The sequence below is a fragment of the Mitsuokella sp. UBA4253 genome (assembly GCF_002395285.1).
In the GTDB taxonomy this organism is placed as follows: Bacteria; Bacillota; Negativicutes; order Selenomonadales; family Selenomonadaceae; genus Mitsuokella; species Mitsuokella jalaludinii.
The window spans coordinates 1-46,099 of record NZ_DGWR01000002.1 but is presented as its reverse complement, the minus strand read 5'-3'; the positions used below and the strand labels follow the sequence as shown (position 1 = coordinate 46,099).

Here is a 46,099-nt window from a genome sequence, read left to right as displayed (position 1 = left end):
TGCAGGCCTTTTCATGTATGTATGGGGGTGCTATATTCTCATTGATGCTTCTTGGCGGGCAGCAGGAAGGTGGCTGCGGCGCAGATGGCGGCAATTAGGACGAGCAGGGCCATGACGGCGGCGATGCCGTAGGTGTCGGCGTAGTGGCCGAGGGCGGGGGCGATGATGCCGCCGATGCTCATCGAGATGCCGAGCGTGACGCCGGAGGCGAAGCCGATGTTCTTGGCGAGGTACTCCTGGCCGATGACGACGAAGGAGGAGTACGGCGCGAGCATGGCAAAGCTCATCGGCAGCAGCATGGCGTAGACGGCGTAGATGCTGTGGGAGAAGACGGCGATGGCGAGGAACGGTACGAGCAGGACACTGCCGAGGCGCAGCGTCTTGCGGTAGCCGTGGCGGTCGGCGAACCAGCCGCCGAAGAGCGTGGCGGCGACGCCGGCGATGCTGATGATGGAGAGCGTCATCGAGCCGATGGCCTCGCTCGTGCCGAGCGCCTGGATGCAGAAGAGCGGCAGGAAGCTCGAGAGGCCCGTGAAGACGGTCGAGCGGAAGAGAATGACGAGGAAGAGGCGGCCGAAGGCGTGCCAGTCGTTCGTGGCAGCAGGGCGGTCGTCACTCTGCCCCGCGCCGGTCTTAACAGCCGTCTCTTTCTTGTTGCGCTCAATGGCGCGGCGCAGGTGCGGGGCCGCGATGAGCAGCAGGACGCTCATGCAGATGGCCGTGATGCCGTAGAAAGCGAGGCCGTGCATGCCGAAGGTCGTGACGAGGAAGACGGCGAGGAGTGGCCCGAAGCCGAAGCCACCGTTGCCGCCGACGCTGAAGATGCTCATGCCCTTGCCGCGCGCGCCCTGCGAGACGCCGTTGACGCAGCGGGCGGCCTCCGGATGGAAGATGGACGTCGCGATGCCCATGATCGTGACGGCAGCGAAGATCAGCCAGTAGTCGGAGACGAAGCCCGTCAGAGCCAACGAGGTGCCGGCAAAGAAGACGCCGACGGCCATGAACCACTGGCGCGAGCCCTTGTCGGCCAGATAGCCGAACAAGGGCTGGATGATGGAGCTCAGAAACGAGGAGGCGAACATCAGGCCCGCGATGGCCGTGTAGTCCATGCCGTAGAAGCTGACGAAGAACGGCAGCAGGGCGGGCAGCGAACCCGTGTTGATGTCATTGCTCAGATGCGCCGCAGCGAGCAGATAGAGGTATTTCTTGTTCAGAGAATCAAGTCCTTTCATGAGAGTATTTTTTTATTATACCACACATCATGCCAGATGTTGGCGAGTCACTCCTGCTTGACTGAAAGGTACATTTCAGGTGGCGTTGAAAAGTGCGTTTTAGGTACAACGTGCGGTTCCTTCTGACTCTTCTCTATGATACAATAGAAGAAATACGATGGAATGGGAGGGAGTGCGATGATTGACATCCTGCTCGTGGACGACCAGAGGATCTTGCTGGAGGGGCTCAAGAAGGTCTTTGAGCCGGTGCCGGACATTGCCGTCTGCGCGACGTGCGCGCTGGCCGAGCTGGCGGAGGAGGCATGCCTGCGCTATCGGCCGGACCTGGTGCTCATGGATATCTGCATGGAGAGTCGCACGAGCGGCATCCGGATCTGCCGCAGGCTCAAAGAGCGCTTCCCAAAGATCCGCGTCGTCATGATGACGGGCATGTCGGAGCTGGCCTTCGTCGGCTGGGCGAGGGATGCTGGTGCAGACAGCTTCATCTATAAGGAAGCCGCGGGGGAGGCGTTCATCGACTGCATCCGGCGGACGATGGCGGGGGAGCACGTCTTCCCGGTCATCCGCGGCCGGGATACGTTCGGCGCGGCGGAGGCCAACCTGACGGAGCGCGAGCTCGAGATCCTGCAGCTCATCTGCCGCAGCAAGTCGCGCGAGGAGATTGCCGAGCTGCTCGGCATCTCGAAGCGGACGGTCGGCTTCCACATCACCAATATGCTCGAAAAGACCGGCCACAAGAGCGTGGTCGGCCTTGCCGTAGAAGCGGCCGAGAAGGGGCTGACGAGCGCAGAGACGCAGAATGAATGCGAGCGCGATGATACGGTATTCTCCTGATTGTACCTGAAATTGTACCTAAAACGCACGTTTGCGCGAGGTCAGAAGTAGGCTGTGACGCTCGTGCCGAGGATGTACTCGTGCATCGCGCGAAGCTGGGCTCCCTCGCTGCGGTTCTCAAGGCGGAATCCCTCGACGGCGCAGGCAAGGCCCGGCGCGATGACGTAGTCGGTGCGCACGCCCCAGCCGCGGAAGCCCTGGCGCCGGAAGAAGGTGCTGTCAGCATCCATCGTCGGGTAGAGGACGGACGACGATGGTTGGTCGTAATAGCGGAGCCAGGTCGAGAAGCTGCCGGCGCGCGCTTCATCGAGCACCCCATACTGTACGAGTGCGACGAAGCCGCGCTCTGATTCGCGGTAATCGTCGGCGTTGTGGCGGCCGTCTGAATGCAGGACCTCGAGCCCGAGCTCCCATTTTTCGGTGGGATGGTAGTGGGCGGCGAGCGAGGCGATGTGCTGGCGGTCGAAGCCATCGCCATCGCGGCCTGCCTTTATCCCAGACTTATGGAGTTTTGGCAGGCTGGCCGGCAGGTCCTCGCGCTGGCGGAAATCGAGATAGGCGGCACTGGCGTCCATCTTGCCGAGGCGCTTCTTCCAGAGCAGCGAGACACCGTCTTTCTGTTTGTCCGGCTCATCTGTCGTGCGGCCGACAAAGACGGCCAGGCTGCCCTGCGGCCAGTCGACGTCTCCTGTGCGGAAGCGCAGGCCGTCGATGCGCTTGTCGATGACATTGCCGTCCATGAGGTAGTAGTTGAAGCGGCCTGCTTCGAGCTTCGTGTGGGTGTTCTCATGCTGTACGTAGAGGCGTGAGAGCTTCAGGCGCTGCCGGCGCGATTCGTCCTTGCGGTCGCGCTTGTCCTCAAGCATCGTGCGGATGCTCGTGCTTCCGCTCGTTTCGAGGAACGGGAAGATGCGCAGGCGCTGTTCGGCGCGGAAGTGATCCTGGTCGACGCGTCGGTATGGCCCGCCGAGGTCCTGGGGTACATCTGCGTGGAAGCGTCCCTTGCCGTAGAGGAAGCGGTAGTCGCCGTGCAGCACAAGGCGCGGATAGTTTTTTCCGTCATCCGCACGGGCAGGCTCTCGTTTGTCAAGCGTGCCCTGCTGCTCGAGTTCTTGGAAGCTGGCATCTGCTCCGGCGGCTGTGGAGGAGGCGCTCAACAGCAGGGCGAAGGCGCCGAGGCATTGGCAGAGATTTCGTGTGGTCAGGCGTGCCTTCTGGTGGGTCATCATACGTATCCCCTTTCTTGGTGCGCGAGGGTGGATTCTCGTTCAAATTGGGTTATTCTCATTGTATCATAAGAGATGCAGCGAGGGAATGTTCGAGAGTAGGAATGTGGAATGGAGGTGATGGTATGGATGTCGTCTGGTTGCGCCATCTTGCATATGTGCTCATGCCGGCTCTGACCGTGCTCTGGGGTGAATCGCTCCGGGCGCGCTTCCTCCACCGCGGCGCGCGCCGGGCCATCCGGCTGCTCCTTGCCGCGCTGCTCGCCTGGCAATCCGTGCGCCTCTTGAAGTACATGGCCGAGCCGGCTGTGCTGGATGCGGATGAGACATTGCTGAGGCTGCTCTGGTATCTCTATTACATCTTCCGCGCGGCCCTGCCTGTCGCACTGCTATGGATTGCGCATGTGGCCGACCGTGATGCTGTCGCGCAGAGGCTTCCGGTGCATCTTTTCGCACTGCTCGTCCTGAATCTCGCACTGGCCATCGCCATCCTGACGAATGACTGGCATGAGCAGTTCTTCTCGTTCCCGCAGGAAAGGGAGGGCAGCGACTGGGAAGAGGAGGTTGAATGGGGTGCCTATGCCTACTGGACCCTCTGGTTCCTGGAAGTCTTTACGGCATTGGCAATCCTCTGGATCAAGGCGAAGCTGCAGAAAATCTGGCGCTTCCAGATGGTGCTGCCTGTCGTGTGCTGCATCCTGTTCCTTCTCTATTCTATCTTTTACAATTTTCTGCCTGCCGTGCGCATCGACGTGACGCTCACGACGACGGGCTTCTTTCTGCTGTTGCTCGAACTCTGCCTGCGGACGGGGCTCATGCCGTCGAATCACGATCACGAGGTATTCTTCCGCGAGGCATCGCTTGGTCTCATGCTGTTCGATGCAAGGGGGGCTGTGCGCCTCGTCTCGAAGGCAGCACCGGAGCAGGGGGCACGGCGTGACTGCCGCATCTCCAAGATGGAGGTGCCGGGTGGCGGCACCCTCGTCTGGTATGAGGACATGAGCCTGCTGCATGAACGCCAGCGCAGTCTCGCGCAGGCAAACCGCGCACTAGAGCGCAGGAGCCGCTATCTGCGGCGCACAGTGCATCTCCGCCGCCAGCAGACAGCAGCGGCGATGCACCAGCGCCTGCGCCGGGAGGTCGAGGCACTTCTTGAAGAACTGCGGCCGTACTTCCGGGAGTTCCGCGAGGAGATCCTGCGCACCGAAGGGCAGGAGAGAGAGCATGCGGTCCACAAGCTCAACCTGCTCGCGACATATACGAAGAAGCGCTGTGTGCTCTTCCTGAAGAGCGAGGAGAGCGGGACAATCGCGATCGAAGAGCTCGAGATGGCTGCCTCGGAAATCTGTTCGGCACTGCGCGCCTTCCATGTGCATGCGGCCATCACCTGGAATATGCCGAAGGTACTGCCGGCACAGGGGGCGCTTCTGGCCTTCGATGCACTGGTGACATTCCTCGCCGAGGCGGCGCGCAGCCAGGCCGCCCAGGAAGTGTATGTGACGATGGGAGAGAAGAGCGTGACGTTCCTAGTGGATGGGCACGACGCGTGGATGGATCGATGGCAGTCTCTCTGGCAGGAAAAGCATGAGGCGGCTCTGATCTCGTGCAGGGACCTCGGCTATGCCGTGTCCGTCACATGTGCCATTGCCCGAGGGGAGGCGGCGCCATGAGCGATTACGGTTTTGCCTTTGCCATGCTGCCGCTTGCCTTCCTGGCTGTCATCTGCACCGCATCTGGGCTGCGGGCAGCCTATGTGTGCCGCGTGCCCGGCGATGCCTCGGTCTGGTTTGAGGGAACGGCGGTGCTGCTCGCCTGTGATTTACTGCTCGACTGCCTCGATATGCGCGCCGCTGCGGTCCATATCGCGGTCCGGGGACTCCATCCGCTCTTGCTCATCCCGGCTCTAGGACTCTCTTTCGCAGGCCTCTGGCATCTGTGCAGGCAAGAGATGCGCACGCTCATCAAGGGCCGCTGCATCGCGCAGGCTGCACTGCTCTTTGCAGCAGCTGTGATGGCTCTTGGCGCGCTGTCCAATCATTTCCCGTGGAGCACACCGATGGCGGCGCTGCTGCTCATCGCTCGCTGGCGATTTCTCTGGCGGCGCCCGCGAGCAGAGCGCGAGCGGATACGCGAAGGGCTCGACACGTTGCCGGAGGGCATTCTCTTCGCACACGGCGATGGGCGCATCGTCCTGGCAAATCTCTCGATGCTTGACTTCATGGAAGGGATTGCCGGTGTGCAATTCCGCAATGCCGAGGCCTTCTGGCAGTGCCTCGAGGCCATCGCCGGGAAGCGTGTTTCGGCCAAGGCCTCGGGGACGCTGATCTTTCGCTTCCGTCACAGCGCCTGGCTCCTGCGGCGCAAGGCAATGAAGGGCGGCTGCATCGAGATCACGGCCTCCAATGTGACAGAGCTCGACGCCGTCACGCGCGAGCTCGAAGCGAAGAACGCAGTGCTGGCCGAGCAGGCTGCTGAGACAAAGCGCCTGCTGCAATCGGCTGTCGAGCAGGAGCGCCTCAAGACGCTCGAGAAGGTGCGCGTCCGCGTGCACGACATCATGGGCAGCCGCATCAGCATGCTGCAGAGACTGCTGACCGCGCCGGAGCCCTTGGAGGCGGCCAAGCTTGTGCCCACGGTCGACATGGTGCTCGAAGAGATCTGGTTCGAGGAAGAATCGCCGCAGGAGCTCCTGGAGGATCTCGTTCGGGCCTATGAGGCATTTGGCGTGAAAGTCCAGCTCACGGGACAGCTGCCTGCGCAGCGCACGACGGCGCTCGCCTTCGTGGAGATCCTGCGCGAGGCAGCGACGAATGGTATCTGCCACGGCCATGCGGATACCGTCGAGGTGACGATGAGCGAGACGGGTCTGCGCATCGCCGACAACGGCTGCGGTGCGCCGCCGGACTTCCACCCCGGCAGCGGCCTCTCGGCCATCATCCGGCGTGTCAAGTTGCTGGGCGCACACATGACCATATCGCCGCAGCCTTCATTCACGCTGACAATAGAGGGGGTCTGCCCTGCCCCGAAAGATTGAGGGATCATCATAGTGAGAAGCTGATAGCCCAGCTTCTTTTTTTTTTGCCTACCTGTCATTTATGACAGTACGGTCGCACCTCCCTTGGCAGTATACTGATAACGAAAGGGGATGAGAGCGATGGATAGAAAGAGCTTACTTCAAAGCCGCTCTTATGTGGTTGGCATAATCTTGATGCTGCTCATCGCGCTTGCCGCCGTGGCTGCGGCCGCGCCGGCAGTCCTGCCGAAGCCCGCTCAGATGACGTACGTGGCCGATACGGCTGCGATGATCTCAAATGAGGATGCGGCAAAGATTGCGGAGATGGGCAGGGGGCTTGATGCGGCGACGGGGGCTCAGGTTGTCGTCGTGACCATCTCCTCTCTTGATGGCGCTTCCATTGAGGAATACGCGACAACGCTTTTCCGCAACTGGGGCATCGGCGATGCCGAGAAGAACAACGGCGTGCTGTTGCTCATCGCCAAGGAGGACCGCAAGTTCCGCATTGAGGTCGGCTACGGCCTCGAAGGTGCCATCACCGATGGCTATGCGGGTTCCGTGCTCGATGACATGAAGGCAGACTTCAAGAGTGAGAACTACTCCGAAGCCATTGTCGTGGCCTATGCAAAACTCACGCAGAAGGCGTATGAGGAGTACGGTGCCGAGGTCCCCGAGAATGTCAAAGAAGAGGCGGACGCCTCGTTCTGGAGTATCCTGCTCGGCGCAGCCATCTTCTTCGGCCTCATGGCGCTGCTCGTCTACGCGGTCTGGGACACCCTGAAGGGCATCCTGCATCTCCTGTCGTCTGGCCACCTCTTTTCGGATTCGGTTGGCGGCACGGGAGCGGGGCGGTCGGGCAATGACGGTAGCAAGCGGCACAGCTCCGGTGGCTCGGGCGGGTCCGGCGGCTCCTTTGGCGGGGGCCGCAGTGGCGGCGGCGGTGCTTCGGGGGGATGGTAAAGCATAAGAGTCCGATTAGAATGCAAGATAGCGACAGCAAAGGGAGCGTCCGGATGGGCGTCGGGAAGGAGGATATATATGAAAGGTGGGACAATTCTTATAGGGCTGTTCCTCGTCTTCTGCCTGTTCTTCGGGTACCAGTACAACTCGGTGAAGAGCGCGCGGCTCAATGTCGATGCGGCTTACGGTCAGGTGGAGAACCAGATGCAGCGGCGGGCTGATCTCATCCCGAATCTCGTCAACACGGTCAAGGGCTACATGAAGCATGAAGAAGCCCAGATCAAGGCCGTCACGGATGCGCGTGCAAGGCTCATGAACGCTGGCTCTCCGGAAGAGCTCGGCGCAGCCGATGCGGAGCTTACAGGTGCGCTCGGCAAGCTCATAGCCATCGCAGAGAACTACCCGGACCTCAAGGCGAACACGCAGTTCACAGAGCTCATGCGCGAGATCAGCGGCACGGAGAACCGCATCGCCGTCGCGCGCATGGACTACAATGAGGCCATCCGCTTCTACAACATCAAGATACAGACATTTCCGGGGACGTTCTTCGCCGACATGATGGGCATGCGGCCGCTTCCGCAGTTCCGGGCGGAGGAGAAGGCGAAGGAAGTCCCGCAGGTCGCATTCTGAGCCGTTGTTCTGACTAGTTAGAAAAGGAGGATTATCATGGGTCTCATCAAGGCAGCAATGGGCGCAGCAGACGGCGTCATGGCCGATCAGTGGAAAGAATTCCTCTACTGTGACAGCCTCGACAAGGACACGCTGGCCGCAAAAGGACAGAAGCGCACGAGTTCGCGGGGCAGGAGCTCCAATACCTCGGGCGAGGACAATATCATCACGAAGGGCTCGGTCATCGTCGTCAATGAGGGCCAGTGCATGATGATCGTCGAGCAGGGCAAGGTCGTCGAGATCTGTGCCGAGCCGGGCGAGTACATCTACGACAGCTCGACAGAGCCGACTGTCTTTGGCGGCGACCTGGCGAGTGACCTCAAGGCTGTCTTCCGCAATATGGGCAAGCGCTTCACGTTCGGCGGCGATGCGCCGAAGGATCAGCGCGTCTACTACTTCAACACGAAAGAGATCATGGGCAACAAGTACGGCACGCCACAGTCCATCCAGTTCGAGACGATGATCGGACCGTACATGCTGAACGTCAACATCCGCTGTTTCGGTGAATACAGCTATCGCATCGCGAATCCCATTCTGTTCTACACGAACGTCTGCAGCAACTTCGACACCGTCTACGAGCGCTCGGAGATCGACTCGCAGCTAAAAAGTGAGCTCCTGACGGCCCTGCAGCCGGCCTTCGGGCGCATCGCGGCCAAGGGCATCCGCTACACCCAGCTCATCAACTACACGAAGGATATCCGCAATGAGCTCAGCGAGGAGCTCTCGGAAGACTGGGGCAAGAAGCGCGGCATCGAGATCGTCTCGTTCGGCGTCTCGTCGGTCAAGGCCGAGGAAGAAGATGAGCGCCGCATCAAGGAGATCCAGGACAGCGCCATCATGAGCAATCCTGACATGCGGGCCGGGCGCCTGGCGACGGCGACGGCCGATGCGATGCGCACGGCAGCCGGCAATGAGGCTGGCATGGGCGGTGCCTTCGGCTTCATGGGCATGGGCATGGCCGGGCAGATGGGTGCCGGTGCGATGGGCGCATTCGGCCAGGGGGCGCCCTCTCAGGGCAACCCGCTGACACCGCCCATGCAGCAGGCACCGGCATCGCAGCAGGCAGCGCCGCCGCAGGCACAGGCAGTCTGGACCTGCTCGTGCGGTCATGCGGGCAATGCGGGAAAGTTCTGTGAGGAGTGTGGCAAGCCGCAGCCAAAACCCGCCTCTGATGGCTGGACCTGCAGCTGCGGTACGGTCAACAAGGGCAAGTTCTGCATGGAGTGCGGCGCGAAGAAGCCAGCGGGCGAGCCGCTCTACCGCTGCGACAAGTGCGGCTGGGAACCGAAGGACCCGAAGCACCCGCCGAAGTTCTGCCCGGAGTGCGGCGACCCGTTCGATGAGAGTGACAAGCAGTGATGCATAGCGTCTGCAATGCATCAATAAAGAATCGATAGAAAGAGCAGATGAAGAGAGAAGAAGGTGAGTATCGTGGCCGAATCGTCAGTCAGCTATAAATGCCCGAAGTGCGGTGCGCCGCTTTCCTTCCAGCCGGGACGCGATACGGTCAGCTGCGAGTACTGCGGCACCGAATTTGAGATCGCGGCCATCGAGGCGATGTTCGCCCGGGATCAGGAAGCCGCCAGGCGCGCTGCCGAAACAAAGGAAGCCGAATTTGACACTGCCGCAGCGGGCGGCGAGTGGTCGCCAGAGGAGAGCAGCGCCATGGCCATGCAGACCTGCTCCTCGTGCGGCGCCGAGCTCGTTTCCGATGGCAATACGATGGCGACAGAATGTGCCTACTGCGGCAGCCCCAACATGATGCCGGCAAAATTCGAGGGAATGGTGAAGCCGGACTTCATCCTCCCGTTCAAGAAGACGAAGAAAGAGGCGCAGGAGGCGCTGCAATCCTTCTACAAGGGCAAGTATCTGTTGCCCGACGGCTTTGCCGGGGCCAATCGCACGAAGGACATCCAGGCGATGTACGTGCCATTCTGGCTCTTTGACGCCGATGTCTTTGCCAGGGCCAATTTCCGCGCCGAGAACGATGTGCGCCGCGAGACGGCGGATGAGATCATCACGGAGACGAGCGTCTACCAGTGCGAGCGCGCCGGTTCCATGCACTTCGCGCGCATCCCTGTCGATGGCAGCGAGCGCATGGACGATGCGTACATGGACAGCATCGAGCCGTTCGATTATGCAGAACTCGTACCGTTTTCCTCGGCCTACCTCACAGGCCATCTGGCCGACAAGTACGATGTCGATGCGGAGGCGAGCATCCCGCGCGCCGACGACCGCATGCGCTCGACGGCCATCGACACGCTGCAGAAGACTGTCAAGGGATACGACCGCTGCTCGCTTACAGGCGACCCGTCCTTCTTGCGCGAGAGCGCCGCGATATCCTACGCGATGATGCCGGTCTGGATCTTGACGACGCGCTACGAGGGCAAGCCCTACACCTTCATGATGAATGGACAGACGGGCAAGTTCGTCGGCAGCCTGCCGATCGACAAGCGCAAGTCGTGGCTCTATCCCGCCATTGCGCTCGCTGTATTCTGGCCGGTGCTTTACTTCATCGTGCAGTATTTCATGACGACGTAAGGGGGGCTCTTTATGACTGCAAAGATCCTAGGGATTTCCTTCGTGCTGGCACTCGGCGCCGCTTTCCTCGTGCGCTATATCCTGATTGCCGGCATGAGCAATGTGCACAAGGCCGTCAAGGCTGACTCCTACCTTGAGGAAGAAAGTTTCTCTCTCGTCGACAGCAACGATACCTTCCTTTACACCCAGATCAAGCGCCAGCCGAAGGCAAAGAAAGAATCGTGAGATGTGATGGAAAAGAAGAAAAAGAAGGGGAGGATGACCATGAGGAAGTTGCAACGCGTTGCCGCCCTGATAATCGGACTGCTGATCGCTGTGCTCGTGCTCGGCTGCGACAACTCGAGTACAGACAAGCCGAAGGATCCAGAGCCGCAGAAGCCAAAGATCACCCTGAACTACGAGCCGGTGAAGCTGGAGCAGGGCAAGGAACTCTCGCTGGCTAAGATCAACAACACCGACAAGATCGTCATCACGAAGACGTTCCACCGCACCGGCGCTATGACGAAGATTGGGGATACCATCTACATCCGCAATGCCAACACGGGGACCATCCTCGAGGCGAAGCTCGAGGATGATAACCTCAAGATCACGAATGCGGAATTCGTCAAAGATGTGCCGGAAGAGAGTTTCCTCTCCAATGACGGCAAGGAACTGATCTACACCGATGCCAAGCGCAAGGTCAATGCTGTCGCTTCGGATGGAACCAGCAAGCCGTTCTACGAGAAGAATGTTCGCGGCATGGTTGGCGTACCGGGCAAGGATGAAGCTGTGTCGTTCTACAATGCGCAGGCCATTGTGCGCTATGCCATTGCGGATGGAAAAGTCTCGCAGGAGATTGGCACCGTCATCCCGAAAGAGCGCGATAAACTGCTCACGACGCCGGACGGTCTTGCCTGCGATGGCCAGAATGTCTATCTGTTCGGCAGCACCCTGGACGGCAAGATGAGCGTCGGCGCTGTCGCCGCCTACAGCCTGGACGGCACACAAGCGTATATCCTCGGCCGCAAGAATGACCCTGACCGCAAGCCGGGCTTCCTGGCCAGCGCGTTTGACGTAGCCGTCACGGATGACTACCTCTTCGTATTCGACGGCAACATCCGCAAGATTAATATCTTCAACAAAAAAGACGGTTCCTTTGTCGACAGGATCAGTGCGGACAAGCTGTTTGACGGCCAGAACGACGTCCAGATGATGCCTTATGGAGGGAATCAGGTGTTGGCCATCGTGAAGGAAAGCTCCAGCAAAGCCAAGGAGGCGGGGAGCGGCGACAAGGTGTTCATGCTCAAGCTCTGATTGTCAGGAGAGTGACTATTCCTTCGCAGGCGTGTCAAAGCCTCTTCGCGCATCTGCTGCGGAAGAGGCTTTTTGACTGAGCTACTTGTATTTTGAAGGCCGGACTTGTATACTAGAAGCGTTGGAATACGGGAACCTCCCACAAGAAAGAAGGAACATTCATGAAGATCATGAAGTTGAGCTTTTTGGCGATGCTCGTCGCAGCAGTCGCGGCTGTCTATGTGCCGACGGCCTGCTCGGCGGCCTATGTAACGGCGTATGAGCAGCACGTCGACGAGAAGTACGTCGTCGACACCTCGACGGTATACCGCCCGGACGCAGAGCACATCAATGTCGGCGTCTACTACACGGACAACATCAAGAACAAGACGTATCCGTACGTCTACAAGTTCTGGTACAACACGGGGCGCGGGGCCTGGTACATCCTCGAGCAGAAGAATGCCGCTGAGTCGGGCGACATCTACGAGGATGATACGCACTACTGGTCCATTGTCGAGGAGAAGAGCATCGCACAGGATGTCCTCAAGGTCGTCCTGGCCTACGCGGGCTGAGCCTGACGCCAATCGGATAAGACTGCTGAGTTTGCTGGAAAAGCGCTCAGCAGTTTTTTTATGCCTGTATGACCGATATCGCGGCAATATGCCTGTTGTTTTATTGTGATTTTTAGAAAGATTTTTTTATCGCGCAATAGCTTGCATTTTGTATTCAAGTGATGTACACTAGGGTCCATCAACATTACAGAACGTCGCATCTACTTAAAAGATAATGCATTCATAAAAGACATTTGAATTATGGAGGTGTACAGTAACGATGAGGAATTGGGGAAAGAAAGGAATCATTTGCTTGTTGTCTATTATGGTGGGCTGTTCCCTGCTGCTATCGGGCTGTGGACTCGGCAAGATGGCTCGCGAACATCAGGCCGCGCAGGGTGGACCTGTCGAGCTGAAGCTCGCCTACCACTTGCCACAGGATCATTACCTATCGCAGGGCATGGAGCGCTTTGCACAGCGCGTCAATGAACGTTCGAATGGTAGCATCAAGATCACGACGTACCCGGCCGGTCAGCTCTACACCGACAAGAGCATGAATGATGCCATCATGACGGGCGGCCTCGACATGGGCCTGAATTCCACGGCGATGTGGACGACCGTCGTGCCGGCGCTCAACGTGCTCGATGTGCCGTTTCTCCTGAACAGTTATGAAGCCGTCGGCCGCGCGATGGATGGAAGTCTCGGCCGCACGCTGACGAGCGAGATGGAGCGCAAGGGCGTTCATCCGCTGATCTGGGTGGATTACGGCTACGTGCAGTTCTGCAACAACCAGCGTCCGCTCAAGGAGCCGGAGGATTTCAAGGGACTGCAGCTGCGCGGCTACGGCCAGATCCCGGCTGAGACCATCAAGGCACTCGGCGCTTCGCCTGTCACGATGAGTTCGAGTGAGGTCTACATAGCCATGCAGCGCGGCACGATCGATGGCCAGACTTCCGGAACGACGGCCATGTACCAGAGAAAGATCTACGAAGTCGCCAAGTACCTCACGATGACGAATCATGCGTACTGCGAGTTCGTGCTGGCCGTCAATGGCAGTTCCTGGGACCGCCTGACGGATGAACAGAAGCAGATTGTCGAGGAATGCGCCAAGGAGACGCGCGACGAGCTGCGCGAGCAGACACGCCAGGAAGACCGTTCCTGCATGGAGAAACTCCGCGACGCCGGCATGGAAGTCTACGAGATTCCGCCGGAGGATATCCCGAAGTGGCAGGAAGCGACGATGCCGGTCCGCGAGAACTTCATCCGCAAGATGGGCGACCTTGGCCGCCAGCTCGTCGATCAGTGTCTCGCGGCCGATCAGTGACCCGTGAATTGAGTTTTTTGAGAAAGGAAGCGGACTTTCATGACATTCAAGGATATCGTTCTGCTCTATGACCGCATACTCGGCAAGATTACACGCGCGGCCGCTGTCCTGGCTGGCTGCCTGCTGCTCATTACGGCCTTGATTATCTGTTACGAGATCATTGTGCGCGATTTCTTCCATTCGCCGACCGAGTGGGTGCTCGAGGTTTCGACGTACGCCATCCTCGTTGCCGGATTCCTCGGCCTCGCTGTTGCGTTCCGCGACAATACCCATGTGCGCGTGGATATCTTTGCGGGGCGCCTGGCGCCGGAGACGAAGCGCAAGGTCGACATGATCATCAATGTGATCTCGTTCCTGCTCTTCCTGATCTTCATGACGGAGAGCATGGATCTCGTGACCTCGTCGTATGTCTATCATAAATTGTCACCGTCCATCCTGCGCTTCCCGCTTTTTATCCCGCAGTTTGCGCTCGTCTTCGGTTCATTCCTGCTGCTCGGCGAGATTGCCCGTCGGTTTCTCTTTGAGCTGCTGCGCTTGCCGCTGGATCAGGATCGCAATGAACATCCGGAAGGGAAGGTGCGTTGAATGTCTGCTGTCTATACCATCATCATCTTAGCTTTGTTTGCGCTCGGCATGCCGGTGGCTTTTGTGCTCCTCTTGGGCGGCGTGCTCGGCATGCTCTTTTTCCTCGGTGGCCCTGCTGCATTCACGCAGATCCCGGTCATTGCCTACAAGACGCTCGATGATTTCGTGCTCGTCGCTGTGCCGCTCTACATCCTGATGAGCGAGATCCTGCTCAAGGGAAAAGTAGGCAATGGGCTCTTCGATCTCGGCAGCAAGTGGCTCGGCCATCTGCCGGGCGGCATCGGCGTTGCGACGATCTTCGCCTGTGCGATCTTTGCCGCCATTTCGGGCTCCAGCGTGGCGACAGCTGTGACGATTGGCGCCATGGCAATCCCGGAAATGCTCAAGCGCGGCTATGAGCGCACGACCGTCCTCGGCGCGGTTGCTGCAGGCGGCACACTCGGTATCCTGATCCCGCCGAGCATCCCGATGATCCTCTACGGCTCCATCACGGGCGAGTCGGTCGGCAAGCTCTTTCTTTCCGGCATCGTGCCGGGCGTCCTCATGACAGTGTTCTTCATCTGCTACCTCGTCTTCCGCTGCCGCCATATGGAGCGCCAGGCACCAGCAAGCTGGCAGGAGCGCTGGGCCATCCTCAAGGAGAACATCTGGGGACTCTTCCTGCCAATCCTCGTCGTCGGCGGCATCTACACGGGCCTGTTCACGCCGACTGAGGCTGCAGCCGTCGGCACGTTCTACAGCATCATCATCACATTCTTCGTCTACCACACGGTAAAATTGCGCGATATGAGCGAGATTCTCGCCGATACGGTCAAGACGACTTCGATGATTTTCGCCATCATGATCGGCGCGATGCTCTTCGGCTTCATCCTGACGGCCTTGCAGGCACCGCAGGCGCTCATGGCGCTCGTGACGGATGCACAGGTCAGTCGTTGGCTCATCTTTATCGGCATCAACATCGTCCTCCTGGCACTTGGCTGTGTGCTCGAGACGGTCTCCATCATCCTCATCACGCTGCCGATGCTCTATCCGATCGTCAAGTCGCTCGGCTTCGATCTCATCTGGTTCAATGTCGTCATGCTCATCAACATGGAGCTGGCCCTCATCACGCCGCCAGTCGGCATGAACCTCTTCGTCATCAAGGGCATCAGTCCTGACAGCACGATCGGCCAGATCATCCAGGGCTCCGTGCCGTTCGCCATCATCATGGCACTCGAGATTGTCCTCTTGTGCCTCGCACCAGATCTCGCCACCTGGCTGCCAGCCGTCCTGCAGTGAATGAGATTGCCTTTAGCAATAGAGCCTGTCGCTTTTTGCGGCAGGTTTTTTGTTTGCGCGCATGCGACGATATCGTGTGACGAAGCAGGATTTTGCTCAATGAAAGCGAAATATACAGCAGTAAAGCATCATGAAATGAAAGGAAGTCATGAATATGAGCAAGGAATTTTCGGGGCAGAAGGCATGCATTGCGCCGGAGGGCGTCTTCATCATCGGCACGTACGACGAGAACGGCGTGCCGAATGCCATGAATGCGGCCTGGGGCGCGCAGTCGGATTACGGCGAGATCACGCTCTTCCTCGCACCGCATAAGACAACGGACAATGTCAAGAAGACGAAGGCATTCACCGTGGCGTTTGCGACGAAGGACACCGTCGAGATTGCCGACTACTTCGGTGTCGAGACAGGCCGTAAGGTCAACAAGATCGAGAAGGCTGGCTGCCACACGCACAAGAGCGCGCACGTCAATGCACCAATCATCGAAGAATTCCCCGTGACGCTTGAGTGCGAGATGAAGAGCTACGACGATGAGACGGGCATCCTCATCGGCAAGATCGTCGCCGAGCAGGCCGATGAAGCCGTTCTGACGGATGGCAAAGTCGACTACGACAAACTCCAGCCCATCATCTTCGACATCGCGACCATGACGTACCGCATCGTCGGTCCCGTCGTCGGCAAGGCATTCCACGATGGCCTGAAGCTCAAAGGCTGATACGGTGGAGGGAAACATCGAGATCCGCGTGGCGCGGGCTCAGGATGCGGAGGCTCTGGCACGCATTTACGCTTATTATGTCGAGAAGACGGCCATCACCTTTGAGTACGAGGCGCCGGATGCGGCGGAGATGGAGGCGAGGCGCAAAGAGATACTCGAGCATTACCCATATCTCGTCGCAGAGCAGGCGGGCCATGTGCTCGGCTACGCCTATGCGCATGCGTTTTACGGGCGGGCGGCTTACGCGTGGTCGGTCGAAGTGAGCATCTACGTCGCGAGTGACGCTAGGGGACAGGGGATTGGCCGCAAGCTTTATGCAGCTTTGGAGGACGCGCTGCGCGGGATGGGGGTGCTCAATATCAATGCCTGCATCGCCGTACCGCGCACTGAGAGTGACCCGTATCTGACGAATGGAAGCCTGGCCTTCCACAAGCGCCTCGGCTACAATATGGTCGGCATCTTCCACCAGAGCGGCTGCAAATTCGGCCGCTGGTACGACGTCGTCTGGATGGAGAAGATGCTCGGCGAGCATGAGGAGCCCCCGGCAGTCGTGCAGGATTTCCATGGTATAGATCAATGAATGAAAAAGAAGCGCTATCTCGCATATCGTTTGCGAGACAGCGCTCTTTTTGTGATTCGTTTTTATGATGACTGCATGAAGTTTCAGGATTACCAGAGGCCGATGACTTTCCACCAGGCGGCACCGATGGTCAGGTAGATGACCGTGGTGATGGTCGTCATGACAAAGCCGTTCTTCCACCATTCGCTCTGCGAGACGTAGCCTGCGCCGTAGTAGATCGGGGCGCAGCCGTTGCCGTAGTGCGTCAGGGAAATCGGCACATCGGCGAAGATGCCGAAGATGATGGCCGTCATGAGCGGCGGCGCGCCGACGGCGACGCTGACGGCGATGAAGGCCGCGTAAAGAGCACTGATGCGCGCCGTAACGCTGGCGAAGCAGTAGTGGATGTAGGTGTAGAAGAGCAGGAGGATGAGAGCCGAGGCGACCCAGCCGAGTCCGAGCGAGGAGATGGCGCTGCCGGCGGAGTTTGCCATCCATTTGATGATGCCGGACTTTGCGAGAGCCGAGGCGAGCGTCATCAGGGAGCCCATCCAGAACATGGCATCCCAGGCACCCTTCTCACTCAGGACGTCCTTCCAGTTGATGACGTCGACGATGATCATGACACAGACGGCTGCCATGGCGACTGGCGTCGCGCCGATGTGCGTGAGGCCGGATGTTGCCCAGAAGAAGAGCGAGCCGAGAAAGACGACCGTCAGGTATTTCTCACTGCGCGACATCGGTCCCATGGCGTCGAGCTCTTTCTGTGCGAGGTGCTTGGCATCTGGGATGCTGACGAGCTCCGGTTTCGTCAATTTGAGCATGACGAGCGGCACGAGCAATAGACTCAAGAGGCCCGGCACGATGGCCGCGCTGGCCCAGCCCATCCAAGTGATCTCGACGCCGAGCGTCTTGGCCGCGAGTGCTACGCAGAGCGGGTTGCCTGCCATGGATGTCACGAACATCGTGCAGGTGACGGCGTCGCAGTGATAGCCGACCTGCATGAGATACGTGCCAATCTTCTTAGCCGTTTCGTTCGGTTCAGATCTGAGTGCACCGGCGAGAGAGCGGACAATCGGGTACATGATGCCGCCGCCGCGAGCTGTTGCCGATGGCGTGGCGGGGGAGATGATGAGTTCACTGAAGGCAATTGCGTAGCCGAGGGACAGGGCGCTCTTGCCGATGGCCTTGATGATGCCGAAGGCGATGCGCTTGCCGAGACCGCTCTTGATGAAACCGCGCGAGTAGAGGAAGGCGCAGACAATCAGCCAGATGGTCGAGTTGCCATAGCCGCTCAGTGCATCGCTGACCTTGAGCAGGCCGCTGAGGGTCGAGAAGGTGATGGCGATAAAGGCGACAGCACCGATTGGCAGTGGTTGCAGGATGAAGCCGACAACCGTGGCGATGAAGACCGCCGCCAAGTGCCAGGCCACGACCGTGACGCCTGCGGGGACCGGCATAAACCAGATGATTGCGCCAATCGCGATGGTGATCAGGGCATTGCGTTGCTTCTTATTCATACGAATCACTCCTTTCTCTGCCAGTGTAAACAAAAATGTGAGAAAAGTCAATGGAAATAATGGAAAATTGTAAGTGTTATGTCTTGCTGAAAAATCAGATATCCATTAAGGTGCTGGCGATTTATTGGTGGAAAATCCGGAATGATGGCCGTATAATAAAAAGTAAAGATATTTAAAGGAGTGCCTGGCATGGTGAACCCTTTTTACAAGAATTTGCGATTGCGCACGTTTGCGGCAGTCATGCTGCTCAATTTTTTCGTCATCCTTCTCATCTCGATCTTTTTCCAGCAGCGGTCCCTTTCCTTTTTTGAGCGAGAATTTGCTGATACACTCTACGAACAAGCTAAGGGCAGTGGACAGCGCGTGGACAACGGCTGGCAGTCAATCTACCAGGCTACGGTACATGCTTCGTTTGATGACCGGCTTCAGGCGATGATGCAGGAAGATGAGATAGCCCACAGCAGAGAGATCGCGGAGCGGCTGCGTGCCTATAAGAAAGAGAATCCTCTGATCGACCGCATCAGTCTCTACGATCCGTCGACGCATCTGCTCATCCGCTCCGATGAGTATCAGGCTGTCCAGCAGCTCGATGACAGGGGCGACGCCTGGGCCGCGTGCATCGCGGAGCAGTCTGGGCGGACGCCGCTTCTGGCCAGAGATCTGCTCGGGGCTTCTCCAAAGAAGATCTACCTCTACAATAAGGCCTTGCGGTCATCGGATGGCACGTTCCTGGCTTGGCTGACCGTCACGTGCAGTGAGCGCAGTCTGTACTATGAATACCTGGCTGCACTCGATCAGGGAGATCGGAATCTTGCCTGTCTCTACACGCAGGAGGGCAGCCTGCTGACGGGCAGCTTTCCGGGAAAAGAGGCTGCCCTCCAGCAACTAGCAAATAAGATACGAGAAAATCCGGATGGGCAGGCCCGACTGACGGTAGAGGGGCAGGACTACCAAGCAGTCTGGCTCCAGCTCTCGTTCTCGCAGACGGTTTTCTGCCTGCTGAAATCACAGAGCACCTTGAATGAGCAGGTCATGCAGATGCAACTGCTCTGCATCTTGTCGGCCCTGGTGGTGCTGCTGCTCTCCGCTGTATTCCTCTACTGGATTTCGTTGCGCCTGGCCGGGCCGGTCGAAACCCTTGCTGAGACCATGCAGGAGGCTGGGCGCGGTCATCTTGACGTGCGTGCGCCAGTCCACGGACAGGATGAGATCGCGTATTTATCCCAAGCCTTCAACAACATGCTGGAGCGCATGAATGATCTCATCGAGCGCCTGGCCAGCGAGCGGGAGCAGAAGAAGGAGGCAGAGCTCAAGGCACTGCAGTACCAGATAAGGCCACACTTCATCTACAATATGCTCAATGCCATCCGCTTTGCTGCGATGATGCAGGGAGCTCGCAATATCGGCAAACTATTGGCGGATTTTGTCGAGCTGCTGCGTGCCAGCACCAATCGTCACGGTTCATTTGTCCCGCTGTCGGAGGAAATCAAGACACTCCGTCATTACACCGATTTGCAGGAGTTCCGCTTGATGGATACTTTTGAAGTGGTGTTTGAGCTGCAAGATGAGGCGCTGACCTGCATCGTGCCGCGCATGATCCTGCAGCCGCTCGTGGAGAACAGCATCCTGCACGGACCGTCAGAGGAGCGCCCAGTCTGCCATATCCAGGTGACAGCCCGCTGCGAGGGAGAAGAGCTATGCCTATCTGTGCGCGACGATGGACAGGGCATGACGGATTCTTGCATGCGCGCATTGGAGCAGGGCAAGCAAACTGCATCAGAGCGTGCGCACGGGGGCCTTTCTGGGATTGGCGTGCACAATGTGGTCGAGCGCCTGCACCTTTACTATGGAGAGCAGGCCAGCCTGCGCTATCGCAGCGATGGTCATTCCTTTACGGAGGCCACGCTGCTCCTGCCCGTATCACGCAATCTGTCCGGGCAGGAAGACGGAGGCCGCGGTTGAGGATGAGATTGAAATGGAGATGGAAGGGGGCATTTTGATGCGTACGATGGCAGTTGTCTTTCTGGCACTGCTCGTCGGCACGGCTGTCATCCTCCTGCCCTTGCAGGATGCGCAGGAAGAGATGAGCCGCCCGGCTTATACGGTCGGCGTCGTGCTCAAGGCGATGGACAGTGAGCATTGGCTGGCTGTGCGGTCCAGCATGCAGAAGGCCGCCGAGGAGAATCACATCCGCCTGATCGTCATGACGCCAGAAAATGAAGCTGCCTATGGCGAACAGGATCAGATCATCGAGGATCTTCTGCAGGAAGGCATCGATGCACTCATCGTCTCGCCGGTCAACATCCACCATACGGCGCAGTGGGTGGAAGAGGCGCAGCAGCGCGGTATCCCGCTGCTGACCATCGATGAAAAATTGCCGGGGATCCCCTATGTTGGCTCGGATAACTATCGCGTCGGCCAGATGGCTGCGGAGGAGATGGCCAAGCGGCTGCCTGCTGGGACATCTGTCGGCATCCTCGCTGGCAGCGCGAACCAGGATGCGCATATGAAGCGGACGGCAGGCTTTCGGGATTATCTGCGGGAACACACAGATCTGCATCTTGTTGCTGTGGCAGCTGAGGATACGAAATACCGTCAGGCCGCGCTGGAGAGTGCGGACATGCTGAGGCAGCATCCGGATATCCGAGGGCTTTTTGTGACCAGTGCGGTGATGACACTCGGCGTCATCGATACGACGGAGGGAAATCAGCCGCCCATCCACATCATCGGTGTGGACACCCAGAGTGATGCCCTGGCGGCCCTGCGCCTCGGCCGCATCGATGCCATGATCTCGCAGGATGGCCATGAGAGCGGCAAGATGGGCATCGACCTCATCGTGAAGGAACTGCAGGGCGAAGGGATTGACGGCGATCATTTCATTTCGAATGAAGTCATCACGAAGGGTGATGCGAATGCCTATCAGATGAAAGAGGATTGATTGATGTATAAAGTGATTATTGCAGATGACGATTTTTTAGTCCGCACGTACCTGAAACAGATGATTGACTGGGAAGCGCATGGTTTCACCATCGCGGGAGATGCCAAGAACGGAAAGGAGGCTCTGCGGCTCATCGAGCAGGAACGACCTGCGCTGGTCATCACGGATATCTGTATGCCAGTGCTCGACGGCATCGGCCTGATCCATGAGATGCGTGACCGGGGCCTGCCTGGGCACATCCTTGTCTTGAGCGGTCATGATGATTTTTCGTACGTACATGAGGCCATGAAACTCGGCATCGATGATTACTTGCTCAAGGATGACCTGACACCGGAGAATATCCTGTCGTTCCTGCAGGGGCATCTGCAGTCTGTGGCAGAAGAGCAGGAGAACCTTCCCGTCTCACCGGAAGAACTGGCCAGACTCGGGAAAGAAAAGCTGCGGGAGGATTTTTTCACTTCATTCCAAAAGAGCGATATGGCAGAGGAAGAATTGCTGCACATGGCCAAGCGAGCAGGCCTTCCTGAAACATTCCGTTTCGCGGCGGCCTGTCGCATTTCCCTGCGGGGCTGGCAGCTGCGAAGACAGCAGTTCTCGCCAGATGACCTTGCCTCGTTCCAGCAGGCATTTATCGAGATGTGCCAGACGTTCCTCGGGCATCAGCAGCCGGAGCTCTTGGGCCAATCTTTCTCCGTGAGGCCAGATGATGGTGCCTGGGGAATCTTGCTGTTTTTCCCGCATGCCGTCAGCCGGGCGTCTGTCTTGCAGCAGCTCCAAGCGCTTGGGCAAAAGATTCAGGTGCTCATCCGGCGTTACTTCGACCTGCAGTCCGTCCTGGTCCTGACGGCACCGCAGGTCAGCTGGCTTGCCCTGCATAAGGCATGGCAGGCCGTTGCAGCGCAGGCGGAGTCCGTCTTCTACCTGCCGCACGGCATGTTCCATCTGGAGGACTTGCCGGTATTGCAATCATCTGCACCATTTGCCGCCGACCTGCCTGCAGAAGCATTGTGCCACAGCTTGGAGCAGATCCCGCTGACGAAGCAGGCGCGCCGTGCCTTGGTCCACGAGCGCTTTGCCGGACAGGATGGAGCGGAGCTTGCTGCACTCGATGAGGCGGAAGCCTTGCCGTCTTTTCTGGCAGCGCTGCACAAAGCGCTCGATGCCGTGCGTGTGGTGAGTCGCCTGCATCCATCGGTTAGGCAGGCCATGGCGATCCTTGAGGCACATTACCGGGAGAATCTCACGCAGTCAGAGGTAGCGGCGGCGGTCCATCTCAATCCGGCGTATTTCTCGACACTATTCAAGAAGAATGTCGGACAGGGGTTTCGCGAATATCTGACGGAACGGCGCATCGAGGCCGTCAAGAGATGTCTCCGCAGCAGTACAGGACGCATCAAGGACATTGCTGCAGCTGAGGGCTTTGACGATTATCCGTACTTCTGCCGCCTGTTCAAGAATCTCGTCGGGCAGACGCCGCAGGAATACCGTCTGAGCCAGGGGCAGGGCTCTGTACAAAAAAAGGAATAGGAATCCAAAAAAAAGACAACTCTTTGCAAGTGACTGCAAGGGATTGTCTTTTTTTCATGCTCGGGCAGCACATTGCTCGCTTATCTGCCAAGAAAAGGATAAATCTTCTAAAAAAGCCAAAAACAAGACGAATAGAGAATAAACTATAATAATATACGTAAAACAAAGCAACAACAAGTCACACGCTGTCAAGCGAGGAAAGAGAGGATTTATCATGAAAATTGGTGTCATTGGTGCTGGTCGTATCGGTAAAGTTCACATCCGCAATATTTCTCTGTTCGTCCCGGAGCTCACGATCAAGACGGTTGCTGATCCGTTCATGAACGAGAAGACGGCTGCCTATGTCAAGCAGTTCGGCATTGAAAACGTGACGAAGGAAGCAGATGATATCCTGAATGACCCGGAGATTGAAGCCGTCGTCATCGCTTCTTCCACGAACACGCATGCAAAATTCATCATTGAGTCGGCAAAGGCTGGCAAGAACATCTTCTGCGAGAAGCCGATCGACTACGATCTCAAGCGCGTCCATGAGGCCATCCAGGCTGCCAAAGATGCTGGCGTCCGCCTGCAGATCGGCTTCTGCCGCCGCTTCGACCACAATCATCGCGCTGTCTACGACATGGTCAAATCCGGTAAGGTCGGCCAGCCGCATCTCATCCGCATCAGCTCCCGCGATCCGGAGCCGCCTTCCATCGATTACGTCAAAGTTTCCGGCGGTATCTTCTACGATATGATGATTCACGATTTCGATATGGCTCGTTTCCTCGCTGGCGATGAGGTTGAGGAAGTCTATGCACAGGGTTCTGTGCTCGTTGATCCGGAAATCGGCAAGGCCGGTGATGTCGACACGGCTGTCGTTACGCTCAAGTTCAAATCCGGTACGATTGCTACGATCGATAACAGCCGCCGCGCTGTCTACGGTTACGATCAGCGCGTTGAGGTCTTCGGCTCGAAGGGCGTTGCCTTCAACAGCAATGACATCCCGAACACCGCACACTTTGCAGATGCCAACGGCACGGTCGGTGGCACGGCTTATCAGGTCATGTGGGATCGCTATGAGCAGGCTTTCGTCAACGAGATGAACGCCTTCGCCAAGGCAATCAAGGAAGGTACGGAGACGCCGGTCACGGGCGAGGATGGCCTTTATCCTGTCGAGATGGCCGCTGCAGCAACGAAATCCCTGAAAGAGGGACGTCCGGTCAAGATCGCTGAGGTTCGCTGAGTCGTTGAGGAAATGAGAAAATAGGAGGAATCACTCATGAAACGTTGTGCCTGCATTGATACATTGTATACGGAAATCCCTTTTGAAGACCGCTTCGCCGCAGCTAAGCGAGACGGCTTTGAGTCCGTCGAATTTTGGGACTGGCGCATCCGCGACCTCAAGAAGGTCCGCGCGGCAGCCGAGGCTGCAGACATCGCGATCAGTGGCTTTAATGGCGACAATGATTTCTCGCTTGTTGACCCTGAGCAGGAGAAGCCCTACCTCGAGGCACTCAAGGCATCCTTGGAGGCGGCGCAGGCCGTCGGTGCCGAGACGGTCACGATCCACTCCAATGCTCTGGGAGATGGTGGCGTCGTCGTCAATCACTACGACGAGCTTTCCGACACTGTGAAGCTCTGCTCCATGTACCGTACCTTGACGGAAAGTGTCAAATTGGCAGAGGCGTACAAGATTCGCATGAATCTCGAGGCGCTCAACATCAAGGTCGACCATGTCGGCAACTTCCTGCAGACGACGCAGATGGCTGCTGAAGTCACGCGCCTGATTGATTCCCCGTATCTCATGGTCCTCTTTGATGCCTATCACATGCAGTACAACGAGGGTGCGCTCTGCTACAACCTCGAGAAGTACATCGACCAGATTGGCCACATCCATGTGGCGGACTGCCCGGGCCGTCATGAGCCGGGTACAGGAGAGATCTGCTACCATAATGTCTATGAGACGCTGAAACGCCTCGGCTACCAGTATCGTGTCGGCTACGAGCTCTTCCCAGAGAAGGATACGAAGACTGCAGTCGCTGCCATCATGCAGGACTGACCTCACATATTCCCATCTGCAGACTCGTAGAAAGGAGGGTCCTCCATGGACACAGCACAACCGGCAGCCACGGCACCAGACCCGCAGAATGGACGCCTTTCCTGGTTCACTAGGATTTCCTACGGTCTCGGCGATACGGCGATGAACATTGTCGCCGGCGCCATGACCATCCTGACGTTCTTCTACACGGACTATGCCGGCGTAGAGCCGACGACCGTCGGCCTCGTCTTCCTGTTATCCCGCATCTTTGACGGTGTTTCCGATCTCATCATGGGCTTCGTTGTAGAACGCACGAACTCCAAGTGGGGCAAGTCACGCCCCTGGATTCTTTGGTCCAGCATCCCGTTCTGTATCTCGATTGTCCTGATCTACACCGTACCACAGGGGTCAGACTTCATGAAGTTCGTCTACCTCTTCATCACCTACAACTTCTGCAACACCGTCTGCTATACGGCCTTGAACCTGCCTTACGGCAGCCTCTCCGCGATGATGACGCGCATCTCGCGTGAGCGCGATATGCTCTCAATCACGCGAATGGCTCTCTCGCCGATTGGCAAGATCATCTCGATTTCAGCAACCCTGCCGCTCATCAAGGTGCTTGGTGATAACCAGGCCGCCTGGATCAAGGTCATGAGCATCTGGGCCGTGCTCGCCTTCGTCCTCCTGATGCTCTGCTTCACGCAGTGCAAGGAGACCGTCGTCATCGAGGCGCGCAAGAAGGTCAGCAAAGTTCCGATCATCAAATCCTTGAAATGCCTGTTCTGCAATAAGTACTTCTGGATGGCCATGACGATCTGGATGATGCAGTGCATTATCCAGATGGTGACGGGCACCATCCTGCCGTACTACTGCAAATACATCTTCCATGACGATTCGCTGTTCAGCATCCTGCTGCTCTGCGAAGTCATCACGACGATTGTCTGCACGATCCTCTTTTGCCCGAGACTCCTCAAGCGTTTCGGCAAGCGGAATATGTCCTTGATTGGTGTAGTCGTCGCACTCGTCGGCCACTTGATCTACTGCCTCAATCCGACGAGCTTCTCCTGGGTGGTCTTCAGCTGCATCATCCGCGGCATCGGTTTTGCCCCCTTGAACTCGGTCATCTTCGGCTTCCTCGGCGACGTCGTCGAGTACGGCCAGTGGAAATTCCATGTCCGTCAGGAAGGTCTGATCTTCTCCGGTGGCTCTGTCGGCTACAAAGTCGGCACTGGCATCACCGGCGCGTTCATCACTGTCCTGATGTCCTGGTCTGGCTACATCTCTTCCTCGACGGCCGATGCCGTCCAGCCGCAGTCCGCTATCGACATGATTGTGAACATGTATATGTACGGCATGATCATCATCTGGGTCATCCTGCTCATTGTCCTGCTCTGCTATCAGCTCGATAAGCTCTATCCGAAAATCATGCGCGATCTCGTCGACCGCGAGGCACATGGCGAACTCTGAGCTTCGTGCATATCATCTCTCAGCAATATGTTGTTTTTCAAACTGGTTGCCCGACCCCTTCGGTAACCAGTTTTTTTTATTCCCCGGTGGTGCTGCACGTCATCGCATGAAACTTTCAAAAAACATATTGACATAGTATGTATACTAATGTATTATGGTGGATATAACAACGTTACAGTATGATTTTGTGGGGTGTTCGTGATATGAAGAAAGTATTCTTGCTGTTATTGGCCGTCTGCCTGATCGGCACGGTGGCTCTGACGGCTGGCTGCGGTCAGTCGGGGACCTCGGATGGGAAGAGTTCGGGGCAGAAGGTGCTGCGCGTCGGCATGGATGCGAGCTATCCGCCGTTCGGCTCACAGAATCAGGAGACGAAGGACTATGAGGGCTTCGACGTCGATATCATCCGAGCCATCGGCGAGGCAGAAGACTTTGACGTAGAGATCAGCAATCGCTCCTTTGACGGCCTGATCCCGGCTTTGCAGGCTAAGGAAATCGATGTCGCGATCAACGACATCACAATCACGGATGACCGCAAGCAGTCGGTGGATTTCTCGAAGCCGTACTACATCGCAGGTCTCGGTGTCGTCACGCGGGCGGACAATGACACGATTCACACAGCAGAGGATCTGCAGGGCAAGACGCTCGGCGTCTCGATCGGCTCGACGGGCGAGGAAGCGGCGCGCAAGATCCCGGGTGCCAATGTGCGCGTGTTCAACGCCATCAATGAGGCGTTCCTCGAGGTGCAGAACGGCGGCGTCGATGCCGTCGTCAACGACATCCCGACGAACGAGTACTACGTGAGCCATGCGGGCAACAAAAATGTGCGCACGGCAGAGGTGGCGCTGACGAAGGAAGACCTGGGCATTGCGGTCCTCAAGGGCAACCATGAACTGCTGGAAAAGATTGACGACGGCCTTGCAAAGATCAAGGAGAATGGCAAGTTCGCAGAGATCTACGAGAAGTGGTTCGGCAAGCAGCCGCCGCAGGAACTCCTGCAGTGAGATGTATATAGGGGGAACGATCATGAATGGAATCGCACGCAATTTGGAGAAATACCCGCTGCTCGTGCTCGACGGTGCCTTTGGCACGGAGCTCGCGCGGCGCGGATTTGACACGAATGATGAACTCTGGTCGGCCAAGGCGCTCTTCGAGAAGCCGGAACTCGTCGAGTCGGTCCACCGCGACTACTATGAAGCTGGTGCGGACGTCTCGACGAGCGCGAGCTATCAGGCGACGGTTGAGGGCTTCGAGAAGAAGGGCTTCACGCGTGAGCAGGCAAAAGAGCTCATCGTGCGCTCAGTCCGCCTCGTGCAGCAGGCGCGCGATGCATTCTGGCAGCAGACCGAGAAGCGTGCGGGCCGCCCGCAGCCACTCGCGGCAGCTTCGGTCGGACCGTACGGCGCCTATCTCGCTGACGGCTCGGAGTATCGCGGCGACTACAAGGCGAGCCGCGCAGAGCTTGCAGATTTCCATGCGGAGCGCCTCGACATCCTCGTCGCGGCTGAGCCGGACATCCTGGCCTGCGAGACGCTGCCTCTGCTCGATGAGGCGCTGGCCATCCTCGCGGACCTGCACCGCTACCCAGACATGGGGGCCTGGATCTCGTTCTCGTGCAAGGATGAGGCGCACACCTGCGGTGGCGATGCCATCGCAGACTGCGCGCGGCTGCTCGACAAGGAGCGCCAGGTCACAGCCATCGGCGTCAACTGCACGGCACCGCAGTACGTGGCCGACCTCATCCGCAATATCCGCGCGCACACCACGAAGCCCGTCGTCGTCTACCCGAATACAGGCGAGACGTACGATGCCGTGACGAAGACATGGCACGGCAGCCCGACACCGTATCACGACTTCGTGCGCCAGTGGTACGAAGCGGGCGCGCGCCTCATTGGCGGCTGCTGTCGTACAACGCCGGACGACATCCGCGGCATTGCCGCTTTCCGCGCCAGCCTGCAGAAGTGAACAGAATGAAGCAAGAGAAAAGCGGCACCGCATGGGTGCCGCTTTTTTCATGATTTAGCTTTGGGCAGGCGTATCGTGAAGGCTGTGCCATCTGCTGCCTCATGCGTCTGTCAGTTCTCCTTCTGGAGGAAGTCGACGAGCACGCGCCTGAGCCGTGCATCGTCATCGACAATCAAGACACTTCGTTGCATGTTTACAACCATCTGATGCACCCAGTATACGCAAAGACTGTGCAGAAGATGGCGAGATCATGAAGAAAATGTGAAGATTTTGCAGGATAGGAGGCGGCAGAGCGGCGGAAAGTGTGTTATCATAGGCAATAGTTGGCTATAAGCAATGCAGAAAGGATTGTATACGATGACCAGTACGAGAAATGTCCATGTTACCTGCCCCGCTTGCCATGCACAGGGGGATTTCACGGTCTACAAGAGCATCAACACGAAGGAGAGCCCCGCGCTCAAGGCGAAGGTGCGCGATGGTTCGCTCTTCCAGTTCGTCTGCCCGCAGTGCGGGATGAAGACGACGGTTGACTATCCCTTCCTCTACCATCAGCCGGAGGATCACTACATGATCAACTACGGCAAGCTTGAGGATGGTGCCAAGGCGCTCGAGATGCTGCGCGGCAAGGGTGTCGCGCTCAAGGACTGGGCGACGGAGATGGAAAAGACGACGCGCCCCTACGTGCTGCGCGCCGTTGACGACCGCCTGGCCTTCCGCGAGAAGCTCTTCATCTTTGATGCAGGACTCGACGACCGCCTCGTCGAGATCTACAAGTTCATGGTCTGCTACCAGTACGCGGCGGCTGGGAAGGCGCAGGGCGGGGAGCACGCCTACTTCTACATAGACTCGAAAGGCCATCATCGCATCCAGCTTGTGCGCGGCAAAGAGCCGCTCGGGCTCGCGGATTTCCCGCGCAAGATCTACAACCAGATCCACGCGGAGTACGCAAAGAAGCTCGGCGATATCCGGAAGGCGGAACCTGTGGTGGATGAGGCGTGGGCGAGAAAGTTCCTGATGGAGCAGGGGCAGCTTTGATCCTGTGGCGTATGCGTCGCATCATGCGTGCCGGCCTTGGCCGATGGCGGAGATATCCATGTCGGGATCGATGAGGATGTTGTAGTCGGGGTAGGCAGCCTGGACTTCTTTGTGCAGTTCTTTGAGGATGGCCTGCAGGTCGTTGCCGAAGCGCACGACGACGTCGAAGCGCATCTCTTTCTTGGCCCGGTCGACGTAGAAGCCGTGGACCTGCAGGGCGTAGGGATGTGCCATGACGATCTTGTAGATGGCCTTGCGGATGGGGATGGTGCCCTGGTCTTTTGTGTTGTAGGAGTAGACGCTGACGCCCATGAGGCGCACGCCGGTGGCCTCAAAAATCTTGTCGTGGATGCGACGGGTCAGGCGGTCGGCTTCTTCAACGCTCATGGTGTCGGGCAGCTCGATGTGAACGGAGGCGTAGTTGCGTCCGGGGCCGTAGTTGTTCATCATGAGGTCGTAAGCACCGCGGATCTCAGGCTCGCTGGCGAGCAGCCCCTTGATTTTGCGCACAAGGGCGGGGTCCGGCCGCTCGCCCAGGATGTCGTTGAGCGTCTCGCGCATCATGTCGATGCCGGACTTGATGATGAAAGCCGCGATGACGACGCCGACGTATGCCTCGAGTGAGATGCCCGTGCCGAGATAGATAAGTGCCGAGACGAGGACCGAGAAGGACAGGATGGCGTCAAACAGGGCATCGGCCCCGGAGGCCTCGAGTGCGCCTGATTCAGCGGCCTGGCCCTGGCGTTTGAAATAGCGGCCGAGCACGATCTTGACGATGACGGCCACGGCGATGATCACGAGCGACAGGGCACTGTAGTCGGCCGCTTCTGGCTCGATGATCTTCTTGCCCGATTCCCAGAGCGAGGTCAGGCCCGCGTAGAAGACGATGGCCGCGATGATCATGGCGCTCAGGTACTCGATGCGGCCATGGCCGAATGGATGCTCCTTGTCTGGTTTGCGCCCCGCGAGCTTGGCACCGACGACCGTGATGACGGACGACAGGGCATCTGACAGATTGTTGACCGCGTCGAGCAGCACAGCAATGGAATTCGCCGTGATGCCGACGGCCGCCTTGAAGGCCGCGAGCAGGATGTTGACGATGATGCCGATGACACTTGTGCGCACGATGATGCGTCCGCGCATCGCCATCTCTTCTTTGATTGGTATAGTTGCATGATTCTCTGTCATGTTGTCGCTCCTTTCTTGGCACGTCATGCGCGCCAAAGTGAATCACAAGAGATACTTTCTTGATGATAGCACAGATGAGATAAAAGAAAAAGGGAAGGTTCTTGCAGCAGTAATTTGCCTGTGGCAAATCAGGAACAATAGTCTTATAATAGAGGAAACGCTATATTACGATGAGACTGGACAGATAGGGGAAATGATGTGTCATGAAAGGATACAAGAGTGTACTCATAAAGGATACGACGCGAGAGGAGCGCGAGGAGATCGTGCGGCGGTCGCTCTCCTGTGAATCGGGTTGCGAGAACTGCTCCGGCTGTGCCCTGGGGGTTGGAGACCCGTTCAAGATGTATCAGCCGTATATCGAAGGAAAGGAAGAAATCCGCGATATCAATCGCCGGTTCAATGCAAGCTATGGAATCCACTGAGAAAAGTCTGCTGTTAGGCACGCCAGGCGATTACCGGCCGATGGCCTATCATGAGCCGTTCACGGACTCGTACCGCGGGTTTGATATCGAACTAGCCTGGCGCATCGCTGCGGAGCTCGGCTACGAGGTGGTGTTCAAAGAGATTTCCTGGGATATGCTAGCCTACGATGCCAAGACGGATGCTTTTGACATGGCAATCGGCGGCATATCCCGCACGCCGCAGCGCAAAGAAGAGCTGATCCTGTCAGACAGCTACCTTGAGACGGGCAAGACAATCCTCTGCCGCGAGGCCGACGCGGCGCGCTTCGGCAGTCTGGCCGATGTTGATCGCCCGGGGGTCCGCGTTTTGTATAATCCTGGCGGCACGAATGAGGATTTCGTTAAAACGCATCTTCATCATGCCGACTGCCGTGTTTTTGCCAGGAATGCCGCTATCCCGGACTGCATCGCAGCGGGCAAGGCGGATGTCATGATCACGGAGACGGTGGAGGCAGCCTTCTACACGCGGCAGGTGCCAGCTCTGGCCGCACCGCTCCTGGCGCATCCCTTCACGCGTGAGGCATTCTGCATCGTGATGAGCCGGAAGCGTGCCGATATGGTCAGGGTGGTCAATCTCGTCCTAGCCGATTTTCGTGCGAGGGGCATCTTGCAGGGGATGGCAAAGCGTTATTTTGATTATTGATTGTTGGTATGGTAGAGGAAGGATGACGATATGAGAGCGATTGTTGTCGGTGCGACAGGTGCCGTCGGGCGCGACCTCGTGGAGGCGCTCTGCGCCGACCCGCGCTATACAGAGGTGCGTACCTTCACGCGCCGCGAACTCGGTGTCGATGACCCGAAGCTGCGGCCGTACGTCGTTGATTTTGAGCGCACGGAAGGCTGGCATGATCTCGTGCAGGGGGATGTCATCTTCTCGGCGCTCGGCACCTCGAAGAAACAGGCGGGCTCGAAGGAGGCGCAGTATCACATCGACCACGACTACCAGCTGATGTTCGCGACCTTCGCGAAGCAGAACGGCGTCCGCCACATGGTGCTCGTCTCGTCAGCTGGTGCCGATACAGGCTCTTCGTTCTTCTACATGAAGCTCAAGGGCGTCATCGAGAGGGACGTGGAGGCGCTCGGCTTTGCGGGCCTGACCATCGTGCAGCCTCCCTCTCTCATCCGCAAGCACGCGAAGCGGCCGCTCGAGACGATTTCTGTCAAGGCCCTCCAGGCGCTCAATGCCATCGGCCTCTTCAAGAGCATGGCTCCCATCTCGACGGAGATCGTCGCGCGGTGCATGGCCGAGGCTGGTGCCGAGCCCTTCGAGGGTGTGCGGCGCATCAGCAAGCAGGCCATCCGCCGCTTCGCTGAATCGAAATAAATAGGGGTGATTTTCGCCATAAAAAAAGGCGGCCACATGTTGGCCGCTTTTTCTATGGCGTTTATATAAAATTTTACGTAAATATTTACACAAAATTCTAGGGTAGCATTCTATGTCCTGTAGCAGAACGAAAAAATAATGGCAATAATATGCTGTAAAATGGCCATAATCCGCGTAAATTCTCAATTTCACAACGAAATAAGATAGTTTTCTCTAAAATCATGTAAAATAATATCTAAATTTTTATTGATTTATTTTATTCCATGGTGTATAATGACCTTGTCAACGAAAAGAAACGCAAACGATAGAGAAAAGGAGAGATTGTGATGAAGAAACGAGGTGTGCTTCATGCAGAGCTTTCGCGCTGCATTGCGGCCCTGGGCCACAAAGACTTGTTCATGATCGGCGATGCCGGCATGCCGATCCCGCCGGGAGTCGAGGTCATTGACCTGGCCGTTACAGCCGGTGTGCCGACCTTCCGTCAGGTGCTCGATGCTGTGCTCACGGAGGCTGAGGTCGAGGGGTATTACCTGGCCGATGAGATCCGCACCAACAATGAGGAGCTCCACGCTTACCTGCAGCAGAAGCTCAAGGATGTACCTGCTGAGTACATGCCGCATGATGCGCTCAAAGCGTTCTCGGCCAAGGCCAAGTTCGCGATACGGACGGGAGAGTTCTCGCCGTACCCCAATGTGATCCTGCGGGCCGGTGTCGTATTCTGAGCGGCGCCACCTGCTGTCGTTGCGTGTTCCGCCTGCTTCGTTTAGAATGAATAGGAGAAAGAAGGAGGATGGAACCGTGAAAATCAATATCAAGAAACTGAGTGAGCTGTCGGGGTTCTCGGCAGCGACCGTATCGAATGCCCTGAATGGCAAGCGCGGCGTCAATCATGAGACGGCGCAGCAGATCCTGGCCTTGGCCAGGGAATACGGCTATGTGTCAGGCAACCGCATCCAGAGTATCCGGCTCGTGACGTACCGCGACAGCGGCGAGGTCTTTTCGGACGCGCCGTTCTTCGCGGATCTCATCGAGAGTATCGAGAACGAGAGCCGCCGCAACGGCTATGAGACGAAGCTCGTGAACCTTTACCGCCGCGAGGCGGATTACGAGCAGCAGGTCGAGGATCTATTGGGGGATACATCCTCGGCCATCCTGCTGGTCGGCACGGAGCTCAGCGAGGAGGACGCCAAGGTATTCCTGACGGCACAGGTGCCGCTCGTGCTGCTCGATTGTGCGTTTGAGAACCTGCCGTTCCAATGTGTGCTCATGGAGAATGAGAACGCTGTGGCGGAGGCCGTGCGCTATCTCATCGCGCAGGGACACACGAAGATCGGCTACCTCTACGGCAGCGTCCGCACGCGGAACTTCACCTGCCGTGCCAACGGTTATCGCCGGGCACTGCTCGAGCGGGAACTGCCGCTTGTCGATTCGTTCCAGTTCGAGATGCCCGTCTCGATCACGGGCGCCTACGAAGCATTCGGCCATCTTCTCGACGAGGGGCGGGAGATGCCGACGGCTTTCTTTGCCGACAACGACATGATTGCGCTCGGCGCCATGCAGGCCCTGCAGAACCACAAGTACCGCGTGCCGGAGGACATCTCCATCATCGGGTTCGATGACATCGCGTTCAGTGAGGTCTGCGCGCCGGGGCTCACGACTATCCATGTCTACAAGAAAGAACTCGGACAGGCTGCCGTGCGCCGCCTGCTCGACCTCATCCGCGAACCGGGACAGGCGAAGATGCGCATCCAGGTTTACAACAAGCTGATCGAAAGAGGGAGTGTCGCCCGGCCGCGCGCCGAGTGATGCGATATAGAGTATAGGAGGATTTTTCCATGAAGATTGCAGTGATTGGGTCGACGATGATGGACATCGTCTCGTACACAGATGAGATGCCGCAGGCCGGCGAGACGCGCCGCGTCAACGGCTTCCACATTGCCAGTGGCGGCAAGGGGGCCAACCAGGCCATCGCCGCGGCCAAGCTCGGCGCAGATGTCGTGATGATGACCGCGGTCGGCGATGACATGTTCGGCGAGCAGTCACGCAGGAATTTCCAGGATCATCATATCGACATGAGCCTCGTCAAGACGGCAGAGGGAACGTCGAACGGTATCGCGACGATCGTCGTCGATGCCACGGGTCAGAACCGCATCCTCATCAATCCGGGAGCCAACGAGAAACTCAGCCCCGCAGACATCGAGGTGGCTGGCGATGAACTCTCGACGTGTGGCCTCTTCGTCCTGCAGCTCGAGGTCCCGCTCGAGACGGTCTATGCGGCCATCCGCTTTGCCAAGGCACACGGCATCAAGGTCCTGCTGAATCCGGCACCGGCCAGCCGCGATCTCTCGCTCGACATGGCCTGCCAGTGCGATTTCTTTGTGCCGAATGAGACGGAGCTCTCCATCCTCGTCGACAAGCCGGTCGATACGGTCGAGCAGGTCCGCGAGGCGGCAGAGAGCCTCGTCGAGCGCGGCCTGACGAATGTCATCGTCACGATGGGCAGCCGCGGCTCGCTGCTCGTCACGGCAGAGGAATCGCAGCTCGTGCCGTCGCTCAAGGTCGATGCTGTCGACAGTACGGGCGCGGGCGATGCCTTCATCGGCTGCTTCGTCGATACGTATGCGCGGACCGAGGATGTGCTCGGCTCGATGCAGCGCGCTTCCCGCTACGCGGCGCTCAGCGTCACGCGCAAGGGCACGCAGGATTCGTACGCCGATGCCAAAGAGTTTGCCGCATTCCTTGACGCTTGATGTTCGATGCTTGACGTCTACATCCCGATTGATTCAGGAGGAAATTTTTCATGGAAAAACAAGAAATCATCCAGTATGACAACGGTTATATCAGCAAGACCCCGATTTTCCAGTTTATCCTGCTCTCGTGTCTCTTCCCGCTCTGGGCGGCGGCCGCGAGCCTCAACGATGTCCTGATCACGCAGTTCAAGAGCGTCTTCGCGCTCAGCGACTTCGCGAGTGCCCTTGTGCAGAGCGCCTTCTACAGCGGGTACTTCCTGATCTCCATCCCGGCTTCCATCGTCATCCGCAAGACGACCTATAAGACGGCCATCCTCACGGGCCTCGGCTTCTATATCGCCGGCTGCTGCCTGTTCTTCCCGGCTTCGCACATGGCGACGTACACGATGTTCCTTGTTGCGATCTTTGCCATCGCCATCGGCCTCGGTTTCCTCGAGACGTCGGCCAATACCTACAGCACGATGCTCGGACCGGAGAAACATGCGACGCTGCGCCTCAACATCAGCCAGACGTTCCAGCCGATCGGCGCTGTCAGCGGCATCCTGCTCGGCAAGTACTTGATCTTCCAGGAAGGTGAGAGCATGCATTCGCAGCTTGCCTCGATGGATGCCGTTCAGGCCGCTGCCTTCAAGATGGAGATGTTGCAGCATACGCTGGAGCCGTACCACGTCATGATCTACATCCTGCTCGCTGTCTTTGCGCTGTTTGCCATCACGAAATTCCCGAAATGCAAGGTCAAGTCGGCTGCCGAGAAGGTGCCGGGCATGGGAGAGACGCTCTCGTACCTCGCCAAGAACAGCCGCTTCAAGAAGGGTATCGTCGCACAGTTCCTCTATGTCGGCATGCAGGTCGCCGTCTGGTCCTTCACGATCCGCCTTGCACTCCATCTCAATCCGAGCTTCAATGAACGCATGGCCGCTGATTTCATGGTCTACAGCTTCATCTGCTTCTTTGTCGGCAAGTTCATCGCGAACTTCCTCATGACGCGCTTCTCGGCCAACAAGGTCCTCATGGTCTACTCCGTCATCGGCTGCCTCGTTCTGCTCTACACCTCGTTCGTACCGGATATGACAGCGCTCTGGGCTGCTGTCTCGGTCAGCCTGCTCTTTGGACCGTGCTGGGCAACGATTTATGCCAAGACGCTCGAAGCTGTCGAGAAGAAGTATACGGAGACAGCTGGTGCCATCGTTGTCATGTCAATCGTCGGCGGCGCCTTCGTGCCGGCCATCCAGGGCTTTGTCTCGGATGTCACGGGCTCGATGCAGTTCTCCTTCATTGTCAACCTCTTTTGCTTCCTCGCCATCGGCCTCTACTTCCGCGGTGAAGCCAAGATTGAGGCGGCAGAGGAGAAAGAATCGGCTGCCGCTGAGTCGCAGGCCTGATTGCACCATATCTCGCTCCATTGACAATCAAGTGTATTCATAGGCCATCCATATGGAATGGACATTCATACCGCTCCGATGAGGAGCGGTATTTTTTTACCTGTAAACCTATTGACATGATATGTTTACATTTGCTATGATAGAAGCGTGAGTTAAAACATATATAATTAATATGTTTTAAAACTAAACAGAGAATGAAGTGTGCAGAAAAGCAAAGAGAAGGAACAGGAGGAGTTTTTATGCGAAATCGCTGGCTCATCGCGTTGGCGGCTATCGGCATCCACATCTCAATCGGCAGCGTCTATGCCTGGAGCGTCTTGACGCGTCCCATCATGGCGGAGATGGGCATCACGCTCTCGGAGACGACGGGCGTTTTCTCGACGGCCATCCTCTTCCTCGGCATCACGACGTGCTTCCTCGGCAATTTTGTCGAGAAGATCGGGCCGAAGAAGAGCGGCCTTCTTTCAACGGCGTTCTTCGCTCTGGCGATGTTCGGCACGTATCTGGCGATTTCCTGGCACACCCTGCCGCTCGTCTATCTCTTCTACGGCGTGCTCGGCGGCGTGGGCATCGGCATCGGCTATATGGCGCCTGTGTCGACGCTCATCCGCTACTTCCCACACAACCGCGGCCTCGCGACGGGACTGGCCATCATGGGCTTTGGCTTTGCGACACTGTTCGCCGGGCCGACGATGCAGCAGGTCACGGCGACCTTCGGCATCGCCGAGAACTTCCTGATCATGGGCACGCTCTACGTGGCCATCATGCTGGCGGCCTCGCTTTACCTCAAGCCGCCTGCGGACAGCATGGCCTGCACGCATGCGAAGACACTGGTCGAGACGGGGCCGACGGCTGCTGATGCGTTCAAGACATGGCAGTTTGCCTCGCTCTGGTGGGTCTTCTTCGTCAACATCGCCTGCGGCATCGCCCTCTTTGCGCTCGCAGCGCCGATGGCGCAGGATGTCATCGGCATGGAGCCGGGCGCAGCGGCGGCGATGGTCGGGCTCATCGGCCTCTTCAATGGCGGTGGCCGCTTCATCTGGTCGACTGTCTCGGATTACATTGGCCGTGGCCGCATGTACGCGCTGTTCTTCCTCATGGAGATCATCGCCTTCTGGCAGCTCGGCAACACGCGTGACGCCTTCCTGTTCCAGGCGATGATCTTCCTGATTACGAGCTGCTCAGGCGGTGGCTTTTCCGTCATGCCGGCCTATCTGACCGACCTCTTCGGCACGCGCCTCTTGGGGGCCGTTCACGGCCGCATGCTGACTGCCTGGGCGGCGGCAGGCATCGTCGGCCCGATGCTCGTCTCGTGGCTGCGCGCGCAGACGGGCGGCTACACGATCCCGCTGCTCTTCTTTGCAGGCTGTTTCGTGCTGAACTTCATCATCGCGCTCGTATTGCAGCGTTTCGGCATCACCAGTGCGGCCGCGCGTTTCCATGCCGCGGCTTGACAAAAGCGCGAGGAGCCAGTATGATAGGAAATAAGAAAATATACCATTTATATATGTTTTACTGATATTAATCTGGAGAGCAGGATACAGGAGGGTATTATGGCGGAAGAGAAACACACGCATCATCATGAGCATGACCACGAGCACGGTCATCACCATCACCACCACCATCACGAGGAGGGCCCGCTGAAGCCGGGTGAGCATCCGGACTGGCGCACGCACGTCCATGCGCCGGGCGAGCATCACGAGATCGGCGTCAACGACTACATGACGGCTGTCGCCGCCTATCGCAAGACATTTGCCTCGAAAGAGGATGTCCTCGAGCAGACACCGGACCCGGCTGTGCGCGAGATGATCAAGTACCTCGGGCAGCTCGGCCACGAGACAATCTTCGATCGCTTCGACCAGCAGAAGCCGCAGTGTACGTTCGGCCTTGCCGGCGTCTGCTGCAAGAACTGCAATATGGGGCCTTGCAAGATCACGAAGAAGAGTCCGCGCGGCGTCTGCGGTGCGGATGCCGATGTCATCGTGGCCCGCAACCTGCTGCGCAGTGCGGCTGCAGGCGTCGCCCAGCACGGCGCACATGCCCGCGAGCTCCTGCTCTCGATGAAGTTCGTCGCAGAGGGGCGCCTCAAGCTGCCAATCCTCGGCGAGAAGAAGCTCCGCACGGTATCGAAGGCATTTGGCCTCGAGACGGAGGGAAAATCGGCCCGAGAGCTCACGGGCGAGCTGGCGGATATCCTGCTCGAGGACCTGAGCCGCGCTGTCCCCGATGATTACAAGACCATCCGCGCGATGGCGCCAAAAGAGCGCCAGGATGTCTGGGACAAGCTCGACATCATCCCCATCAGCGCCTACAACGAGGTCTTTGACGCCTATCACCGCACGGCTGTCGGCACGGACGGTGACTGGGAGAGCCTCATGCAGGAATTCCTGCGCTGCGGTCTCGCATTCTGCTTCACGGGTGTCGTCGCGGCGAACATCGGCACGGATGTGCTCTTCGGCAATGGCCACCGCGCGACCTCGAAGGTCAACATCGGCGCGCTCAAGGAGGGCTGGGTCAACATCGCCGTGCACGGCCACCTGCCGACACTCGTCAGCGAGATTGTCCGCGTCGGCCGCACGCCGGAGATGATCGAGCTCGCCAAGGCGCATGGCGCAGAGGGCATCCAGTTCTACGGCGTCTGCTGCTCCTGCCTTGCGGCCATGTACCGCTACGAGGGCGTCATCCCACTCTCGAATGCTGTCGGCGCTGAGCTCGTGCTCGGCACAGGTGCACTTGACCTCTGGTGCGCCGACGTCCAGGATGTCTACCCGGCCATCATGGATGTGGCCCGCTGCTTCAAGACGACTGTCGTCACGACGTCGGAGAATGCCCGCCTGCCGGGCGCGGAGCACTATGCCTACGACCATCATCATTCGAACGTCGAGGATACCGAGAAGATTGCGCGCAAGATTGTCACACGCGCCATCGAGAGCTTCGCGGAGCGCCGCGACATTCCCGTGCACATCCCGAAGTACGAGGTCACGGCTGAGGTTGGCTTCACGGCGGAGAACGTCGCCGAGCAGTTCGATGGCTTCAAGGGCCTCTACGAAGCGCTCAAGGACGGCCGCATCCGCGGCATCTGCAACATCGTCGGCTGCTCGAATCCGCGCGTCGTCTACGAGCGCGCTACGCTCGATGTCGCGCGCACGCTGATCCAGAACAATATCCTGATCCTGACGAATGGCTGCGCCTCGTTCCCGCTGCTCAAGATGGGACTCTGCAGCAAGGACGGGGCAGAGGAGGCCGGCGCTTCGCTGAAGGCCTTCCTCAAGGAACACGATCTGCCTCCTGTCTGGCATGTTGGCGAATGCGTCGACAACACGCGTTCGTCTGCCATCTTCGGCGGCATCGCGGCCGTCGCTGGCGAGGCCATCAAGGACATGCCGTACGCTTTCTCGAGTCCTGAGTGGTCGAACGAGAAGGGCCTCGACGCCTCGCTGGCTTTCCGCCTGTTCGGCGTTGACTCCTACCACTGTGTCGAGCCGCCTGTCCAGGGCTCGACGAATGTGGAGAATTTCCTCAAGCGTGATACGAGAGAGCTGCTCGGCTCTGCCATGCACGTCAATGTCGACCCGATCGCTCTCGGCAAGGAGATCGTCGCAGACATCGAGGCACAGCGCCAGAAGCTCGGCTGGGACTGATCCCTGCTTTTATATCGAGACGGAAGAGACCTGCTGCACTGCGGCAGGTCTCTTTGCAGATTCGGCGCGAAAGCGATATACTAGAGGGGCAGATAAATCTTGCGGGGTGATTGTATGGCAAATGTCAAGACGTATAAGATGGAGCCGGAGACGAGCGAGAAGCTCCAGAAAATCTGTGAGGAGCTCAACCTGACCTGGGATGGGACCTTCCAGACGCTCGCCAATCTCTACATGCAGCAGAAAGCCATCGGAGCGCTGCCGGAGCGCGGCATGGAAGTCAAGGAGTTCCAGAGCCTGCTCAACCGCGTCTCAGAGGCGTTCACATATGCGCTGACGGTCAATGCGGATGCGGAAGAGCGCATCCGCCAGGAATTCACCAAGAAATTCGCGGCGCAGCAGCAGGACCTCGCGGCCGAGAAGACGCGTGCCGAGATGGCCGCCAAGAGGGCAAAAGAGGCAGAGTTGCGCGCCCAGGAGCAACAGGGACAGGCAAAGACGCTGCGCGAAGAGCTGGAGAAGCTCACGCGGGAACTTGGCCATGTCAAGGAGGAGGCGCGTCTCGCGGCCAAGGCGCAGGCAGACTCACTGGCCGATAAGGAGCGGCTCAATGCCTTGCAGGCCCAGCAGCTCGCGGCCCTGAAACAGGAAGTTGAGGCCTGCCGCGATGCGGCAGCGGCTGCAAAGGAAATCCAGGAAAAGGCGGATGGACTGCAGCGCAGCCTCATGGCAGCAGAGCATGCGAAGGAGCAGGCCGAGAAGCAGGTGGCAGAGCTCCGCGCAGCTCTCGATGACAGAGAGCAGCAGATGAAGGCGCGCACCGACGCGCTTGAAGCACAGTACACACAGGAGAAGCACATGCTGCTCCTCAAGGCAGAGAATGAGCGCCAGTCGGCCGTGCTCGCGGTCAAGGCCGAATATGCCGCGCGCATCGAGTCCCTGCAGGAGAAGTACATGGCCAAGTATATGGCCAAGATGGAGGCTTCTTATGGCGTATCTGGAGCAGGCAGTGGAAACGTTCAGCCTGTGCAAAGGGAAAAGGAAGAAGCGGAAGATGCAGCCGTGAAAGAGGCATCCGGAAATCCAGCAGGAAAGGAGGGTGAAAGAGCATGAGGATCATGGAGAGCAGAGCGCAGATGAGAAAGGAAAAAACCATGGACAGGATTGGCGGGGCAACCGGTCTTGTCAGGCGGCTGATACTGGGGAGCATCGTCTTGCTGGCGAGCATATCGCTGCTCGCGGGCTGCGGCCGGCAGCAGGCGGAGAGCCCGGAATCATCTTCTTCTGCAGATGTTGCTGAGTCATCATCCCGTGCAGGATCCTCCTGCGTCATTGTTGACGATGCTTTCTCGAACCTGCAGATGACGGACCCGACGATACCTGTCTACGACAAGTACACGCTCTCGGAGCGCCGTGCGAAAGGCTTGACGACGACCATGCCAGATCTCACGCCGTATAAAGAGGGCAAGGTCGTCTACCTGACGTTTGACGACGGCCCCGACGAGAAGAACACGCCTGCCATCCTCGACATCCTCAAGGAGAACGGCGTCCAGGCGACCTTCTATGTGACGGGCCAGCATGCAGAGCTCCATCCCGATGTCCTGCAGCGCATCTATGCAGAGCACCATGCCATCGGCAATCACAGCTACGATCACGATTACAAGAAACTCTACGTCTCGCCGGAGACATTCCTCTCTGAGATGGAACGCACCGACGAGATCATCCACGGCATCCTCGGTGTTCGCCCTCTGATCCTGCGTGCGCCGGGCGGCGTTATTGGTCACTTCACGAAGGCATACGATCCGGCGCTCAAGGCGAGCGGTTACGTCGAGCATGACTGGAACGTCAGCTCGGCCGATGCAGCGCCGAACCATCCGGTCGCGCAGGACTTCATCGACAACATCGACAGTCAGACCGACAAGCCGGTGGCAGCGCATGCGGCCATCATCCTCATGCACTGCTCCGAGGGCCATGAGGAGACCGTCAAGGCACTGCCAGAGATCATCCGCATCCTCAAGGCGAAGGGTTATACCTTCGGCGTCATCACACCGATGACACCGCAGCCCTGGTGATGTACGCAGCATGGGAGAGCATTGAGCCGGATTTGCGAAAAAGAGCGGGCCTCTAGAAGGATAGAGCCCCGCTCTTGTCGTATATATACACTTATAATGAATGCAAGAACAAATCGTGTTATCTGGCTGGTCCGACAGTGCAAATGACGTCAAAGAGGCTGGATAGGGATTTGCGCTGGAGACGCGGATCGTTTCTGTGCAGGAGGACGGGCAGCGCTAGATGCCAGCAGAAGAATCATCATCCGGGACAAAGGGAGGAACGATGCATGAAGCTAAGTGAGAGCAGGCAGCAGTCCAAGAACATCATCATCACGGCCTGCGTATTCCTGATTGGACTCCTGTGCTGGGGGGTCATGCTGCAGGATCTCTACACAAAGCGCATCTTGTCCCTGCGCGAGCATTGCCGCCTCGACGCTGTCGTTTTTGCCGATGAACTCCAGCAGGACTTCTCGGAGGGAGAGTCTATCGTCAAGGCGCTGGCACTGACCATCGGCAACAGCCAGAATCAATCGGCAGAGGGCCTCGGACATGTGATGGAGATTGTCGCTAGCCGTACAGATATCCCCCTTGACAGTATCCTGCTCGCGCCGAATGGCGTGGTTGCGGCTGTTTATCCTGATTCGCGGAGCAGTGCACTTGGGTACGATATCTTTGCTGAACCCAAGCGCAAGCTAGCAATGCAGTACAGCCTGCAGGCGCATGCTTTTGCCGTGATAGGGCCGATAGAGACGACAGGCGGCGGGATGGTCATGGCTATCGTAAATCCAGTATTCCTGCATACGGCGGGTGACAAGGAATCATTGTGGGGATTTGCAAATGTCCTCGTCAAGGTGCCGGACATCTTCGCCAAGACAGTTGCCAATCTGGATCAATCTGGCTTGGCCTATCGACTCGAGAAGACGGGGGTCAGCCATGATGGTTATGTGACCATATTGGAGTCTGATGTACCGCCGACTGACCCCGTCAGCTACACCTTTTCTTACGGCGGCTGCCAGTGGCACATGCAGGTCGCCCCGAAAGACGGCTGGCAGGTCATGGGCCCCCTGAGCACGGCTGTCACTCTCGGCTTCCTGACCTTGATCATGCTGACGGTGCTGACATACGTTCTGCTCTACATGCGCGATAGGCAGAAACGTCTGCGCCGTCTGGCCATGACAGATCAGCTCACGGGGCTGCTCAACCGCCACGGTCTCGAGTCCGTGATCCAGGAGAGACTCAATCAGGATAAGATGGATCAGGCAATCTTTGTGCAGCTTGACATCGATGACTTCAAGCTCATCAACGATATCTTCGGCCACAGGATCGGCGATGAAGCGCTGCGTCACCTCGCTGTTATCATGCGCGTATTCTTTCCGCGCGAGGCCGTCTTAGCCCGCAACGGCGGTGATGAATTCATCATCGTGCTGCCGACGCGCACCATACCCGCGGCTGAGCGCATGGTGCGCGACTTTGTCAGCCTCAAGAAGGAGTTCAACTACAAGCAGATGGTCTATCAGTACACCATCTCGATGGGATATGCTGTCTATGCCGCCAATCAGGCAGATGGTAAGTCCCCGCTCGACGTGCTGCGCGATGCCGATACGGCCCTCTATATGGTCAAGCTGCGCGGCAAGAACGGCTGCTGCCGCTATGTACAGGGCATGGCGGCGACGCGCCGCGTGCAGATGGGCTTCTCGCTGCGCGATGTCGTCTTCAATCTGCCAGCTTCCATCCTGATCTACGATGCAGAGAGCGAGGAGATCCTCTTTGCCAATCAGGAACTCATCTCCCTGTTCGAGTGTGACGATCTCGATGACCTCCTCGCTTACACGAAGCGCAGATTCCGCGGCATCGTCCATCCTGATGACTATGAGCAGGTGGACACGAGCATCTGGCAGCAGGTCTACGCCTGCAACCTGAACAAGCGGGAGAAGGCCAACGATGCCGTAAACTACCGCATCGTCACGAAGCATGGCAGAGTGCGCTGGGTCATCGATCGCGGCCGCCTCGTCCAGAGCGATTTCTACGGGCGCATCTTCTATGTGATCCTCGTTCCCGATGAACGGATGGATGCCGCATCCGATAAAGCGGACCAATGACGAAGGATCCAGGCAATATGCTGTATACTGTCTTGATGATATCGCTCGCCTGTGATATAATGCAAAATATAAAGACACGCAACGAAGCGGCTACGCTCCCTGCGTGTCTTTTTCATTATCTCCACATGATGCAGTAGCTCAATCCAGTTCACGCCGTGTATATGCGAGGAGGATGCTTTATGATCAGTTTTCCATTATTCACCGAGCTTGAAGCCAAACGTGATGCCGTCAATGCAAAGTTCCACCGCGAGACGGAGCCGCAGCTCATCGAGCGCTTCCAGCAGTTCGGTTTTGTGCCGCGCGATGGAGAGGACGCGCACTACATGTCCTTGAAGGAGAAGAGCACGGGCAACCTCTACCTTTTGACCTGCAGTGCCTATGAGATCACCATCATGTTCGAGCACGTCCGGACGGGCGAGGCCATCAAGATCTGCGAGATCAGCAACTTCGCCCTGAGTGCCCATACCATCATGAACATCGTCATCGCCTCGATCGACAGTTGGCTCCAATACGGTGTCGTCTACGATTATCGCAAGGCACAGAACTTCGAGGACTACCTGATGAGGTAACGCGCATTTAGCACTTTTTAGCACTCGGCAGCACTTTTGTCGGTGGGGCTGTCTCGGACTGCCGTAATCATGCTATAATATCCTTGGCATCAAAAGCATCAATCTGTATCAGTCGATTGAAGAAAAGAGGAATAGCATGAAGAAAATCATTGCCGTGAGCCTGTTAGTCGTTGCCATGGCCGCACTGCTGCTCGGCTGCGGTCAGGCAAAGCTGACATCGCAGGAAGTCAAGGGCGGCGTGACGAGCTTGCAGATGGACCTGCCGTTCACGCTCGAGCAGCAGCCGAAGGAAGAGACAGCGAAGTCGAACGACTATGTCAAGTCCATCACAGACAGCCGCATCACGCAGGCCAAGGGCATGGACTTCCACCTGATGCAGTTCACGATGTACGTCATGAATGCCGATAAGCTGAAGAACGATGCGGCAAGCAAGGCAACGTTTGAGCAGAAAGCGCTCGACGGCTATCTGACTGCCTTTGAGCAGAATGCTAAGGCCCGTGAGAGTTCGCGCGACACCAAGAGCATCACGATATCAGGCAAGGATGCGAGTGTCACGACCGTTCAGTGCAAGATGCGCGGCGAGAACGAAGTCATCAAGGTCGTCTTCCTGCCATTGCCTGAGGAGTACTGGTTCGTTGCCTTCGCCTATCCGAAAGAACACGAGGACGATCAGGGAAAACTTGCCGACAAGATCATCAGCAGCATCCAGCTCAGGCAATGACTGTCGAAAAAAATTGCTGGAATCAGGTATTTTTCAGATAAGTTGAGATGTTTTTCAGATTGCCCTGTTACAATGCAATTGTCGATAGGGAAAGCCGATATCCCCAAGGGCTTCTCTACAAGACGTGAAGTGAATCCCACTTCCTCCATTTCTCTCTAAGATAAATGATTCTTTCCCAAAGAAGACGAGCAGCTGTTCATCCCACAGCTGCTCGTCTTCTTTTATCATTTTTTCAAAAAAGGTGTTGACAAGCAGGGGCGAAGCGTGTAATATAATACAAGTCGCTGCGAGAGACACGGGAGCGGACAGATGAGAAGCCTTGACTGGCAAGCATCTGAAAGCGAAGAGTTTCGAGTTCAGACAAAAAAGAAATTTTAAAAATCTCTTGATAAACTGAACGGGCTGCGATAAAATAATAGATGTCTTAAGGAATGGAAAAACAAACGATTCTGAAAAGACAAAGTTGTTCTTTGAAAACTAAACAATGCAACATGAATCATTTGTGATTCAAGCCAGATGTTTTTAAAACATCGATTGATTATGAACATAAGCAATCGGCAATTTCTTTACTGAGCTTTGATTTTTCAAGGTTCAGGCCAAAAAAGATTATTTGAGCCAATCAAGGCTTTCCTAAATTTTATGGAGAGTTTGATCCTGGTTCAGGACGAACGCTGGCGGCGTGCTTAACACA

Annotated in this window: 42 protein-coding genes; 38 read left to right on the top strand and 4 right to left on the bottom strand. The window is 57.6% G+C overall.

What is annotated here, in order from left to right:
* Window positions 1-38 precede the first annotated feature (38 nt).
* Window positions 39-1,232, bottom strand: coding sequence for an MFS transporter (locus B2X55_RS00510; RefSeq protein WP_286820452.1), 1,194 nt, complete (start codon window positions 1,230-1,232; stop codon window positions 39-41).
* Between the two features lie 177 nt (window positions 1,233-1,409).
* Between B2X55_RS00510 and B2X55_RS00505 the strand changes: the two genes are divergently transcribed.
* Window positions 1,410-2,066, top strand: a complete 657-nt coding sequence (locus B2X55_RS00505; RefSeq protein WP_286820451.1) for a response regulator transcription factor — start codon at window positions 1,410-1,412, stop codon at window positions 2,064-2,066.
* A 41-nt stretch (window positions 2,067-2,107) separates the two neighbouring features.
* Here B2X55_RS00505 and B2X55_RS00500 read toward each other — a convergent pair whose 3' ends face one another.
* On the bottom strand, window positions 2,108-3,295 hold the full coding sequence (locus tag B2X55_RS00500) for a hypothetical protein (protein ID WP_286820450.1): 1,188 nt from the start codon (window positions 3,293-3,295) through the stop codon (window positions 2,108-2,110).
* 122 nt (window positions 3,296-3,417) lie between these two features.
* On the opposite strand from B2X55_RS00500, the gene B2X55_RS00495 reads away from it, so the two are divergent.
* The 14 genes from B2X55_RS00495 to B2X55_RS00430 all read left to right on the top strand — a co-directional run bounded on the left by B2X55_RS00495 (window position 3,418) and on the right by B2X55_RS00430 (window position 16,777).
* Complete coding sequence (locus B2X55_RS00495) at window positions 3,418-4,962, top strand: hypothetical protein (protein WP_286820449.1); 1,545 nt, start codon at window positions 3,418-3,420, stop codon at window positions 4,960-4,962.
* Window positions 4,959-6,326, top strand: a complete 1,368-nt coding sequence (locus B2X55_RS00490) for a sensor histidine kinase (protein ID WP_286820448.1) — start codon at window positions 4,959-4,961, stop codon at window positions 6,324-6,326. Before B2X55_RS00495 ends, B2X55_RS00490 begins: the two co-directional genes overlap by 4 nt.
* A gap of 156 nt (window positions 6,327-6,482) precedes the next feature.
* Window positions 6,483-7,265, top strand: coding sequence for a TPM domain-containing protein (locus tag B2X55_RS00485; protein WP_286820447.1), 783 nt, complete (start codon window positions 6,483-6,485; stop codon window positions 7,263-7,265).
* Between the two features lie 78 nt (window positions 7,266-7,343).
* Window positions 7,344-7,895, top strand: coding sequence for a LemA family protein (locus B2X55_RS00480; protein ID WP_036376965.1), 552 nt, complete (start codon window positions 7,344-7,346; stop codon window positions 7,893-7,895).
* Window positions 7,896-7,931: 36 nt separating this feature from the next.
* Window positions 7,932-9,293 carry an SPFH domain-containing protein gene (locus B2X55_RS00475; RefSeq protein WP_286820446.1) on the top strand — a complete coding sequence of 454 codons (1,362 nt, stop codon included), beginning with the start codon at window positions 7,932-7,934 and terminating at the stop codon, window positions 9,291-9,293.
* Between the two features lie 72 nt (window positions 9,294-9,365).
* Window positions 9,366-10,475, top strand: a complete 1,110-nt coding sequence (locus tag B2X55_RS00470; protein WP_036376960.1) for a zinc finger domain, LSD1 subclass subfamily — start codon at window positions 9,366-9,368, stop codon at window positions 10,473-10,475.
* Window positions 10,476-10,487: 12 nt separating this feature from the next.
* Window positions 10,488-10,700, top strand: a complete 213-nt coding sequence (locus B2X55_RS00465; protein ID WP_036376958.1) for a hypothetical protein — start codon at window positions 10,488-10,490, stop codon at window positions 10,698-10,700.
* A gap of 39 nt (window positions 10,701-10,739) precedes the next feature.
* Window positions 10,740-11,768 (top strand): hypothetical protein, encoded by a 1,029-nt coding sequence (locus tag B2X55_RS00460; RefSeq protein WP_286820445.1) that lies wholly within the window; start codon window positions 10,740-10,742, stop codon window positions 11,766-11,768.
* Window positions 11,769-11,929: 161 nt separating this feature from the next.
* Window positions 11,930-12,319, top strand: coding sequence for a hypothetical protein (locus B2X55_RS00455; RefSeq protein ID WP_036376952.1), 390 nt, complete (start codon window positions 11,930-11,932; stop codon window positions 12,317-12,319).
* A gap of 304 nt (window positions 12,320-12,623) precedes the next feature.
* Window positions 12,624-13,622 (top strand): DctP family TRAP transporter solute-binding subunit, encoded by a 999-nt coding sequence (locus tag B2X55_RS00450; protein WP_286820444.1) that lies wholly within the window; start codon window positions 12,624-12,626, stop codon window positions 13,620-13,622.
* A gap of 39 nt (window positions 13,623-13,661) precedes the next feature.
* Window positions 13,662-14,207 carry a TRAP transporter small permease subunit gene (locus B2X55_RS00445; protein ID WP_286820443.1) on the top strand — a complete coding sequence of 182 codons (546 nt, stop codon included), beginning with the start codon at window positions 13,662-13,664 and terminating at the stop codon, window positions 14,205-14,207.
* Window positions 14,208-15,485, top strand: a complete 1,278-nt coding sequence (locus B2X55_RS00440; protein ID WP_286820442.1) for a TRAP transporter large permease — start codon at window positions 14,208-14,210, stop codon at window positions 15,483-15,485.
* A gap of 154 nt (window positions 15,486-15,639) precedes the next feature.
* Window positions 15,640-16,197, top strand: coding sequence for a flavin reductase family protein (locus B2X55_RS00435; RefSeq protein ID WP_286820441.1), 558 nt, complete (start codon window positions 15,640-15,642; stop codon window positions 16,195-16,197).
* Between the two features lie 4 nt (window positions 16,198-16,201).
* Window positions 16,202-16,777 (top strand): GNAT family N-acetyltransferase, encoded by a 576-nt coding sequence (locus tag B2X55_RS00430; RefSeq protein ID WP_286820439.1) that lies wholly within the window; start codon window positions 16,202-16,204, stop codon window positions 16,775-16,777.
* 89 nt (window positions 16,778-16,866) lie between these two features.
* Here the strand turns inward: B2X55_RS00430 and B2X55_RS00425 are convergent, their stop codons facing one another.
* Complete coding sequence (locus tag B2X55_RS00425; protein ID WP_286820438.1) at window positions 16,867-18,276, bottom strand: DASS family sodium-coupled anion symporter; 1,410 nt, start codon at window positions 18,274-18,276, stop codon at window positions 16,867-16,869.
* A 213-nt stretch (window positions 18,277-18,489) separates the two neighbouring features.
* Between B2X55_RS00425 and B2X55_RS00420 the strand changes: the two genes are divergently transcribed.
* The 9 genes from B2X55_RS00420 (at window position 18,490) to B2X55_RS00380 (ending at window position 29,225) form a co-directional block, all read left to right on the top strand.
* Complete coding sequence (locus tag B2X55_RS00420) at window positions 18,490-20,238, top strand: cache domain-containing sensor histidine kinase (protein WP_286820437.1); 1,749 nt, start codon at window positions 18,490-18,492, stop codon at window positions 20,236-20,238.
* A 46-nt stretch (window positions 20,239-20,284) separates the two neighbouring features.
* On the top strand, window positions 20,285-21,214 hold the full coding sequence (locus B2X55_RS00415) for a sugar ABC transporter substrate-binding protein (protein ID WP_286820435.1): 930 nt from the start codon (window positions 20,285-20,287) through the stop codon (window positions 21,212-21,214).
* A gap of 3 nt (window positions 21,215-21,217) precedes the next feature.
* A complete protein-coding gene (locus B2X55_RS00410; RefSeq protein WP_286820434.1) occupies window positions 21,218-22,741 on the top strand; it encodes a response regulator in 1,524 nt (507 codons plus the stop codon).
* Between the two features lie 214 nt (window positions 22,742-22,955).
* On the top strand, window positions 22,956-23,963 hold the full coding sequence (gene iolG / locus B2X55_RS00405; protein WP_349678220.1) for an inositol 2-dehydrogenase: 1,008 nt from the start codon (window positions 22,956-22,958) through the stop codon (window positions 23,961-23,963).
* A gap of 36 nt (window positions 23,964-23,999) precedes the next feature.
* Entirely contained in the window at window positions 24,000-24,779 is a 780-nt protein-coding gene (locus B2X55_RS00400; protein WP_286820433.1) for a TIM barrel protein, read from the top strand.
* A gap of 45 nt (window positions 24,780-24,824) precedes the next feature.
* Entirely contained in the window at window positions 24,825-26,225 is a 1,401-nt protein-coding gene (locus B2X55_RS00395) for an MFS transporter (protein ID WP_286820432.1), read from the top strand.
* A gap of 203 nt (window positions 26,226-26,428) precedes the next feature.
* On the top strand, window positions 26,429-27,229 hold the full coding sequence (locus B2X55_RS00390) for a basic amino acid ABC transporter substrate-binding protein (RefSeq protein WP_286820431.1): 801 nt from the start codon (window positions 26,429-26,431) through the stop codon (window positions 27,227-27,229).
* 22 nt (window positions 27,230-27,251) lie between these two features.
* The gene (gene mmuM / locus B2X55_RS00385) at window positions 27,252-28,190 is read left to right on the top strand and encodes a homocysteine S-methyltransferase (protein WP_286820430.1); all 939 of its coding nucleotides are present in this window, start codon (window positions 27,252-27,254) and stop codon (window positions 28,188-28,190) included.
* A 357-nt stretch (window positions 28,191-28,547) separates the two neighbouring features.
* Window positions 28,548-29,225 (top strand): CpXC domain-containing protein, encoded by a 678-nt coding sequence (locus tag B2X55_RS00380; RefSeq protein WP_286820429.1) that lies wholly within the window; start codon window positions 28,548-28,550, stop codon window positions 29,223-29,225.
* Window positions 29,226-29,246: 21 nt separating this feature from the next.
* On the opposite strand, the gene B2X55_RS00375 is transcribed toward B2X55_RS00380, so the two are convergent.
* Window positions 29,247-30,413 carry a cation diffusion facilitator family transporter gene (locus B2X55_RS00375; RefSeq protein WP_286820428.1) on the bottom strand — a complete coding sequence of 389 codons (1,167 nt, stop codon included), beginning with the start codon at window positions 30,411-30,413 and terminating at the stop codon, window positions 29,247-29,249.
* A 203-nt stretch (window positions 30,414-30,616) separates the two neighbouring features.
* Between B2X55_RS00375 and B2X55_RS00370 the strand changes: the two genes are divergently transcribed.
* From B2X55_RS00370 to B2X55_RS00305, 14 genes are all read left to right on the top strand, one after another.
* Window positions 30,617-30,835 carry a hypothetical protein gene (locus tag B2X55_RS00370; RefSeq protein WP_036376922.1) on the top strand — a complete coding sequence of 73 codons (219 nt, stop codon included), beginning with the start codon at window positions 30,617-30,619 and terminating at the stop codon, window positions 30,833-30,835.
* The gene (locus B2X55_RS00365) at window positions 30,822-31,517 is read left to right on the top strand and encodes a transporter substrate-binding domain-containing protein (protein WP_286820427.1); all 696 of its coding nucleotides are present in this window, start codon (window positions 30,822-30,824) and stop codon (window positions 31,515-31,517) included. The genes B2X55_RS00370 and B2X55_RS00365 overlap by 14 nt, the downstream gene beginning before the upstream one ends.
* A gap of 30 nt (window positions 31,518-31,547) precedes the next feature.
* The gene (locus B2X55_RS00360) at window positions 31,548-32,198 is read left to right on the top strand and encodes an NAD(P)H-binding protein (protein ID WP_286820425.1); all 651 of its coding nucleotides are present in this window, start codon (window positions 31,548-31,550) and stop codon (window positions 32,196-32,198) included.
* A gap of 326 nt (window positions 32,199-32,524) precedes the next feature.
* Window positions 32,525-32,920, top strand: coding sequence for a D-ribose pyranase (gene rbsD, locus B2X55_RS00355; RefSeq protein ID WP_270529028.1), 396 nt, complete (start codon window positions 32,525-32,527; stop codon window positions 32,918-32,920).
* 76 nt (window positions 32,921-32,996) lie between these two features.
* Complete coding sequence (locus B2X55_RS00350) at window positions 32,997-34,004, top strand: LacI family DNA-binding transcriptional regulator (RefSeq protein WP_286820424.1); 1,008 nt, start codon at window positions 32,997-32,999, stop codon at window positions 34,002-34,004.
* 29 nt (window positions 34,005-34,033) lie between these two features.
* Window positions 34,034-34,948 carry a ribokinase gene (gene rbsK, locus B2X55_RS00345; RefSeq protein WP_286820423.1) on the top strand — a complete coding sequence of 305 codons (915 nt, stop codon included), beginning with the start codon at window positions 34,034-34,036 and terminating at the stop codon, window positions 34,946-34,948.
* Between the two features lie 50 nt (window positions 34,949-34,998).
* Window positions 34,999-36,330: an L-fucose:H+ symporter permease gene (gene fucP / locus B2X55_RS00340; RefSeq protein ID WP_286820422.1), complete on the top strand. Its 1,332-nt coding sequence runs from the start codon at window positions 34,999-35,001 to the stop codon at window positions 36,328-36,330.
* Between the two features lie 239 nt (window positions 36,331-36,569).
* The gene (locus tag B2X55_RS00335; protein ID WP_270529032.1) at window positions 36,570-37,784 is read left to right on the top strand and encodes an L-lactate MFS transporter; all 1,215 of its coding nucleotides are present in this window, start codon (window positions 36,570-36,572) and stop codon (window positions 37,782-37,784) included.
* Window positions 37,785-37,883: 99 nt separating this feature from the next.
* Entirely contained in the window at window positions 37,884-39,971 is a 2,088-nt protein-coding gene (gene cooS, locus B2X55_RS00330; RefSeq protein WP_286820419.1) for an anaerobic carbon-monoxide dehydrogenase catalytic subunit, read from the top strand.
* 114 nt (window positions 39,972-40,085) lie between these two features.
* Window positions 40,086-41,081, top strand: a complete 996-nt coding sequence (locus tag B2X55_RS00325; protein ID WP_278742195.1) for a hypothetical protein — start codon at window positions 40,086-40,088, stop codon at window positions 41,079-41,081.
* A gap of 41 nt (window positions 41,082-41,122) precedes the next feature.
* Window positions 41,123-42,040 (top strand): polysaccharide deacetylase family protein, encoded by a 918-nt coding sequence (locus B2X55_RS00320; RefSeq protein ID WP_286820417.1) that lies wholly within the window; start codon window positions 41,123-41,125, stop codon window positions 42,038-42,040.
* 266 nt (window positions 42,041-42,306) lie between these two features.
* Entirely contained in the window at window positions 42,307-44,118 is a 1,812-nt protein-coding gene (locus tag B2X55_RS00315) for a sensor domain-containing diguanylate cyclase (RefSeq protein ID WP_286820416.1), read from the top strand.
* A gap of 179 nt (window positions 44,119-44,297) precedes the next feature.
* The gene (locus B2X55_RS00310; protein ID WP_036376896.1) at window positions 44,298-44,687 is read left to right on the top strand and encodes a hypothetical protein; all 390 of its coding nucleotides are present in this window, start codon (window positions 44,298-44,300) and stop codon (window positions 44,685-44,687) included.
* A gap of 136 nt (window positions 44,688-44,823) precedes the next feature.
* Window positions 44,824-45,408 carry a hypothetical protein gene (locus B2X55_RS00305; protein ID WP_286820414.1) on the top strand — a complete coding sequence of 195 codons (585 nt, stop codon included), beginning with the start codon at window positions 44,824-44,826 and terminating at the stop codon, window positions 45,406-45,408.
* Window positions 45,409-46,099 lie beyond the last annotated feature (691 nt).

Excerpts from the sequence above, each read along its gene's own strand:
- B2X55_RS00365 (WP_286820427.1), top strand. The coding sequence starts at position 30,822 with ATGGAATCCACTGAGAAAAGTCTGCTGTTAGGCACGCCAGGCGATTAC.
- B2X55_RS00505 (WP_286820451.1), top strand. The coding sequence starts at position 1,410 with ATGATTGACATCCTGCTCGTGGACGACCAGAGGATCTTGCTGGAGGGG.
- B2X55_RS00460 (WP_286820445.1), top strand. The coding sequence starts at position 10,740 with ATGAGGAAGTTGCAACGCGTTGCCGCCCTGATAATCGGACTGCTGATC.
- B2X55_RS00495 (WP_286820449.1), top strand. The coding sequence starts at position 3,418 with ATGGATGTCGTCTGGTTGCGCCATCTTGCATATGTGCTCATGCCGGCT.
- B2X55_RS00475 (WP_286820446.1), top strand. The coding sequence starts at position 7,932 with ATGGGTCTCATCAAGGCAGCAATGGGCGCAGCAGACGGCGTCATGGCC.
- B2X55_RS00390 (WP_286820431.1), top strand. The coding sequence starts at position 26,429 with ATGAAGAAAGTATTCTTGCTGTTATTGGCCGTCTGCCTGATCGGCACG.
- B2X55_RS00480 (WP_036376965.1), top strand. The coding sequence starts at position 7,344 with ATGAAAGGTGGGACAATTCTTATAGGGCTGTTCCTCGTCTTCTGCCTG.
- iolG (WP_349678220.1), top strand. The coding sequence starts at position 22,956 with ATGAAAATTGGTGTCATTGGTGCTGGTCGTATCGGTAAAGTTCACATC.
- B2X55_RS00400 (WP_286820433.1), top strand. The coding sequence starts at position 24,000 with ATGAAACGTTGTGCCTGCATTGATACATTGTATACGGAAATCCCTTTT.
- B2X55_RS00490 (WP_286820448.1), top strand. The coding sequence starts at position 4,959 with ATGAGCGATTACGGTTTTGCCTTTGCCATGCTGCCGCTTGCCTTCCTG.
- B2X55_RS00325 (WP_278742195.1), top strand. The coding sequence starts at position 40,086 with ATGGCAAATGTCAAGACGTATAAGATGGAGCCGGAGACGAGCGAGAAG.
- B2X55_RS00395 (WP_286820432.1), top strand. The coding sequence starts at position 24,825 with ATGGACACAGCACAACCGGCAGCCACGGCACCAGACCCGCAGAATGGA.
- B2X55_RS00335 (WP_270529032.1), top strand. The coding sequence starts at position 36,570 with ATGCGAAATCGCTGGCTCATCGCGTTGGCGGCTATCGGCATCCACATC.
- cooS (WP_286820419.1), top strand. The coding sequence starts at position 37,884 with ATGGCGGAAGAGAAACACACGCATCATCATGAGCATGACCACGAGCAC.
- B2X55_RS00315 (WP_286820416.1), top strand. The coding sequence starts at position 42,307 with ATGAAGCTAAGTGAGAGCAGGCAGCAGTCCAAGAACATCATCATCACG.
- B2X55_RS00510 (WP_286820452.1), bottom strand. The coding sequence starts at position 1,232 with ATGAAAGGACTTGATTCTCTGAACAAGAAATACCTCTATCTGCTCGCT.
- B2X55_RS00360 (WP_286820425.1), top strand. The coding sequence starts at position 31,548 with ATGAGAGCGATTGTTGTCGGTGCGACAGGTGCCGTCGGGCGCGACCTC.
- B2X55_RS00465 (WP_036376958.1), top strand. The coding sequence starts at position 10,488 with ATGACTGCAAAGATCCTAGGGATTTCCTTCGTGCTGGCACTCGGCGCC.
- B2X55_RS00380 (WP_286820429.1), top strand. The coding sequence starts at position 28,548 with ATGACCAGTACGAGAAATGTCCATGTTACCTGCCCCGCTTGCCATGCA.
- rbsD (WP_270529028.1), top strand. The coding sequence starts at position 32,525 with ATGAAGAAACGAGGTGTGCTTCATGCAGAGCTTTCGCGCTGCATTGCG.
- rbsK (WP_286820423.1), top strand. The coding sequence starts at position 34,034 with ATGAAGATTGCAGTGATTGGGTCGACGATGATGGACATCGTCTCGTAC.
- mmuM (WP_286820430.1), top strand. The coding sequence starts at position 27,252 with ATGAATGGAATCGCACGCAATTTGGAGAAATACCCGCTGCTCGTGCTC.
- B2X55_RS00410 (WP_286820434.1), top strand. The coding sequence starts at position 21,218 with ATGTATAAAGTGATTATTGCAGATGACGATTTTTTAGTCCGCACGTAC.
- B2X55_RS00435 (WP_286820441.1), top strand. The coding sequence starts at position 15,640 with ATGAGCAAGGAATTTTCGGGGCAGAAGGCATGCATTGCGCCGGAGGGC.
- B2X55_RS00370 (WP_036376922.1), top strand. The coding sequence starts at position 30,617 with ATGAAAGGATACAAGAGTGTACTCATAAAGGATACGACGCGAGAGGAG.
- B2X55_RS00375 (WP_286820428.1), bottom strand. The coding sequence starts at position 30,413 with ATGACAGAGAATCATGCAACTATACCAATCAAAGAAGAGATGGCGATG.
- B2X55_RS00500 (WP_286820450.1), bottom strand. The coding sequence starts at position 3,295 with ATGATGACCCACCAGAAGGCACGCCTGACCACACGAAATCTCTGCCAA.
- B2X55_RS00440 (WP_286820442.1), top strand. The coding sequence starts at position 14,208 with ATGTCTGCTGTCTATACCATCATCATCTTAGCTTTGTTTGCGCTCGGC.
- B2X55_RS00445 (WP_286820443.1), top strand. The coding sequence starts at position 13,662 with ATGACATTCAAGGATATCGTTCTGCTCTATGACCGCATACTCGGCAAG.
- B2X55_RS00320 (WP_286820417.1), top strand. The coding sequence starts at position 41,123 with ATGGACAGGATTGGCGGGGCAACCGGTCTTGTCAGGCGGCTGATACTG.
- B2X55_RS00450 (WP_286820444.1), top strand. The coding sequence starts at position 12,624 with ATGGTGGGCTGTTCCCTGCTGCTATCGGGCTGTGGACTCGGCAAGATG.
- B2X55_RS00425 (WP_286820438.1), bottom strand. The coding sequence starts at position 18,276 with ATGAATAAGAAGCAACGCAATGCCCTGATCACCATCGCGATTGGCGCA.
- B2X55_RS00305 (WP_286820414.1), top strand. The coding sequence starts at position 44,824 with ATGAAGAAAATCATTGCCGTGAGCCTGTTAGTCGTTGCCATGGCCGCA.
- B2X55_RS00415 (WP_286820435.1), top strand. The coding sequence starts at position 20,285 with ATGGCAGTTGTCTTTCTGGCACTGCTCGTCGGCACGGCTGTCATCCTC.
- B2X55_RS00310 (WP_036376896.1), top strand. The coding sequence starts at position 44,298 with ATGATCAGTTTTCCATTATTCACCGAGCTTGAAGCCAAACGTGATGCC.
- B2X55_RS00455 (WP_036376952.1), top strand. The coding sequence starts at position 11,930 with ATGAAGATCATGAAGTTGAGCTTTTTGGCGATGCTCGTCGCAGCAGTC.
- fucP (WP_286820422.1), top strand. The coding sequence starts at position 34,999 with ATGGAAAAACAAGAAATCATCCAGTATGACAACGGTTATATCAGCAAG.